At 37.3% G+C, this 57,671-nt stretch carries 54 protein-coding genes, 2 pseudogenes and 1 riboswitch (2 of these 57 running past the window's edge); of the genes and pseudogenes, 41 read left to right on the top strand and 15 right to left on the bottom strand.

Going from position 1 to position 57,671, the window contains the following annotated elements:
• Nucleotides 1-812 carry the 3' portion of an amino acid permease gene (locus AKG34_RS01065; RefSeq protein WP_053344393.1) on the top strand. 577 nt of this gene lie to the left of the window's left edge, so 812 of the gene's 1,389 nt are visible here — the last part of the coding sequence; its start codon lies off the left edge, out of view; its stop codon occupies nucleotides 810-812.
• Between the two features lie 693 nt (nucleotides 813-1,505).
• Nucleotides 1,506-1,584: riboswitch (ZMP/ZTP riboswitch) on the top strand.
• 53 nt (nucleotides 1,585-1,637) lie between these two features.
• Nucleotides 1,638-3,230: a glutamate/serine transporter AimA gene (locus tag AKG34_RS01070; RefSeq protein ID WP_053344394.1), complete on the top strand. Its 1,593-nt coding sequence runs from the start codon at nucleotides 1,638-1,640 to the stop codon at nucleotides 3,228-3,230.
• 340 nt (nucleotides 3,231-3,570) lie between these two features.
• On the opposite strand, the gene AKG34_RS01075 is transcribed toward AKG34_RS01070, so the two are convergent.
• A complete protein-coding gene (locus tag AKG34_RS01075) occupies nucleotides 3,571-4,254 on the bottom strand; it encodes a Dph6-related ATP pyrophosphatase (RefSeq protein ID WP_053344395.1) in 684 nt (227 codons plus the stop codon).
• 478 nt (nucleotides 4,255-4,732) lie between these two features.
• On the opposite strand from AKG34_RS01075, the gene AKG34_RS01080 reads away from it, so the two are divergent.
• The gene (locus tag AKG34_RS01080; RefSeq protein WP_053344396.1) at nucleotides 4,733-6,094 is read left to right on the top strand and encodes an FAD-binding oxidoreductase; all 1,362 of its coding nucleotides are present in this window, start codon (nucleotides 4,733-4,735) and stop codon (nucleotides 6,092-6,094) included.
• Between the two features lie 94 nt (nucleotides 6,095-6,188).
• On the opposite strand, the gene AKG34_RS01085 is transcribed toward AKG34_RS01080, so the two are convergent.
• A complete protein-coding gene (locus AKG34_RS01085) occupies nucleotides 6,189-6,401 on the bottom strand; it encodes a hypothetical protein (RefSeq protein ID WP_053344397.1) in 213 nt (70 codons plus the stop codon).
• 816 nt (nucleotides 6,402-7,217) lie between these two features.
• Here AKG34_RS01085 and AKG34_RS01090 point away from each other — a divergent pair.
• The 18 genes from AKG34_RS01090 (at nucleotide 7,218) to AKG34_RS01175 (ending at nucleotide 23,886) form a co-directional block, all read left to right on the top strand.
• The gene (locus AKG34_RS01090; RefSeq protein WP_053344398.1) at nucleotides 7,218-8,111 is read left to right on the top strand and encodes a LysR family transcriptional regulator; all 894 of its coding nucleotides are present in this window, start codon (nucleotides 7,218-7,220) and stop codon (nucleotides 8,109-8,111) included.
• A gap of 143 nt (nucleotides 8,112-8,254) precedes the next feature.
• A complete protein-coding gene (locus tag AKG34_RS01095; RefSeq protein ID WP_053344399.1) occupies nucleotides 8,255-9,283 on the top strand; it encodes an LLM class flavin-dependent oxidoreductase in 1,029 nt (342 codons plus the stop codon).
• A gap of 78 nt (nucleotides 9,284-9,361) precedes the next feature.
• Nucleotides 9,362-10,696 (top strand): LLM class flavin-dependent oxidoreductase, encoded by a 1,335-nt coding sequence (locus tag AKG34_RS01100; RefSeq protein WP_053344400.1) that lies wholly within the window; start codon nucleotides 9,362-9,364, stop codon nucleotides 10,694-10,696.
• A gap of 39 nt (nucleotides 10,697-10,735) precedes the next feature.
• The gene (locus tag AKG34_RS01105) at nucleotides 10,736-10,996 is read left to right on the top strand and encodes a glutaredoxin family protein (RefSeq protein ID WP_053344401.1); all 261 of its coding nucleotides are present in this window, start codon (nucleotides 10,736-10,738) and stop codon (nucleotides 10,994-10,996) included.
• Between the two features lie 121 nt (nucleotides 10,997-11,117).
• Nucleotides 11,118-11,651 carry a GNAT family N-acetyltransferase gene (locus AKG34_RS01110; RefSeq protein ID WP_053344402.1) on the top strand — a complete coding sequence of 178 codons (534 nt, stop codon included), beginning with the start codon at nucleotides 11,118-11,120 and terminating at the stop codon, nucleotides 11,649-11,651.
• A 20-nt stretch (nucleotides 11,652-11,671) separates the two neighbouring features.
• Complete coding sequence (locus AKG34_RS01115) at nucleotides 11,672-12,496, top strand: amino acid ABC transporter substrate-binding protein (protein ID WP_053344403.1); 825 nt, start codon at nucleotides 11,672-11,674, stop codon at nucleotides 12,494-12,496.
• Between the two features lie 32 nt (nucleotides 12,497-12,528).
• Nucleotides 12,529-13,236, top strand: a complete 708-nt coding sequence (locus AKG34_RS01120; protein WP_053344404.1) for an amino acid ABC transporter permease — start codon at nucleotides 12,529-12,531, stop codon at nucleotides 13,234-13,236.
• Between the two features lie 20 nt (nucleotides 13,237-13,256).
• Nucleotides 13,257-13,967: an amino acid ABC transporter permease gene (locus AKG34_RS01125; RefSeq protein ID WP_053344405.1), complete on the top strand. Its 711-nt coding sequence runs from the start codon at nucleotides 13,257-13,259 to the stop codon at nucleotides 13,965-13,967.
• The gene (locus AKG34_RS01130) at nucleotides 13,964-14,734 is read left to right on the top strand and encodes an amino acid ABC transporter ATP-binding protein (RefSeq protein WP_053344406.1); all 771 of its coding nucleotides are present in this window, start codon (nucleotides 13,964-13,966) and stop codon (nucleotides 14,732-14,734) included. The genes AKG34_RS01125 and AKG34_RS01130 overlap by 4 nt, the downstream gene beginning before the upstream one ends.
• Before the next feature lie 16 nt (nucleotides 14,735-14,750).
• Nucleotides 14,751-15,260: a GNAT family N-acetyltransferase gene (locus AKG34_RS01135; protein ID WP_053344407.1), complete on the top strand. Its 510-nt coding sequence runs from the start codon at nucleotides 14,751-14,753 to the stop codon at nucleotides 15,258-15,260.
• 14 nt (nucleotides 15,261-15,274) lie between these two features.
• Nucleotides 15,275-16,417: an amidohydrolase gene (locus tag AKG34_RS01140; RefSeq protein WP_053344408.1), complete on the top strand. Its 1,143-nt coding sequence runs from the start codon at nucleotides 15,275-15,277 to the stop codon at nucleotides 16,415-16,417.
• A gap of 590 nt (nucleotides 16,418-17,007) precedes the next feature.
• The gene (locus tag AKG34_RS01145; protein ID WP_053344409.1) at nucleotides 17,008-18,042 is read left to right on the top strand and encodes an LLM class flavin-dependent oxidoreductase; all 1,035 of its coding nucleotides are present in this window, start codon (nucleotides 17,008-17,010) and stop codon (nucleotides 18,040-18,042) included.
• 66 nt (nucleotides 18,043-18,108) lie between these two features.
• Complete coding sequence (locus AKG34_RS01150) at nucleotides 18,109-18,942, top strand: MetQ/NlpA family ABC transporter substrate-binding protein (protein WP_053344410.1); 834 nt, start codon at nucleotides 18,109-18,111, stop codon at nucleotides 18,940-18,942.
• A 50-nt stretch (nucleotides 18,943-18,992) separates the two neighbouring features.
• Entirely contained in the window at nucleotides 18,993-20,072 is a 1,080-nt protein-coding gene (locus tag AKG34_RS01155; protein WP_053344411.1) for a methionine ABC transporter ATP-binding protein, read from the top strand.
• Nucleotides 20,014-20,664: a methionine ABC transporter permease gene (locus tag AKG34_RS01160; RefSeq protein ID WP_053344412.1), complete on the top strand. Its 651-nt coding sequence runs from the start codon at nucleotides 20,014-20,016 to the stop codon at nucleotides 20,662-20,664. Before AKG34_RS01155 ends, AKG34_RS01160 begins: the two co-directional genes overlap by 59 nt.
• A 35-nt stretch (nucleotides 20,665-20,699) precedes the next feature.
• Nucleotides 20,700-21,551: a MetQ/NlpA family ABC transporter substrate-binding protein gene (locus AKG34_RS01165; protein ID WP_083450632.1), complete on the top strand. Its 852-nt coding sequence runs from the start codon at nucleotides 20,700-20,702 to the stop codon at nucleotides 21,549-21,551.
• A gap of 12 nt (nucleotides 21,552-21,563) precedes the next feature.
• A complete protein-coding gene (locus AKG34_RS01170; RefSeq protein WP_053344414.1) occupies nucleotides 21,564-22,907 on the top strand; it encodes an LLM class flavin-dependent oxidoreductase in 1,344 nt (447 codons plus the stop codon).
• A gap of 418 nt (nucleotides 22,908-23,325) precedes the next feature.
• The gene (locus tag AKG34_RS01175) at nucleotides 23,326-23,886 is read left to right on the top strand and encodes a thioredoxin family protein (RefSeq protein WP_053344415.1); all 561 of its coding nucleotides are present in this window, start codon (nucleotides 23,326-23,328) and stop codon (nucleotides 23,884-23,886) included.
• A 209-nt stretch (nucleotides 23,887-24,095) separates the two neighbouring features.
• On the opposite strand, the gene AKG34_RS01180 is transcribed toward AKG34_RS01175, so the two are convergent.
• The gene (locus AKG34_RS01180; RefSeq protein ID WP_053344416.1) at nucleotides 24,096-24,641 is read right to left on the bottom strand and encodes a helix-turn-helix domain-containing protein; all 546 of its coding nucleotides are present in this window, start codon (nucleotides 24,639-24,641) and stop codon (nucleotides 24,096-24,098) included.
• A 475-nt stretch (nucleotides 24,642-25,116) separates the two neighbouring features.
• Between AKG34_RS01180 and AKG34_RS01185 the strand changes: the two genes are divergently transcribed.
• The 3 genes from AKG34_RS01185 to AKG34_RS01195 are packed head-to-tail and all read left to right on the top strand — an operon-like array spanning nucleotide 25,117 to nucleotide 27,043.
• Nucleotides 25,117-25,356 carry a PLD nuclease N-terminal domain-containing protein gene (locus tag AKG34_RS01185; RefSeq protein ID WP_053344417.1) on the top strand — a complete coding sequence of 80 codons (240 nt, stop codon included), beginning with the start codon at nucleotides 25,117-25,119 and terminating at the stop codon, nucleotides 25,354-25,356.
• Nucleotides 25,353-26,258 carry an ABC transporter ATP-binding protein gene (locus AKG34_RS01190; protein WP_053344418.1) on the top strand — a complete coding sequence of 302 codons (906 nt, stop codon included), beginning with the start codon at nucleotides 25,353-25,355 and terminating at the stop codon, nucleotides 26,256-26,258. Before AKG34_RS01185 ends, AKG34_RS01190 begins: the two co-directional genes overlap by 4 nt.
• Nucleotides 26,255-27,043, top strand: coding sequence for an ABC transporter permease (locus tag AKG34_RS01195; protein ID WP_053344419.1), 789 nt, complete (start codon nucleotides 26,255-26,257; stop codon nucleotides 27,041-27,043). Before AKG34_RS01190 ends, AKG34_RS01195 begins: the two co-directional genes overlap by 4 nt.
• Before the next feature lie 508 nt (nucleotides 27,044-27,551).
• Here the strand turns inward: AKG34_RS01195 and AKG34_RS01200 are convergent.
• On the bottom strand, nucleotides 27,552-28,292 hold the full coding sequence (locus AKG34_RS01200; RefSeq protein WP_053344420.1) for an IclR family transcriptional regulator: 741 nt from the start codon (nucleotides 28,290-28,292) through the stop codon (nucleotides 27,552-27,554).
• Nucleotides 28,293-28,439: 147 nt separating this feature from the next.
• Between AKG34_RS01200 and AKG34_RS01205 the strand changes: the two genes are divergently transcribed.
• From AKG34_RS01205 to AKG34_RS01225, 5 genes and pseudogenes are all read left to right on the top strand, one after another.
• A complete protein-coding gene (locus tag AKG34_RS01205) occupies nucleotides 28,440-29,324 on the top strand; it encodes a dimethylarginine dimethylaminohydrolase family protein (RefSeq protein WP_053344421.1) in 885 nt (294 codons plus the stop codon).
• A 25-nt stretch (nucleotides 29,325-29,349) separates the two neighbouring features.
• Nucleotides 29,350-29,833 (top strand): annotated as a pseudogene (locus tag AKG34_RS26410) (hypothetical protein).
• Between the two features lie 58 nt (nucleotides 29,834-29,891).
• Entirely contained in the window at nucleotides 29,892-31,511 is a 1,620-nt protein-coding gene (locus AKG34_RS01215) for a M20/M25/M40 family metallo-hydrolase (protein WP_053344423.1), read from the top strand.
• A 155-nt stretch (nucleotides 31,512-31,666) separates the two neighbouring features.
• Complete coding sequence (locus tag AKG34_RS01220; protein WP_053344424.1) at nucleotides 31,667-32,428, top strand: dimethylarginine dimethylaminohydrolase family protein; 762 nt, start codon at nucleotides 31,667-31,669, stop codon at nucleotides 32,426-32,428.
• A 49-nt stretch (nucleotides 32,429-32,477) separates the two neighbouring features.
• Nucleotides 32,478-33,899: an amino acid permease gene (locus AKG34_RS01225; RefSeq protein ID WP_053344425.1), complete on the top strand. Its 1,422-nt coding sequence runs from the start codon at nucleotides 32,478-32,480 to the stop codon at nucleotides 33,897-33,899.
• Between the two features lie 193 nt (nucleotides 33,900-34,092).
• Here the strand turns inward: AKG34_RS01225 and AKG34_RS01230 are convergent, their stop codons facing one another.
• Nucleotides 34,093-35,484: a hypothetical protein gene (locus AKG34_RS01230; RefSeq protein WP_053344426.1), complete on the bottom strand. Its 1,392-nt coding sequence runs from the start codon at nucleotides 35,482-35,484 to the stop codon at nucleotides 34,093-34,095.
• A 136-nt stretch (nucleotides 35,485-35,620) separates the two neighbouring features.
• On the opposite strand from AKG34_RS01230, the gene AKG34_RS01235 reads away from it, so the two are divergent.
• Complete coding sequence (locus tag AKG34_RS01235; RefSeq protein WP_053344427.1) at nucleotides 35,621-35,896, top strand: hypothetical protein; 276 nt, start codon at nucleotides 35,621-35,623, stop codon at nucleotides 35,894-35,896.
• A gap of 90 nt (nucleotides 35,897-35,986) precedes the next feature.
• Here AKG34_RS01235 and AKG34_RS01240 read toward each other — a convergent pair whose 3' ends face one another.
• Nucleotides 35,987-36,346, bottom strand: a complete 360-nt coding sequence (locus tag AKG34_RS01240) for a hypothetical protein (protein WP_053344428.1) — start codon at nucleotides 36,344-36,346, stop codon at nucleotides 35,987-35,989.
• 27 nt (nucleotides 36,347-36,373) lie between these two features.
• Nucleotides 36,374-36,982, bottom strand: a complete 609-nt coding sequence (locus AKG34_RS01245; protein ID WP_053344429.1) for a hypothetical protein — start codon at nucleotides 36,980-36,982, stop codon at nucleotides 36,374-36,376.
• Nucleotides 36,983-37,656: 674 nt separating this feature from the next.
• On the opposite strand from AKG34_RS01245, the gene AKG34_RS01250 reads away from it, so the two are divergent.
• From AKG34_RS01250 to AKG34_RS01270, 5 genes are all read left to right on the top strand, one after another.
• Nucleotides 37,657-38,721 (top strand): C45 family autoproteolytic acyltransferase/hydrolase, encoded by a 1,065-nt coding sequence (locus AKG34_RS01250; RefSeq protein ID WP_053344430.1) that lies wholly within the window; start codon nucleotides 37,657-37,659, stop codon nucleotides 38,719-38,721.
• 258 nt (nucleotides 38,722-38,979) lie between these two features.
• Entirely contained in the window at nucleotides 38,980-39,270 is a 291-nt protein-coding gene (locus tag AKG34_RS01255; RefSeq protein WP_053344431.1) for a DUF3817 domain-containing protein, read from the top strand.
• Nucleotides 39,271-39,479: 209 nt separating this feature from the next.
• Nucleotides 39,480-40,247, top strand: coding sequence for an ABC transporter ATP-binding protein (locus AKG34_RS01260; RefSeq protein WP_053344432.1), 768 nt, complete (start codon nucleotides 39,480-39,482; stop codon nucleotides 40,245-40,247).
• Entirely contained in the window at nucleotides 40,234-42,153 is a 1,920-nt protein-coding gene (locus AKG34_RS01265) for an ABC transporter permease (protein WP_053344433.1), read from the top strand. Before AKG34_RS01260 ends, AKG34_RS01265 begins: the two co-directional genes overlap by 14 nt.
• A gap of 5 nt (nucleotides 42,154-42,158) precedes the next feature.
• A complete protein-coding gene (locus AKG34_RS01270; protein WP_053344434.1) occupies nucleotides 42,159-42,512 on the top strand; it encodes a YxeA family protein in 354 nt (117 codons plus the stop codon).
• 80 nt (nucleotides 42,513-42,592) lie between these two features.
• Here the strand turns inward: AKG34_RS01270 and AKG34_RS01275 are convergent, their stop codons facing one another.
• On the bottom strand, nucleotides 42,593-44,032 hold the full coding sequence (locus tag AKG34_RS01275) for a sensor histidine kinase (RefSeq protein WP_053344435.1): 1,440 nt from the start codon (nucleotides 44,030-44,032) through the stop codon (nucleotides 42,593-42,595).
• A 5-nt stretch (nucleotides 44,033-44,037) separates the two neighbouring features.
• A complete protein-coding gene (locus AKG34_RS01280; RefSeq protein WP_053344436.1) occupies nucleotides 44,038-44,739 on the bottom strand; it encodes a response regulator transcription factor in 702 nt (233 codons plus the stop codon).
• Between the two features lie 526 nt (nucleotides 44,740-45,265).
• On the opposite strand from AKG34_RS01280, the gene AKG34_RS01285 reads away from it, so the two are divergent.
• Nucleotides 45,266-46,435, top strand: a complete 1,170-nt coding sequence (locus AKG34_RS01285; protein WP_053344437.1) for an MFS transporter — start codon at nucleotides 45,266-45,268, stop codon at nucleotides 46,433-46,435.
• 173 nt (nucleotides 46,436-46,608) lie between these two features.
• Here AKG34_RS01285 and AKG34_RS01290 read toward each other — a convergent pair whose 3' ends face one another.
• From AKG34_RS01290 to AKG34_RS01305, 4 genes are all read right to left on the bottom strand, one after another.
• Nucleotides 46,609-47,346, bottom strand: coding sequence for an amino acid ABC transporter ATP-binding protein (locus AKG34_RS01290; RefSeq protein ID WP_053344438.1), 738 nt, complete (start codon nucleotides 47,344-47,346; stop codon nucleotides 46,609-46,611).
• Nucleotides 47,347-47,375: 29 nt separating this feature from the next.
• The gene (locus AKG34_RS01295) at nucleotides 47,376-48,080 is read right to left on the bottom strand and encodes an amino acid ABC transporter permease (RefSeq protein WP_053344439.1); all 705 of its coding nucleotides are present in this window, start codon (nucleotides 48,078-48,080) and stop codon (nucleotides 47,376-47,378) included.
• Nucleotides 48,064-48,888, bottom strand: coding sequence for an amino acid ABC transporter substrate-binding protein (locus AKG34_RS01300; protein WP_053344440.1), 825 nt, complete (start codon nucleotides 48,886-48,888; stop codon nucleotides 48,064-48,066). The genes AKG34_RS01295 and AKG34_RS01300 overlap by 17 nt, the downstream gene beginning before the upstream one ends.
• Before the next feature lie 507 nt (nucleotides 48,889-49,395).
• The gene (locus AKG34_RS01305) at nucleotides 49,396-50,952 is read right to left on the bottom strand and encodes a PHP domain-containing protein (RefSeq protein ID WP_236694849.1); all 1,557 of its coding nucleotides are present in this window, start codon (nucleotides 50,950-50,952) and stop codon (nucleotides 49,396-49,398) included.
• Nucleotides 50,953-51,373: 421 nt separating this feature from the next.
• Here AKG34_RS01305 and AKG34_RS01315 point away from each other — a divergent pair, with 421 nt between their 5' ends.
• Together AKG34_RS01315 and AKG34_RS01320 are read left to right on the top strand one after the other, a co-directional pair.
• A complete protein-coding gene (locus tag AKG34_RS01315; protein ID WP_053344443.1) occupies nucleotides 51,374-52,270 on the top strand; it encodes a TIGR01777 family oxidoreductase in 897 nt (298 codons plus the stop codon).
• Nucleotides 52,271-52,343: 73 nt separating this feature from the next.
• The gene (locus tag AKG34_RS01320) at nucleotides 52,344-53,531 is read left to right on the top strand and encodes an LL-diaminopimelate aminotransferase (RefSeq protein WP_053344444.1); all 1,188 of its coding nucleotides are present in this window, start codon (nucleotides 52,344-52,346) and stop codon (nucleotides 53,529-53,531) included.
• A gap of 65 nt (nucleotides 53,532-53,596) precedes the next feature.
• On the opposite strand, the gene AKG34_RS01325 is transcribed toward AKG34_RS01320, so the two are convergent.
• Nucleotides 53,597-53,839 carry a hypothetical protein gene (locus tag AKG34_RS01325; protein ID WP_053344445.1) on the bottom strand — a complete coding sequence of 81 codons (243 nt, stop codon included), beginning with the start codon at nucleotides 53,837-53,839 and terminating at the stop codon, nucleotides 53,597-53,599.
• 453 nt (nucleotides 53,840-54,292) lie between these two features.
• Nucleotides 54,293-54,802, bottom strand: a complete 510-nt coding sequence (locus AKG34_RS01330) for a DoxX family protein (protein WP_053347941.1) — start codon at nucleotides 54,800-54,802, stop codon at nucleotides 54,293-54,295.
• Nucleotides 54,803-55,249: 447 nt separating this feature from the next.
• On the opposite strand from AKG34_RS01330, the gene AKG34_RS01335 reads away from it, so the two are divergent.
• From AKG34_RS01335 to AKG34_RS01350, 3 genes and pseudogenes are all read left to right on the top strand, one after another.
• On the top strand, nucleotides 55,250-55,864 hold the full coding sequence (locus tag AKG34_RS01335) for an undecaprenyl-diphosphatase (RefSeq protein WP_053344446.1): 615 nt from the start codon (nucleotides 55,250-55,252) through the stop codon (nucleotides 55,862-55,864).
• 175 nt (nucleotides 55,865-56,039) lie between these two features.
• Nucleotides 56,040-57,028 (top strand): annotated as a pseudogene (locus AKG34_RS01340) (zinc-dependent alcohol dehydrogenase family protein).
• A gap of 522 nt (nucleotides 57,029-57,550) precedes the next feature.
• Nucleotides 57,551-57,671: the start of a phage holin gene (locus AKG34_RS01350; protein WP_053344448.1), read on the top strand. It continues 152 nt past the right edge of the window; 121 of the gene's 273 nt are visible here — the first part of the coding sequence; it begins with the start codon at nucleotides 57,551-57,553; its stop codon lies off the right edge, out of view.

The following is a 57,671-nucleotide window of genomic DNA, read 5'->3' on the forward strand; positions in this document are numbered from 1 at the left end:
TCACCGGAGGCTGGACAGGGTTCTTCTTTGCGCTTTCCCTTGTTGTAGCATCCTATCAGGGCGTTGAACTTATCGGTATCACTGCGGGTGAAGCGAAAAATCCAACGAAGACTGTAACAAAAGCTATCCAAAGCATCATTTGGCGTATTTTAATATTCTATATTGGCGCTATTTTTGTCATCGTGACAGTCTTTCCTTGGAACCAACTAGATGACATCGGTAGTCCGTTTGTTTCAACCTTTGCTAAAATAGGTATTACTGCAGCAGCAGGTATTATTAACTTTGTCGTAATCACAGCGGCGATGTCTGGATGTAATAGTGGGATTTTCAGTGCAGGTCGTATGCTTTACACTCTAGCAATGAACGGTCAAGCTCCTAAAATCTTTGCGAAAGTATCTAAAAATGGAGTGCCAGCTTATTGTACGATTGCTGTCCTTTTAGGTTTAGCAATTGGTGTTGTCTTGAACTACCTTGCACCGCCACAACTATTCCTTTATGTTTACAGTGCCAGTGTTCTACCTGGAATGATTCCATGGTTTGTCTTACTTATTAGTGAGCTTAAATTCAGAAAGGTAAGAGCTGCGGAAATGGAAAACCACCCGTTCAAAATGCCTTTTGCCCCTTACAGCAACTATGCAACAATTGCATTTTTACTGATGGTGCTGGTTGGTATGTGGATTAACCCTAGTACTCGAATTTCCCTGATTGTTGGGGTCGTTTTCCTAGCTATAGTCGTAGCAAGTTATTACATTTTAAAAATGGAGAAGCGAGTACCATTAGAGGCTAAGACCGATGATGATATTTCCAGTTAAGAAGCAAGTAAGGATTTAGGGACATCATCTTGTTCAAGGAAACATTAAAATACTAGTAATCTACGTTCATCATTCTAGCTATGCTGAGTGTGTTTCACAGTTAGTTTAAATATAATAGACACTAATTAAAGTTGTGCATAAATTGTGGACAAAGCAAAGAGAGATCTTCATCCCTCAGGCTTTTTCCCCAACTTGTGCATGACTTTTTTTGCGGAAGAAAAGAACACTGGGAGTAAAGGGGGAATAATCCAGTGAAATTGAAAACCGATAAGGTATTTTAGAAATATGGGGGATTTATATCCCATTGTGGTCATGGAACCTCCCCACCGTTATGGTTGATTCTAGCAAATCGGGTATTTTGAACAAAGTTGCTATGATATTATTGCAATAAACCGAACCTTAAAAGGAATAAAGAAAATCGGGAATACCCATTAATTTGGAACGGTTTATTTTGCACATATAAGCTATTAAAGATTTTTAAATATAATGTTAAAGGGAAATGATTATATTGTTGAAGCATGTAGTTCTAGAAATCGAATGTTTGCTTTTTGAAGCTTAATCCACCTAATTTTTTCAAATTAAAAAGAATATTAATAGTAAATTCCGAAAAAACAATGGAATTATTAATAAAATATAAATGTTTTTCAAGTATTGTGAAATTTAGAAAAATCCTATATACTAAGAAAAAACTATTTTTCTATATGTAACTGGCGCAACATGGAGTACCATGGGGGAGCATATAGAGTATAAGCCGCGCGCCTGGGCAAACACTTGATTTTTTTAGATCAAGTGTTTTTTATTTTCCTAGGAAGAGGTGTAGTAGGGATGAGTAATATGCATAGAAAGATGGGGACTTTTGCTTTAACTATGACAGGTATTGGTTCTATTATCGGCTCAGGTTGGTTGTTCGGAGCGTGGAAAGCTGCCCAGATTGCAGGACCAGCAGCTATTTTTTCTTGGATTATCGGTATGGTTGTAATTTTATTTATCGCATTATCTTACGCAGAGCTTGGGGCAATGTTTCCTGAAGCTGGAGGAATGGTTAAGTATCCTCAATATTCGCATGGCTCTTTTATTGGATTTTTAGCTGCGTGGGCAAACTGGATATCTATCGCTTCGACTATTACCGTTGAGGCCATTGCTTCAGTACAGTATATGAGTACGTGGCCTTGGGAATGGGCAAGATGGACTCATTCTTTAGTTGATAACAATATCTTAACGATCAAAGGATTATTCATAGCTTCTTTACTACTATTGTTCTATTTCTTCGTCAACTATTGGACAGTTAACCTTTTTGCTAAGGCAAATTCATTTATTACTATTTTTAAATTAATTGTTCCAGGTGTAATGGCAGGATCGTTATTTTTTGCTGGATTTCATGGTGAAAATTTTACAAGTTCTCAAGGGATCGCACCATATGGTTGGGCAAGCGTTTTAACAGCAGTAGCTACTTCTGGTATCGTGTTTGCGTTTAATGGATTTCAAAGTCCCGTTAATATGGCAGGAGAAGCTAAGTCGCCGAATAGGTCCATACCTATTGCTCTTATTGGGTCTATTCTAATTGCAGGTTTTATATACGTTATATTACAAGTTGTGTTTATCGGTGCAGTTGATCCGTCTATGATCGTGAACGGATGGAGTCATCTGAATTTCAATTCACCTTTTGCTGATTTGGCAATTGCTCTTAGTCTTAACTGGTTAGCGATTGTATTGTATGTAGATGCATTTGTATCACCGTCTGGTACAGGTGCTACTTATACAGCGACAACTTCGCGTATGCTTTATGGAATGCAGAAAAATGGGTACTTACCGAATATCTTTGGTACATTACATCCACTTTATGGTGTTCCTCGTCCAGCGATGTTATTAAACTTAGGAGTATGTTTTATCTTTTTATTTTTATTCCGCGGATGGGGCGTACTTGCTGAAGTGATTTCAGTTGCTACACTTATTTCGTATATCATGGGGCCAGTTGCATTGGCAACATTAAGACGTACAGCTTCTCATTTTAATCGTCCATTTTACTTAAAAGGTGCTTCTATTATTGCACCATGTGGATTTGTTTTTGCATCGCTTACTTTATATTGGGCGCGTTGGCCATTAACAGGTGAAGTCGTTTTCATCATTGCCATTGGACTTCCTATTTACTTTTATTATCAAGCGAAAAATAAATGGAATGGATTCAAAAAACAATTTTTATCAGGTGTTTGGATGCTTCTTTACTTAGGTTGTATGATTTTGATTTCTTATATTGGAAGTGAGAAGTTCGGCGGAAAAAATATTCTTACATTTGGCTGGGATATGGTGGTCATCGCATGTCTAGCACTTGGCTTCTATTGGTGGGGAGTTAAAAGTGGGATTAAAACAGAATACATGGCTGAGGCTGAAAAAATTAACAAAGAATTTTTCAATAAATAACTTTTAGTGTATATGAGTAGAATGAAAACATGGTTACTTTATGACCATGTTTTTTTTTTGCTGGCGATTGGAACGGTATTCCCATAAATGGGCATGGAAAATTTTATAGTTTAAAAAATAGCGTATTTTGCTAGATACAAAACCAATCCATAATCAGTTAAAAGTGAGCTATACAAAACCTTCATCGTAATTATAATGGAAAATGGGGATTCACTCAGTTTGTATCTTGATAAGATTGAATCCGCAAATAATGTAAAAGCTGAATTGAGATCATAAAAAAAGGTGTCAGGCATCCTTTTGATTTTTTTCCTTAAGATACCTGACAATAGTAATGAAGAATTTAAACTTTTACTACACGTTTATAGCCAACCTCGCTGAATAATGGATTGGCAGGAAGTATAAACATTTCATCTTCCAAGTCTAGTTGTATCGGATTAGAGAAAATGTCTCCGTTATATACGAATGAGTGATATTCACCAAACTCACCACATGGATCTACATCATCTGGTAAATCTTCTATAAATTTTTGGTCCAAATCTCTTCCTAAAAAAGAAGGATCGAGCTTATCTAAACGAATGCTGACAATTTTCGCTTTATACCCTAAATCAATAAACTCCTGGACTAACTGTTTCGTGTTGATTCCGGCTAAAGGAAGGATTAGTTCATAACTATTAGACTCAACTAAATTCTTTTTGTATTCGATACAATCCTCCAGAAAGAGATCTCCAAATGCAATTTTTGAGATACCTTGATTGCCAAAAAAATTCATGGCGTCAATAAGGCCTTTTTCAAAACCTTTTCCATCATATAAAGGATATTGAATTTTGTATAATGGAATTCCAATGGATTCTGCTTGAGCTTGAATCAATTTAAAATCAACCATGTGTCCGGATGTTTCATCATCAGTTGTTACGGTTGTAAGCAAAGATACGACTTCATATTTGTTTTCTTTTAACAGCTTATGAAGCATATACGTGGAATCTTTGCCACCACTAAAGCAAGCAATGATCTTTTCTTTCAACATCAATCCATCTCCCTTTTGTTCCGTTTATTTCTATCGTACGCACTTTAGCTATGTGAATCAACAAAGAAGGGGGGCGAGTAGAGTGCATACAGTCATCACTTGTTAAGTTTATTGAAATTGTTACGAGTAAATTGGTGGAATTCACGAGTAAAACTGCAAAATTCACGAGTAAATTGGTGGAATTCACGAGTAAAACTGCAAAATTCACGAGTAAATCATGAAAATTCACGAGTAAATCATGAAAATTCACGAGTAAANAGTAAATCATTTCACGAGTAAAACACTGAAAACTTGCGAGTTAAATGTGCTCTATCATATAGAAAAACTATATATCCTACTTTTTAAGGTACGGATGTTGAGTTAAAAGTATGAATTAGATTAATTGAAATCCTTACCAGCCTATAGAATGTGTCTTCTCCTAAAGAATTTCATAGTATATAGCATCCTCTCTACATCAACTGAGGAAGGGGGTTATATTTTGGAAAAGACAAAGCTTACCGGGCGGATCGTTACACCTGTTGATTCTGAATATGAGCAGGCAAGAATAAATAATAATTTAAGTTTCCCAAAATTCCCAAAGATAATTGTATTTTGTCAGAATACAAAGGATGTACAAAATGCATTGAAGTGGGCGAGGGAGAATCATATACCTTTTCGGGTGAGAAGCGGTCGACATAGCTATGAAAATTTTTCATTAGTAAATGGCGGTCTTATTATTGATGTCAGCGAAATGGATAGAATCAAGGTCAATCGTGAAAAAATGATTGCAAAAATAGAAGCCGGAGCTAATTTAGGGAAGGTATATAATAAATTATGGGAATACGGCACGACTATCCCTGCAGGTACCGAAAGCAGTGTAGGTATTGTCGGCCTTACGCTCGGCGGGGGAATTGGCATGTTAACGCGGTTGTTTGGACTTACTTGTGACAATCTTATTGAAATAGAAATGGTAAGAGCAAGTGGGAGTAAAGGTGCCGAACTCATTAAAGCAAACAAGAATCATAATAGTGATTTATTTTGGGCTTGCTGCGGCGGGGGAGGAGGAACGTCCTTTACATTCAAGGTGCACCCCATTTCTAGGGTTTCAGTCTTCTCCATTACATGGGGATGGGAAGATTTCGAAGCAGTATTTAATGCATGGCAAAATTGGGCACCTCACACGGATGACCGACTAACATCAGAAATAGAGTTTAAGTCAAAGGAAGTAAATCAAATTATCGCTCAAGGTGAATTTGTAGGTACGTCTTCTAGGTTAAAGCAACTTCTTCAGCCTTTAACGACAACCGGTTCACCAACTAGTGTATTGATAAAGGAAGTTCCATATATTGAAGCTGTACGGTTCTTTGACGACCCGAGTGGAAACCAATCAGCCCATCGAAAGAGATCAGGATCTTTTCTTAATAAACCTTTTCCAAAGAAAGCGATCTTGACGATGAAACAATTTTTAGAAAAAGCACCAAATGAAAATTCAGGCATTTGGCACCAATCTCTTGGAGGAGCAGCAGGCAAGGTCGAACCAAAGAAAACGGCTTTCTATTACCGGGACGCCATTATTGCACAAGAATACCTAGCTACTTGGAATAATCCTAAAGAAGAAAGGGAAAACATACGTTGGATCAAAGAATTAAGGAGTGCCTTATCACCGTATACGACTGGTGACTATGTGAATTGGCCTGATAGGCAAATCAAAGATTGGCCAACAGCGTATTATGGAGAAAATTTTAAACGGCTTCGAGAAGTAAAAACTACATATGATCCATTTAATACGTTTAAATTTCCTCAAAGCATTCCACCTTATAATAGTGGTTTTAAGAAAAACAGGGGCGCTCCCTTTTTATAAGGTTTGCTAAACTATGTGAATAACTAAAAAGGCCTAATCCACTTATGGGTATAGGCCTCTTATCATCTAGCTTTTGTGACATTCTATTCTTAATTTACTCCGTTTTTTGAGTTTGCATTACACTGTAAACTTGACTTACATATGATTGGGCTTGTGCGATTTCCGAAGCAGCTTGTTTAATTGCTTCTTGTGCCAATGTTGGGTCCGATGAGGATTTTTCAATTGCTTGACTAAGTAAAGTTTGTGTAAGAGTAACGTTTGCTTTTGCTTGATTTAATTGATTGACATCGATTTGTTGTTGAGGCATTTATTTTCTCTCCTTATTTCCTATTTTGAATTACTCCTTTAGGATGACCCTTCTTTTCTTTTTTATAAGGAGAAAAAAATAATAACTTAAATATGTCAGTTTTATAATAAAAGGAGAAGTCGGAGCTATTCTAGCTTACTGAGTTCAATTGATGGATACGAGAATCTCTAACGAATGATGGATGTTCCATCTTTCTTGATTTTAATCCAACTTACAAATGAAAGTAGTGTCTGAGGAGTTAATTCTACAAAGACCAAGATACCTGGAAAGTTCCAGCCCGATTTTTGCATATGCATCCCATGATACAAAGTAGAACTTTGTTGGTTTTATTCCATAACTATCGCCAAATGAAATAACAATTCCTATTAGCCATTAGAGTGATCAATATTTTTTTAGCGAATATATATTCTCCTTTTGGGATTAACAATCCAAAGTTTTGTGTCTTGAATATAAAGCTTGTCATATATCATATTTTTACTTAATTAAAACGTGTGGATGAAAAATACTAGGTGCTAAGCAGGTATTTAGCACAGATATTGTGTGTTTTCTCTTTGAATAGCCGGCTAGGCTGGATTCAGTTTGTCCGTTTATACAATGAAGTGGGTGGTATTTAATTCACTTTTCTCCTAAGGTATGCGCCAATACTTTTTAAATTGTGAATGGTTGATCTTTCAACTAAATAAAATACACTTTACTTATTGGAATTATATGATTAAAATCGAATAAAGTCTCTATAAAATGGAAAAATCATTCATTGCTCCATAACGCGACAAGCGAAGGAGCCTGCTTTCATATTGGAGATAAGGAGTTGGATAGATGAATATTGATCATATTGAAGCATTTTTATATGTTGTTCACTTTAACAGTTTTCATAAAGCTGCAGAGGCACTGTTCTTGTCACAACCAACGGTTACGGCAAGAATTAAAACACTCGAGAATGAACTCGATTCGGTATTATTTGAGCGGCAAGGCAGGGGGATTATATTAACTGAAAAAGGGAAAGCATTTATTCCATTTGCGGATCAGATTATTCGTACCTATCAACAGGGGAAAAAACAGTTAAAAAAAGGAAGTTATCGCGAAGAAATAACGATTGGCGCCAATATCATTACTTCGCAATACTTTATTCCATATGCTCTTCCTTTATGGAAAAAAGAAAACCCTGATTTACGCTTTAAGTTTATTTCTGCTCCAAACGATGCATTAGTTGATAAATTGCTTCAGAAACAGGTGGATATCGCATTTATGAAGGATGTTACGCATAGTGGTCTCCAAAATCACAAGGTCCTTGATAATTCGATTCGTTTAGTTGTGTATCCAGGCCATCATTATCAATTTCAAAAAGACCTGTCAGCGCAGCAATTGGCAACTGAGCCGCTAGTATTTTTTGAATGCGGCGCATTTGATTGGAACCAGGTTCATAAAATCTTTGAGGTGTCACATGTAGAGCCACGTATTGAATTTCAGGTAGATCATTTGGAGGTGGCTAAATCTCTAATTCTTAGCAGGAGCTGTATTGGGTTTTTACCGTATTTATGTATTAAAAAAGAGTTAGAACAGGGAACCCTGGTTGAAGTGGATGTGTCGCATTTAATCAAGATAAAGCAGCACATCCATTTGACACATTTAAAATATGGGGTTGAAGCTCCTTTATTATGGAATGAAATCCTGTCTTCTGTTCAGAAATTTGAAAAATTGCTCCTTCATTGATAGAGATTTCCTATCCATACAATAATTCTTTCTATCAGTTTAAGTATTGCCATTAGCATGTTTAAGGTGATAGGATAAATCACAATTACAAATAAACCATTATTCTTATAAGAAAGCTATGAATTAAACGTGGAGGAGATAGTATGAGTTATAAGCTTGGCATTTTAGACCAGAGCCCGATATTTCCAGGAACTTCGGCTTTTGATGCACTACAGCAAACTATTAATCTAGCTAGACATGCTGAGGAATGGGGGTATACCCGTTTCTGGGTATCAGAGCATCATCATGCAGAACAGCTGGCTGGATCTTCCCCAGAAGTATTGATATCGTACTTGTTGGCCCAAACAAAATCGATTAAGGTGGGATCTGGAGGTGTAATGCTTCAGCACTATAGCCCATATAAAGTGGCGGAAAACTTTCACGTGTTATCAAATCTTTCACCTGGCAGAGTAGACCTTGGTATTGGAAAAGCACCCGGTGGTCTCCCCTTATCAACGAAGGCGCTACAGTTTGGTACTGTGAATGATGGAAAAGATTTCGAAGAGCGGTTATCTTTTTTGCAAAAAATAATTGAAAATTCGGTTAATGAAACTCACCCGCTTGCAGGTATTCAAGCGACACCACTCCCTTCGAAAAAACCAAAAATGTTTCTGCTTGGTGCGAGTGCTGACAGTGCCAGGCTAGCAGCTGATCTTGGTATAGCTTATGTATTTGCTCGATTTATCAATAGTAATGAGACTGTACTCGAAGATGCTGCACGCATTTACCAAAGTATCTATCCAACTGGGAGCTTTAAGGTATCAGTTTCAGTGATTGCTGCTCCTTCACAACAAGAAGCAGAACAGTTAACAGGTGATCAAAAGATTGTGAAAGTTCATCTCCAAAGTGGTCGTTCTGTTACGGTCCAAACACTTGTGCAAGCAGAGTTATTTGGGAAGCAGTCTGGGGAGTCTTACGAAATAGAAGAACAGGATTCCAATATTATTGCTGGAACTCCCTCTTACGTGAAAGGGATATTAACAAATTTTCATGAAAACTATGGGGTAGATGAGTTTATCTTACATACGCCGATTTTAAAAGAAGCAGAACGATTCAGGTCTTTTCAGCTGTTAAGTCCACTTTTACCTGAAGAGGATCACTTTACGAGCCAAAAGAAAGCCTTCATTAATTAAAGATGTTCAGTAGATGGCTGGCTGCAAAGTTAAAAATGGATTCACGTGTTTTCTATGAAAATTAAAGGAGGAGTATCAATGTCCAAGCAAAGAAAGTTGAAATTGGGAGCACTTATACATGGAGTTGGAGGGAGTATATCTGGTTGGAGGCATCCTGACATTCAAGCAGATGCCAGTGTTAGTCTTGAATTTTATAAGGAGCAGGCTCAGAAGGCCGAAGAGGGAAAGTTCGATTTACTTTTCATTGCTGACGGTTTGTTTATCAATGAAAAGTCAATTCCGCATTTTTTAAATCGATTTGAACCACTGACCATTTTATCCGCACTCGCTGCTTTTACATCAAGAATAGGGCTTGTCGGAACTGTTTCCACCTCATACAGTGAGCCATTTACTGTAGCCCGGCAATTTGCTTCACTTGATCACATTAGTCAAGGTCGTGGCGGATGGAACCTTGTTACTACACCTCTTGAGAGTACGGCTTTGAACTATAACAAAACGATTGAAGAACACCCTGATCATGCCAAACGCTATCGGATAGCATCAGAATATTTACAAGTTACCAAAGGGCTTTGGGATTCCTGGGAGGATGACGCGTTTACTCGGGATAAAGAGTACGGTGAGTTTTTTGAACCTTCTAAATTGCATCAATTAAATCATAAAGGAGAATTTTTCTCAGTGCAGGGACCACTTAACATTGCTAGATCTAAACAAGGGCGGCCTGTCATTTTCCAAGCAGGTTCATCAGAAGCAGGCAAGAGTCTTGCGGCTAAAGAAGCGGATGCAATCTTTACGGGTCAACCAACATTGGAAGAAGCGCAGAACTTTTATCAAGATGTAAAAAACAGAGCTATTGCATTTGGGAGAAATCCTGATGAACTTGTAATTCTGCCAGGAATCGCTCCAATCATTGGTGCAACTGTGGAAGAAGCAGAGAACAAATATCAAGAACTCGCTAACCTAGTTTCTATAGATAAGGCGCTTGACTATTTGGGACGATACTTTGATCATCATGATTTTTCTCAATATGAACTGGATGCGCCTTTCCCAGATCTCGGACACATCGGAAAAAACAGTTTCCGAAGTACGACTGACCGAATTAAACAGGAAGCCAAGGAGAAACAGTTAACGCTCCGTCAAGTAGCACTTAAGGAGACTACACCTCGGACTTCTTTTATTGGAACTCCAGAGAAAATAGCGGATTTGATCCAGCAATGGTTCGAAGAGGAGGGTGCGGACGGGTTTATTTTTACTTCAAGTGTTCCAAATGCTTTGCGCGACTTTGTAGACTATGTGGTGCCTATCCTTCAAAAAAGGGGGATATATCGTACTGAATATGAAGCAGAAACATTAAGAGGCAACTTGGGACTTCCATTCCCGGAAAATCGTTATGCCAAAGAAAGCATTAATCAATAATTGAAGAATCATTTAAAAAATTTGAAGGAGGAATACGAAATGGGAGATGCGTTATCTGTCGTCGTTTGGTCCAAACAAGGATGTCACTATTGTGAAGAGGTTAAACAATACTTGAAAGAAAAGGACATTGCTTATCAAACAGTGGATGTTACCAATCATGATGAACGGCGAGATATTTTAGAAATCAAATATGGTGTCCGACATGTGCCTATAATTGAAATTGGGCGAGGTAACGTATATGAGAGTGTTACAGAAGTTGGAATTCCACATCTTGAAGAAGTACTTGAACGTGTACAATAACAAAAAATCACGCGTTTAAATCTGGGTCTATAAGCATGACTGATTGATTTAAAGAAAGATTGCAGATATAAATCCGATTATTCTGGTACATATAATATGTTATAGAAGTGGGGAGTTAATCATGACACAGCTAATCCGTCTTGCCACTGTAAAAGATGCTCCCGAAGTGCTAAACGTTACACTTCGGGCTTATGAACCAATTAGAGAATTGAATATTAACTTTCTGGCTGCGACAGCTGATTTGCAGCTAGTGACGAATAATATTAGGCGGAATCTCACTTATGTTTTAGAACAGGAGGGCCAAATTGTTTCTACTGTGACAGTTCGTCATCCATGGAATGACCCTGATCAGTTCAGTCCATACCCATTCATTTGGTGGTTTGCAGTCGACCCCCTTTACAAACAAAAAGGTTTTGGCTCGACTTTGTTAACCTGGGTGGAAGAAAACGCACTTCGGAAACAGGTGAAAGCGCCGGCTGTCTATTTGGCGACAGCTGATCGTCATCCTTGGCTTGTTTCCATTTATGAAAGAAGAGGCTATGAGATTTTTGCTGAACGAGATCACGATGGAGAAAAAATTGTGTATCTTCGTAAAATTCTCGATGAAACGTTGTATCGCATTATTGAAAATAAAGAACCAATTGTTAGTAATTAAAAACGTCGGGGGAATTTGAGATGAAAAAAACATTATTAATTGTTATGGCACTGCTACTTACTTTTTTGGGAGCTTGCTCTTCGAAAGAAACAACGAGTACAGCAAAATCAAGTTCTGGAGGTTCAAAAGATAAAAAAGTTCAGAAAATCATTGTCGGAACAGGAACGCAATTCCCTAATATTTGCTTTTTAGATAAAAATGGTAAGTTGACAGGGTATGATGTCGAGTTGGTACGTCAAATCGATGAAAAGCTACCTGAATATGAATTTGAATTTAAAACGATGGAATTTTCGAATCTATTATTAAGTTTAGAAACGAACAAAATCGATTTTGTTGCTCACCAAATGGAGGTGAATGATGAACGAAAAGAAAAATTTCTATTTAATAAAGAACCATATAATGTCTTTCCCCTTCAAGTTACAGTTCATCAGGACAACAATGATATTCATTCGATTAAAGATCTAAAAGGAAAAAAAGCGATAGTGAGTGCAACGAGCAATTCTGCTGTTTTTCTTGAAAAGTATAATAAAGAAAATAATGCCGGTATTGAAATTGTCTATTCTGGCCAAGGCGTAGATGATACGAAAAATCAAATCAAAACTGGTCGGGCGGATGCTACCATTACTACACCATTTGCAGTCGACTTCTTAAATAAACAAGCAGATGCACAGCAAAAGGTTGTGGGTGAGCCACTTCTTAATTCAAAAGTATACTTTTTACTAAGAAAAGACGAAACGCCTTTACAGAAGAGAATTGATGAAGCACTTGTGGAGCTGAAAAAAGATGGGGTAGTTAGCGAACTAAGTAAAAAGTGGCTGGGCGCAGACTATTCAGTAGGATTTTAATTAGATAGCAGTAAGCGCGGAGGTGCTAAAGCATGGGGAAAGCATTTGATCCTTCATTAATTGTCGATTTCATTCCGACGTTAATATATTACCTTGGAGTAACATTGCAAATTCTGGCAGCATCCGTTTTATTAGGAATGGTCATCGGGATAGCGGCAGCCATACTGAGATTATTTCGTATCCCTGTTTTGAATCAATTTGTCATTTTGTATATTTCATTCATTCGGGGAACTCCTATTTTAATACAATTATTTCTAGTTTTTTATGGACTGCCTGCAATCCTTTTATTCATTAATATTGATATTTCAAGAATGGATGCTCTGTATTTTGTCATTATTACTTATGCATTAAGTAATGGGGCGCATTTCGCAGAAATATTCCGAGGAGCGATTAAGGCTGTCGATTATGGGCAAACGGAAGCAGCCTATTCTGTTGGCATGAATAATAGTCAAAGTTTCTTTCGAATTGTGCTTCCTCAGGCAATACGGATTGCTTTTCCGAATATCGCAAACTCTATTATCGGATCCTTGAAGGATACCTCACTTGCCTTTACCATCGGCGTAATGGATATGATGGGTAGGGGAGAGACATTAATTGCTGCAACTGCACATGCTCTCGAAGTCTATCTCTCATTAGCTGTTATCTATTATGCAGTCGTGCTATTGTTTGAGAAAATATTCAGACTTTATGAAAATCGCATTAATCGGCATCAAACTGTTGATGTGTCTGTTACTGGATAACAAAGGGAGGAGAGAAGGACTTGACGATTGATATTCTATTTATTTGGACTGCTTTTAAGGAGATTATTAAAGCACTTCCGATCACACTTATCTTAACGATTCTTCCTCTTCTTGCAGGTTTTATTATCGGTCTCGCTGTTGCCTTGATTAGGATATATAAAGTGAAATTTCTATGTAGAGTTGCAAATGTATATGTTTCCTTCTTTAGAGGAACACCGATTATTATGCACATAATGCTCATTTATTTCGGTTTTCCATTATTAATCGATCAAATTTCTAAAAAATTTGACTTGGGTATTCAATCTAATTCCATTCCGATCATTTTATTTGTCTTAACCGCCTTATCGTTGAGTGCGGGTGCCTATTTATCAGAAATATTCAGATCGGGAATTATCAGTGTCTCCAATGGCCAAATGGAGGCAGCCTATTCCGTAGGTATGAATTCGTTTCAAGCCATGACGCGAATTGTTTTGCCACAGGCCATTGCTCAGTCCATCCCGAATTTCACGAATATTTTCATTGGATTCTTGCATACGTCATCCATTGCTTTCATTGTATCGCAAAAAGAAATGACAGGAGCAGCCAATATAGTTGCATCCACCAATTTGAAATTTTTGGAGTCTTTTATCGCTGCTGGTTTAATTTATTGGGGCCTCACAATCATTGCAGAGGGGCTTTCGTTTTTAATTGAGAAAAAGGCCACTGCCTATAATCGAGGAGGAGTACAATGATTTATTTAAAAGATATAAAAAAATCATTTAACCAGCAGCCCGTTTTAAAAGGAATTAATTTGAAAATAGGCAAGGGAGAAGTAGTTACCATACTTGGACCAAGTGGATCTGGGAAAACAACCCTGCTTAGGTGCTTGAACTTTCTGGAGAAACCAGATGAGGGAATTGTTCAAGTGGGAGATGTACAGGTGGAGTCTAAGAAGGCGACCAAAAGGGAAATCTTATCCCTTAGAAGACAATCGGCAATGGTTTTTCAGCATTATAATTTATTTGCTCATAAAACTGTTTTGGAGAATGTAATGGAAGGGTTAATTGTTACAAAAAAATATAAGAAAGCTGAAGCGAAACGGGAAAGCGAGCTGTTATTGGAAAAAGTAGGTTTGGGAGATAAGCATAACTATTTCCCTTCGCAATTGTCAGGAGGTCAACAGCAACGTGTTGGAATTGCTAGGGCACTTGCTTTAAATCCGGAGGTCATTCTATTTGACGAGCCAACCTCGGCACTCGACCCTGAGTTGGTCGGTGAGGTGCTTTCTGTCATAAAAGCAATTGCACAGGAAGGCATCACGATGGTGATTGTAACCCATGAAATGAGTTTTGCTAAAGAGGTATCGGATCGTGTTCTTTTCATGGATCGCGGGGTCATTGTAGAAGAAGGTTCACCATTGGAGATTTTCAATGCTCCAAAGGAAGAGCGAACACGTCAATTTTTAAACCGGATATCAAGAGATTTTTCCGTATCGTTTTTAGAAGAAAGGGCCAATTAAAGGAAGGGGCAAAAGTATGATTAGTACAATCGTAGTAGATGAATTGATTGAAGAAGATAAAGAGACGGTCCGCCGCTTATTGGTAGAAAGTTATCAACAATATGAACATGAATATTCGAACCCAGAAGCTTGGGAGGGATATTTAAAAAATATAGAATCCTCGGTGGATAATCCACATGTTGATAAGGTGTTGGTTGCAAAGTGCAATCAGGATATCCTTGGTACATTGCAGCTTTTTCAGTCATCTGAAAAAGCATATGAAAAGCCGGAACTTGGGATTTTTTCACCAATCATTCGGTTGTTGGCCGTTCATCCCGAATCAAGGGGACGCGGTATCGCACAGGAATTATTAAAAGCTAGTGTAATTTATGCAAAATCGCAAGGTGCGTCCAGTTTGTATCTACATTCTACTGATAAGATGCATAAAGCCATTAAACTATACGAATGGTTTGGCTTTAAACGGGATCGAACGAAAGAATTTCAAAATCATGATATTTTAGTAAAATGCTATCGCTTAGATTTATAGAAGGAGGCGACTGTATGAGTCGAGAGCTGGAAAAGCGCTTAATATCGATACGGCGCCATTTACATCAATATCCGGAGTTATCAAATGAAGAATTTGAAACGACAAAATCGATACAAACGTGGCTCGAGGAAGAGGGCATTGAGATCCGTCATACAGGATTGAAAACAGGTGTTTTTGCAGATATAAAGGGTGGTAAACCCGGACCGACAGTAGCCATAAGGGCGGATATCGATGCTCTTCCGATTGAGGAACGAACCGGGCTTCCATTTGCTTCGAAAGTAAAAGGAGTGATGCATGCTTGCGGCCATGATTTTCATACGGCAGCTGCAATAGGTGCTGCCTACCTTTTAAAAGAATATCAATCAGAGTTGTCCGGGACAGTGCGATTGCTTTTTCAACCCGCAGAAGAATTAGGTGGCGGAGCGGTGCATGTGATAAAAGATGGTCAAATTGACGATGTAGCGGCTGTGATTGGGCTGCACAATAAACCCAATTTGCCTGTCGGCACCATTGGGATAAAAGATGGTCCGTTAATGGCGGCGGTGGACCGTTTTCAAATTGTTCTTCAAGGGAAGGGGAGCCATGCGGCCATCCCTCAAAACGGAAAAGATCCAATAGCGGCAGCGGCTCAGCTTATTACCGCTCTTCAAACTATCGTCAGCCGGAATGTATCCCCATTAGATTGTGCTGTGGTGAGTGTTACGAGAATAACAGGTGGAAACACTTGGAATGTAATTCCGGGTGACGTCATATTGGAAGGAACGATTCGAACCTTTAATTCTGGAATCCGCGAAGAAGTAACAGAAAAGTTTTATTCGATTGTGAATCATGTTGCAGCTGCTTTTTCACAGGAAGCTGAGATTGGTTGGTTTCCTGGGCCCCCTGCGCTTCTTAATCATCCTGCAGTTACAGAGATGGCACGCGTGTCTGCTCGGCAGCAATCATTGCATGTAATCAATCCAGAACCTTCAATGGGTGGTGAAGATTTCGCTTATTACCTTCAACATATCCCCGGTACCTTTGCCTTTTTTGGTACAAACGGAAACGAAGACTGGCATCATCCAGCTTTTACTGTTGATGAAAAATCCATTATTAAAGCCGCTTATTTTTTATATGAAAGTGCCAAGGCTTTATTACATAACCAGGGTAAGTGGTGAACATACATGACAAAGGTGCCAGACACAATCTAAAGTTGGTTCGTGCCTAGCACCCTATTTGTCGTAATTCCAAGGATATCTGCAACTTAATTTCAAGCAAAGGCATGATAAATCCACCACAAATTAACTATTCAGATAGCTGCTTTTGTGTTGTGTAAGCTCCGTGAATGACTTATCCGATTGGGAGCCTCTTTTCTCTTCTGCAAGTCAGCTGATGCGAACATTGCCCCCTCCATTTTTCCTTAACTACATAGCCACTCTTCGTTCATTAATTCATTCAAGTTTTTCATAGATTCTTCTATCCTTTTCTCTTCCTCTCATTGATGATTCTTAGTTCTGATAGGGTTTAGAAGATTAGATCTCTATAAAAAATATTTCTTAACCCTAATAGGCGAAAGTGAGGTTAAGTAATTTGGCAAAGGTATTCCATACTCATAAGCGAATGATAGAGTTTTTTAATCAATTAAATAAATTTTTCTATCAAATAAGGTGTTGTCAAGTGCTTGTTTACAATGTTAGGATGAATTTCAATCAAATTAAAACAACTAATTCGATTTGTTAACTAGGTATTGATGATTGGAGGGAGATATATGAGTTTTAAGCTTGGAATATTAGATCAAAGCCCCATTTTTCCTGGGAATTCGGCAGTTGATGCACTTAAGCAAACCGTAAACCTAGCTCAAAAAGCTGAAGAATGGGGATATACCCGTTTTTGGGTATCGGAACATCATCATATGGAACAAGTTGCTGGATCTTCACCGGAAGTATTAATTTCTTATTTATTATCGCAAACCACATCCATTCGTGTAGGTTCGGGAGGTGTCATGCTTCAGCACTACAGTCCTTATAAAGTCGCTGAAAATTTTCATGTTTTATCCACTCTTGCCCCGGGGAGGGTAGATCTTGGCATTGGTAAAGCACCAGGTGGATTTCCTTTATCAACAAAGGCATTACAATTTGGAACTGTAAATGATGGAAAAGATTTTGGGGAACGTGCATCCTTATTGCAAAATATTATTGAAAATTCAATCAATGACGATCACTTGCTCTCTGGTATTCAAGCAACACCGATACCGCCTGAGAAACCCGAAACTTTTCTGCTTGGTGCCAGTTCAAACAGTGCTCAACTAGCCGCTAACCTCGGAATGGATTTTGTATTCGCCAGATTTATTAATAGTGATGATACCATGCTGAATGAAGCTTCCTCTGCTTACCGAAGCAAGTACCCAGATGGTCGTTTTATCGTATCAGTAGCCGTTGTGGCTGCTCCTACCCAACAAAAAGCAGAGGAGCTGGCAAGCGATCACAAACTATTTAAAGTTCATCTTCAAAGTGGCCGAACGTTGACAGTTCAATCACGTGAACAGGCTGAATCATTTGAGAAGCAGGCTGGTGAAGCTTACGAAATAGAAGAGCAGACCGCAAGTGTTATTGCTGGGACTCCAGGATATGTAAACGGAATTTTAAAGGAACTTCATAAAACTTATCAAGTGGATGAATTTATCTTGCATACACCGCTCCGAAAAGAAGTAGAACGGATCCAATCATTTCAGTTGTTGAGTCCGCTTTTCTTAGGGGAAGAGACTATACATATAGAAGGAAAAGAAAACATCCAGCGGATATGAATCCGCTGATAAATATTTGCAAGTATTTATTCCAATATAAAAGGATAAAAAAAGGAGTGAGGAACATTGAAGAAAATTAAATGGCTGTCAGTGACGATTTTAACAGTAGTATTACTGGTATTAGGAGCTTGTGGAAATAATGAGCAAACATCATCGGAGAGTAAAGGAGACAAAGATGAGGAAGTGACTTTGAAAATTAGTGCAGCCTCGATTCCACATGCCGAAATTTTAGAGTTTATCGCACCGGATTTAGAAAGACAGGGCGTGAAACTAGAAGTAGTGATTTCTACGGATGGTATTCAAACGAATCAACAAACAGCAAACAAAGAATTGGATGCAAACTTCTTTCAACATACACCGTATTTAGAGCAAGTAAATAAAGATAGTGGTTTAAATTTGGTTAATGTGAAGGGCGTACATATTGAACCATTTGGTGTCTACTCCAAGAAAATTAAGTCTATAGGGGAATTGTCAGACGGAGCGAAAGTAGCCGTACCGAAAGATCCAGTAAACTTTTCACGAGCGTTACAGCTTTTTGCGGCAAATAATATCATTGAGTTGGATTCGTCTAAGTCAGGGGATTATACGATTGAGGATATTACAAAAAATGATAAAAAAATAGAATTCATTCCAGTCGACTCCCCTCTTTTAGTTCACTCGCTTGACGATGTGGAAGCGTCGGCCATTAACACAAACTACGCGCTAGAAGGAGGGTTAAAACCTCTCGATGATGCACTGATAATTGAAGGAAAGGATTCACCATATGTTAACATTTTAGTTGCTCGTCCAGACAATAAGGACGATAAAGCGATCCAAAAGCTTGCGAATGCATTAACGACGGAAAAGGTCAAAGAATTTATTTTAGATAAATATGAAGGAGCCGTCGTACCTGCGTTTTAAGTGAAGTGAGTTTTCTAAACCAAACTAGTTAAAAAGAGGAGGTGGCCACTTTGATTGAATTTCGTCAGGTTTCAAAAGTATTTGATGACGGAGAGAAGAAAATTGAAGCGTTAAAGGAGATTAATATAACCGTTGAAAAAGGGGATATATTCGGAGTCATCGGTTTTAGTGGAGCAGGAAAAAGTACACTCATCCGAACTGTGAATCTATTAGAATATCCTACTTTAGGTGAAGTGATTGTAGAAGGAAAAGATCTAGCAAAGATGTCTGAAAAAGATTTGCGTGAAGCTAAGAAAAATATTGGCATGATTTTTCAGCATTTTAATTTACTTAATTCCAAAACAGTCTTTGATAATGTGGCGATGCCATTATTGTTAAGTAAAAAAAAGAAAAAAGAGATTGAAGAACGAGTTTATGAGATTCTCCGCTTTGTTGGTCTAGAAGACAAAGCAAAGAATTATCCAAATCAGCTATCAGGTGGACAAAAGCAGCGTGTCGGGATTGCCCGTGCGTTGGCTACAAACCCTTCGATTCTATTATGTGATGAAGCAACATCGGCATTGGATCCACAAACAACAAAATCAATCTTGAATCTATTGAAACGGATAAATGATGAATATAAAATTACCATTCTAATTATCACGCACGAAATGGAAGTGATTAAAGAAATTTGTAATCGGGTTGCAGTGATGGAGGATGGTAGCGTGATTGAATCAGGAAATGTGTTCGATATTTTTGCCCGTCCACGAACAGAAACAACACGTAACTTCATTCGATCGGTTGTTCGCGATGAAGTGCCATCAAGTGTTTATGGGTTGCTAAAAGAGGATGCCTATTTCAGCCGTATTTTTAAAATTGATTTTTTTGGATTGAGCTCTGGGCAGCCTATCGTTTCAAAAACAGCGAAGAGGTTTAATGTGGAAATAAACGTTCTGTTCGGCAATATTACTGAGTTACAAGGCATCCCATTTGGTAATTTAATTGTTGAAATAATAGGAAATGATGATGAAATTGATCGGGCATTACAGTTTATAAAGAATCAAAAGGTTGAAGTGAAGGAGGTTACGAAGGATGGAAGTCAGCAAAGAGCTCATTTTAAACGCATTGTGGGAAACGCTGTACATGGTTAGTATTTCACTTTTTTTTGGAAGCATCATTGGAATATTCTTAGGCATTTTATTGGTTGTAACAAGAAAAGGTCATATTTATGAAAATAGATTTATTTTTTCTATTGTGAATCCAATTGTAAACATTTTCCGATCGATTCCGTTTATTATCTTGCTTGTGGCGATTATTCCATTTACAAGACTAATTGTTGGTACGTCGATTGGTACGACAGCAGCAATTGTACCACTCGTGCTTCATATTGGCCCATATATCTCAAGACTTGTAGAGAATTCGCTATTAGAAGTAGATGAAGGCATTATTGAAGCCGCGAAAGCTATGGGAGCAACACCGTTACAAATTATTTTCAGGTTTTTAATGCCTGAGGCTTTTGCGTCGTTAATTCTGAGTATAACAACTGCAACAATTGGTTTAGTAGGCGCTACAGCTATGGCAGGAGCTATAGGTGGCGGTGGACTTGGTGATGTAGCTATAACATATGGCTATCAACGCTTTAGCACTATTACGATATTCGTCACCGTTGTAATTCTAGTAATTGTAGTTCAGGGAGTACAAAGTTTAGGAAATATACTCGAACGAAAAATTAGAAGAGTGTAGTGGTGGTACTGAACAGACAGAGAGGGGAATTAATGATGAAAAAATGTATTTTACCTTTATTGCTTATCTTGGGGGTGTTATTGACAGGTTGCTCAAGTGATTCAACTAATGCGGGAGGGAAACAAACGAAAGTGAAGGTCGGGATTAGAAATTCTGAACTTCGAACATGGGAATTTTTAAAGGAACAGGCTGAAAAAGAAGGGGTGGAAATTGAAATTGTTAATTTCTCATCGGCTTATGATCCGAACGAAGCGCTGGCAGAAGGGGATATTGATATCAACGCCTTTCAACATGTTGCCTATTTAGATTCATTTAATGCGAAGAACGATACAGACATCGTTCCAATTGGGACTACAATTATTGCTCCTCTCGGTTTGTATTCAAGTAAATATAAATCGGTGGAAGAAATTCCAAATGGTGCACAAATTGCTGTGCCCAATGACCCAGCAAACTGGGGAAGAGCTTTATTGTTATTACAAGAAGCAAAACTCTTAAAAGTTGTTGATGACTTTGACGGAAATGGTGGACAGGACAAAATAAAAGAAAATCCGAAGAAAATCGAAATTGTTCCTGTCGATAGTGCCAGTGCTCCACGTGTGATGGAAGATACAGCTGGTTCGGTGATTAATAATGGAGTTGCGGTAGAAGCGGGACTAAATTTAAAAGATGCTCTTATTTATGAAAGTAGTACTGCAAAGCCTTATATTAATATCATAGCGGCTAGGAGTGAAGATCAAGACAATGAAATTTACCGAAAATTAGTTGATCTCTATCAATCAGAGAAAACGGCTAAATTTATTGAAGAAACTTACAATGGAAACTATATTCCAACATTCATTACCTTGAAAGAATTGAGCAGTTATAAGGAGATATATTCTAATAAATAAGGAGAGATTAGAATGGCTCAAGACAGACAGATGAAGCTAGCTGCTTATCTGATTGGAACAGGTATGCATGTTGCGTCGTGGCGACATCCGGCATCAAATCCGAATGCAAGTATTGATGTGAAAGCTTTGCAAAGACTGTCAAAAATTGCGGAGAAAGGGAAATTTGATCTTGCCTTTGTGGCAGATAGTTTGGCCATCAATCATGAATCGCATCCTCAAATACTTAATCGATTTGATCCGATTGTACTAATTACAGCATTAGCTGCAGCGACAGAAAAAATTGGCATTGGGGCGACGGCTTCTACAACCTACAGTGAACCATATGTACACGCTCGCCAATTTGCTTCCGTTGACCATATAAGCGGCGGAAGGGTGGGGTGGAATGTTGTTACAACAGCTGATGCGACCGGAGAGACGGCCTTGAATTTCAGTCGTGATAAACATTGGGCACACGATCATCGTTATGAACGAGCAGAGGAGTTCATCGACGTTGTGCAGGGATTATGGGATTCTTGGGAAGATGATGCATTTGTGTATAACAAAGAAACGGGACAATTTTTTGATCCTGATAAAGTGCATGAGCTTCATTATAAAGGCAACTATTTTTCGGTTAAAGGTCCGTTGAATATTGCACGATCGGCGCAGGGACAGCCGGTCATTATTCAAGCGGGTGCTTCTCTACCAGGGCAGCGATTAGCCGCTCGAACAGCCGAAGTCGTTTTCACACATTGGGATAACATTGAAGAATCGAAACGATATTATCAAGAATTAAAATCGTCCTTAATGGATTTTGGAAGAAGTGGAGAGGAGCTCCACATCCTTCACGGCATTTCCCCTATTATCGGAGAAACCGAAGAAATAGCCGTTCAAAAATACAATAAACTCCAAAGTCTCGTCGACCCTTATGAGAGTTTGAAATTCGTTTCTGGTTATATGGGCAATGTTGATTTTTCGAAATACTCTTTAGATACGCTAGCGAAGGATGTTGAGTTTCCATCAGTAAATAGCATACAAAGTAACTTTAATGAAATGAAGAAAATTATTGATGAAGAAGACTTAAAAGTCGGTGAATTATATGCGAGATTTTTCAGTCCTGCCAGACGTGATAGATTTGTCGGTACACCAACTCAAGTAGCCGATGAAATGGAGGTATGGTTTACCGAAAAAGCTGCAGATGGCTTTATGCTTCAATTTCCACTGTTACCAGGCGACTTAGAGGATTTCGTCGAGATGGTTGTTCCAATTTTACAGGAGAGGGGTTTGTTCCGTTTGGACTACGAAGGAGACACTCTCCGTGATCACCTTGGATTAAAGAATCCAAAAAATCGCTTTGTTAATGAAGAAATAGCAAATTAAGGAGAGCAAGGATTAGATTTCTCACATCTTCGTTATATCCATCAAATGAAGGCATATATTAGGTGCGGACAAAGGAAAGAGAGACAAGGAGAAATCCTAGCCCCTCCATTCTTTTCTCCAACCTATATATATGACTTTTTTTGTTTATAGAAGAATCACCAATCATGATGCTGCCGGAAATTACCGGTACACAGCAAATAACTGACTGAATGCTCAAAATATAATAGTTAGTTAGCCCTAGCTTTTAATTGTAATTAGAGTTTTCCCTTTACACACGAGAAAGAAAACATGTTTTTACTTTATCAGGCTGCTGTTAGTGATCCACAACTCGGAAAATCTTGTTGATTATTAGAGTGGAAACAATGAAATCATAAGTTGTTTATGGTACTTTTAAATAAATAAAGATAGGAGAATTATGATGAAGACTTTGAATGAATGGTTTGAAAAGGGGATTCCTGCTAAAGATTTTGTTGCTTCGATGAAAGTTCATAAAGAAAGCTTACAATCGATTTATGATCGGTTTTCTGTTTCGGAGGTAGACCAAGATTTTTTTAATGATTTAAAAGCGAAAGACCTTCGAGTTATTATCATTACTGAAGACTGGTGCGGAGACGCGATGATGAATATACCTATTCTTTTAAACATTGCAGAAGCCGCAAATATTGAAACTCACATGGTTTTACGTGATCAAAACCTTGAGCTGATAGATCAATACTTAACAAATGGAACAGCACGTTCAATTCCTATTTTTATATTTATTGATAAGAATGGTGAAGAAAAAGCGGTTTGGGGGCCTCGTGCACCAAAGGTACAAGAGTACGTAATGGAGTTGCGATCGGATCTGCCAGCTAAGGATGACGAGCGCTTTGAGGCAGAGCAAAAAGAAGTATTTAAAAAAATAACAGAGGCTTTTTCTGAAGATAAGCAGCTTTGGAACGAAGTATACTGCAGTATAAAAGAAACCTTAGTTAAGATATAAAATCTGAATTACCCCCTCGTTTCCCCGCGGATAGTTAATTACCACACTGAAAGCCTCTCCGATAAGAAGAGAAGCGTGGGTGTAACCCGAAAAAACGAGTGTAAAACGTAAGCTGTTTTACACTCGTTTTTTTATTTGTAGTGTTTTTTTCTATATGTTAAGGATATGGTTCATGGCGCCTTGTTTTGGGTCAGCCTTTTTTCATTTGTTTATGATTCTGGAATAATGGTAACGCCAATGGTTCGAATTGGAGAATCCTGTTTAGCACTTTGGTTCGTGGCTTTGTAGTATTTTAACATTAGATCGTTTAATTCATTTTGAAAGTTAATAAAACTTTCATCATCAAGCTTAAGTTCTATAAGTGAAAAGGTTGAACCATCTTCTGAGCAATCTCGTTCTTCTAATTTAGTAAGGTAATTTTGATATTGAGTCATAAGTGATAATTGATAATAAGAATAATAGTTCAACTTTTTCTCATTAGAAGATTTTTTCCACTCTTCTCCACTAAGTCGTGCCTCTTCTTCATTTAAAACGTAGTATTTTTCGGAAACTGATCTCACTTTTTTCTCTTTCACAATACGAATAACTCCAGAATCTAACAAAACTTGTATATGTCGATACAATGTTGCCTGAGGTACATCTTTAATGATTTTTAACATTTCTAGTGGTGTTAATCCATTTTCTTTGTTTCTCATTAAAGCTTGGGAGATCTTTATTCTTACGGGGTGCATTAAAATTTCAGCTTTATTAATCATTTTATTCTCCTTACATTAGAAATTTGATACTACATAATGATAATCAATTCGATAATCCCAATATTGTTCTTTTCTTATCATATAGATCACGAATAATAACTTCATTTTGTCATATAGTGTATGGTTAAATCATTTTCATTTAAGTAAGATAATAGTAAAAGAATACATTTAATCAAATTAGAAAATTTTTACCGTAATGTATTTTGAAGAAAGTAAGATGCATTTAAAAATTATATGTCTTTTTTTAAAAGATGAAATGTGTTCATACAATAGGATTAATAGCTTTTAGCATACATAAATCCCATTATATTTTTATTATTATTTATAATGATAATATTATCATTATAAATAATAATAAAAACTAAAACAATATTTTTAAAAGAAAAAAATAGGTGTAATATTCCAATTATAATGTTATCATTATTGATAATGATAGCATTATAATTGGAATTATTAAATGATAGGAGTGGTAGGTATGCAATTGCATTACGGATGGGACGAATTTAAGAATGTTGATTTCATGTCTTTTCTGCCGATTATTTTACCGGTAATTGCTATTGGATTTATTTTAGTCCTTATAGCTTTAATTGATTTATACAGACATCGAAAAACGAGGAAAAATATTTTATTGTGGACACTCATTATTATTTTTGTAAACACTCTTGGTCCAATACTGTACTTTGTTATTGGTAGAAAGGACAGTGACAGAATATGAAATTAGAAATCAAAAATGTTACTAAAAAATTTAAAGAAAAAACAGCGGTTAATAATTTTTCAATGGAACTACAATCAGGGGAATGTGTTGGATTGATAGGGCCTAATGGGGCAGGTAAATCGACACTAATAAAAGTAATTGCAGATATTATAGATCCAAGCATGGGAGAAGTCTTACTTGGTGGTAAGAAAATTTCTAAAATGAAAAGGGAAATAGGCTACTTACCACAATACCCAAACTTTTTTCAATGGATGACTGCCAAAGAAACCCTTACTTTTATGGGACAGCTATCAGGAATAAAGAAGGAAGAATTAACACGGAGTATTCCAGAAATAATGTCGAAAGTAGGGTTAAGTGGGGAAGAGAATTCAAAGGTAAGAACCTTTTCAGGTGGAATGAAACAGAGACTTGGAATTGCACAAGCATTGTTACATAAACCATCTTTGATTGTAATGGATGAACCGGTTTCGGCATTAGATCCAATTGGTCGAAGAGAAGTTCTAAATATAATAGAAGAAATAAAGAAAGAGACGACCATTTTATTATCAACACATATATTAAGTGATGCAGAAGAAATATGTGAGAGATTTGTCATTATAAAGAATGGTGAAAAAATTGAAGATACTACAATGACAGAATTATTAAACAGGAATAGTGAAAATAAAATTAATGTTGATTTAACAGTTAAAAATCAAGAATGGATTGAAATCGTTAAAAGCTTGAACTTTGTAAAAGGTGTAGAGGTAATAGGAAATAAATTAAAAATAGAAGTGGAAAATATAGAATTAAACAAGAATTTATTACTGGCGAGTGCTCTGGAACACAATGTTGATCTTGTACGGTTTGAAATAGATAACGATACATTGGAAGAGATATTCTTAAAATTGGTGGTGGAAAAATGAATAATTTTACCGTTTTAGCGAAAAAGGAATTTGTGCAGATGGTACGTGAATTCAAAGTTATTTGGCTGCCTCTTGTATTTATATTTTTAGGATTAACTCAACCAGTTGTTAGTTATTACTTACCTTCAATATTAAAGGCACTAGGTGGAGGCCAAGGGATCACTATTGATCCAAGTATGGCTGCTCAAAAAGGCGGCGAAGTACTTGCTAGTACATTAGGGTCTCAATTTGATCAATTAGGGGTCATGATTATTATCGTTTCCATGATGGGGGTCGTACAGTCTGACAAAGCAAATGGTATGTTAGCCTTTATTCTTACAAGACCTGTTACGGTTGGTTCTTATATAAGTGGAAAAGTTATTTCCAATTATTTGTTTGTTGCTTGCAGTGTAGTGCTAGGATACTTGGTCTCATATCTATATGTTATTTTATTGTTTACGAGAGTTGATTTTGTGGACTTATTAGTAGCTTTGTTGTTCTATCTGATGTGGATTCTATTTATAGTTTCATTCACGACAATGATCAGTACTATTTTTAATAGTCAGGGTATTATTGCATTAATATCAATAGTATTTTTACTGGGCTGTAGAATCGTAGTGGGTTTAAGTCCTGTTTTAGACAATGTAAACCCGGCAAGTATGAGTAAACATGCTATGGAAGTACTTATTTTAGGAACAGTCAATACAGATGTAATCTGGAGTGTAATATCGACAATTGTATTGTCAGCACTAACAATCTTAGTAACAAACATATGGATTTCTAAAAAGAAATTTAATAATGAATAAGTAGAAGGCAGAAATGTGTTTATCATGAAGTGATGGGGGGATGATAACATTGTTAAGCATCACAGATTTAGAAAAAAGTTACTCAACCAAGAAAATTTTAAACGGTGTAAATTTAAAAATAAAAAAAGGGGAAATTTTATCGAACCACAACCTTAGAATAATAGATGAAATCTATATTTTAAAGTTGTGGTGATTTCAGACACTCTTGGGTCCTTTTTTATTATGCCATCGGTTTCAGAGACAAGGTTTTGAAGTAAAGTGACACCCGTTCTATCTGCTTAGGATCTGAGGCCTACTATCCTTTAATTGGTTTGATGGAATAACAATCTACCATATTGATCGCTTTGATTATTTGCGTTAATTGCAAGGGAAAGACTGAAATTTTAACGAAAAGATTAATTCGGAAAAGAAGTGACGACTTATTAAAATTTTCAGGGTTTATTATAAATCAAAAAGATTTTAATGGATGAATCGTTTCGTGAATACCGTTCATCCACTGGTCTCATATTCATGGTCCTCTATACCCCAATTTTGAAGAAACTCGATTGCCGGTTTCAATCACATTTTTAATGAGAAAATCAAGTCTGTCTTCTGTCAAGTTAAAGCTGACAAAACCAATACTCACTGCCCCATGCACTTCTCCAAAATGGTTTAAGACTGGAACAGCTACAGAAGATGTTCCTTCTGTTCTTTCACTGTGACTGATTCCATGTCCCTTCATTTTAGTTTCTTTCAATATATCCCAAAAAGCTGCTCTTTCTTGAACTGGCAAAAGAGCATCTACGATTTTTTTCGCTTGATTATATGGCATATAGGCGAGCATTACCTTATTAGCAGCTCCAATATGCATAGGGACTCGTGAGCCAAGCTGGTCATAAACACGGATTTGGCTTTTTTCACTGTCGATTCGTTCGATAATGAGTGACTCAATTCCTACTGGCTGGCTGAGATAGACGCTTTCCTCCACTTTGTTCATAAGCCTTTCTAGTTCAGGCCTTATTTGACTGATGTAATCCATTTTGTCATACATACGCAAACCATATTCGAGCCAAATATTTCCTAAACCATATTGTTTGGATTGTTCGTCTTGTTGAATTAGGCCATGCTTGGACATTGCTTTTAACAAACGGTGCATGGAACTAACCGGAAGTTCACATTCTTGAGATAGTTCCGTAATAGACAGCCAGTTTTCCGATGAATCGGAAACTAGCACCTTAATAACGTTCATGGCCCGGTCAATTGATTGCATAAACTTACCACCTATCTTTCATTACGAGTTACAAAAAAACTGAAGATTTAAAACATATTGACATTATACCATATTTAATTTTATAATTTAAGAAAATTTCCTATTGCCGGAAACGTTTTCCGATATGCGGAAAAAGGAGGGAAGGTAATGACATATTGTTCGTCTATGTACCAACCATTAGAACGTGTCATTGTAAAACATCCGAACGACGCTTTTATTAGTCAAGAACATATAAGCCAAGAATGGCGGAATTTCAACTATGTAGAAGAGCCAGATTTCAAAGAAGCCCTAACAGAGTATGGTGACTTTATTTCTATTTTGGAGAAATATGTTCCAAACATCGATTATTTGCCCGCATCTTCGGAAGTCGGAATGGACTCCTTATATGCCCATGATCCTGTAAAATTCACAAGTGAAGGAGCCATTATTTTAAAGTCTGGGAAAGAATTGAGACAGCCTGAAGCAAATGTATACAAGGAGTTTTGTAAGGAGAAGGACATACCGATTATTGGTGTTTTAACTGGTGATGCTGTCGCAGATGGCGGTGATATCGTTTGGCTTGATGATCGGACACTTGTTGTCGGACATGGTTATCGTACAAACGCTGAAGCTATTCGTCAATTAAAAGAAATGACCGCTCATCTTGTCGATGAATTCATCGTAGTCCAGCTTACACATGATCAAGGCGAGGCAGAGTGCCTCCATCTTATGTCCTTTATCAGCATGGTAGACCATGATTTAGCAGTAGTCCATTCTCGTCTTATGCCAGTATTTTTCAGAAAACTGCTTATTGATCGCGGTATTCAGCTTATTGAAGTGCCGGATGATGAGTACATGAACTTAGGCTGCAATGTGCTTGCATTAGCTCCGCGTGTTTGTGTAATGTCTTCTGGTAACGCTTACACAAAACAACAGCTTCTTGATGCTGGAGCCACAGTATATGAATACAAGGGAACTGAAATCAGTTATAAAGGCACTGGCGGACCGACTTGTTTAACCTGTCCAGTTGTACGTACGAATATCAAATATTGAGGGGGAAATTAAGTATTAACATGTAATTGTAAAAACACTGGGAGAAAGTTATGTAAATGGTTTAACAACCTCCGACTTAGGCAAGCCAGATTATGAAAGATTATTAGAGAAGCATGAAATGCTTATGTGGAAGCATTAATAAAATGCGGGGTTTCAGTTACACACTTGCCAGCAAGCGAGGAATTTCCAGATTCAACATTCGTTGAAGATACCGCTGTCTGAAAACAGGAATCGCCTACCTTGGGAAAAACTTGATTGTAGCTGCAGGTGAATTTATCAATCATCATAATTTTTCACAATACAAGAAAATAACGGTTTCAACTCAAGACGAATACTCAGCAAACTGTATCCTTGTAAATGATTATGTGATAATTCCAAAGGGATATGAAGAGACGAAACATAAAATGAATGAAGTTGGTTTTAAAACGAATGAACTGGAAATGTCTGAGTTCCAAAAGCAGGACAGTGGATTGAGAACTACGCTTTTAAAAAACAGAAAATTTAGATAAAAGAAGGTTGGTTTTTCCTACGTTCTTACATTTATTAAAAATCGGAAGGGGGATTTCAATGAGTCGATTACTATGGGGTACACCTGAAACTCTTCGTGCTTTATTATGTGAACTTGTTAGCTGGGAAAGTCTTACTCTTACTGAAGGGGAATGCATGTTTCCTTATAAAGTTCAAGAGAAATTAAGCAAGCTTGATTATTTTAAAAGGAATCCAGAGCACTTATCACTTCACGAAGTTGATCTAGGGAGAAATTTTGTCAATGCCTTTTACAAACATTCTGAAGCAAAGGATACAGTCGTATTAATTAGCCATTTTGATACGGTTCAGACTGAAGAATACGGCGATCTTGAGACTCTTGCTTTTCAACCAGAGGAGCTTACAAAAAAACTTCATGAACGAAAAGATAATTTACCGGAAGAAGCGCGCATTGATCTTGAATCGGGAAAGTACTTGTTTGGAAGAGGAACGATGGATATGAAAATGGGACTTGCCCTTCATATGGCTCTCATCGAAAAAGCAAGTATCGAACAATGGTCTATCAATCTTCTGCTACTAACCGTCCCAGATGAGGAAGTGAATTCAGCGGGAATGAGAGCTGCAGTTAAAGAACTTGTGACTTTGCGTGATAAATATGACCTTTCTTATAAAATGTTTTTTAACAGTGAACCATCTTTTTCACAGAAACCGGGAGATGATAGACATTATATCTATTCTGGAACGTTGGGAAAAATCATGCCGGCTGCTCTTTTTTATGGAAAAGAAACTCACGTTGGTGAGCCTTTAAAGGGAATTACAGCTAACTATATTGCCTCGTTCCTTACTCAACTCATGGAGTGGAGCACTCTGTTTCAGGAAAGTGATCTCGGAGAGGATACACCTTTACCCGTTTCGCTTCAGCAAAAAGATTTGAAATTACAATATTCAACACAGACTCCTTATCGTGCAGCCGCCCTTTATAATGTTTTCATTATGAAAAGAAGCGCTGCTGAAATTATGGATATATTCGAGCAGGTTGCACAGGAAGCAGCGATAATGTGCAATGAATCATATAAAGCTGTTTGCCGGCGTGAACAGATTGAAGGTGTAGGCGAAGTAAAAGTATTGCGCTACGAAAAGTTACTTTCTTATGCCGAGGGGAAATTTGGTGCAAATTTTGTTGAGGAAATAAAGAGTGAAGTCCAAGGAAACATGGATTGGGATGAGCGGGAAAAATCACTGCGAATCGCAGATAAACTGATGATTCAATGTCAGGAGCTTGCGCCGGCTATTGTATTGCTGTTTGCGCCGCCCTATTATCCAGCTGTTAATACGTCCAATGACCCGTTTATCATCGATTCTGTGCAATTAATAAAGGAAACTGCAGCCAGGTTTAATAAAGAAGTCAGCCAAATTCATTATTTTAATGGTCTTTGCGATTTAAGCTATGTTCAATATAGTGATGAGGCTGATGGCTGGACGGCTTTTGAAAAGAATACGCCAGTCTGGGGCGATACTTATAGCATTCCTTTCGCTGATATGCTTCAACTTCAAGCACCCGTGCTCAATGTAGGGCCGTTCGGCAAAGATGCACATCAGCGTACAGAGCGCCTTCACATCGATAGTGCCTTTGTCCATACTCCTGCTATGATAGAGAGTTTGATAAAGAGTATGTTTAAGAGTTTGGTAGAGAGTCGATAGAAACATTTCTGCAAGGCCAGTGGTGCCGAAAATCCAATAACTAAAAAACTACTTGTACAGTTTGGAGCACAAGTGCACTAAGGTACGGAAGGTTCAGGTGGTTTAACTGTCCCTATTTTAAAAAAGTTAAGTTAACTATATTAGGAGGAATAAATATGTTTAAACATGCGATTGTACGAAAGATTGGTAAAAGTTTTGTAAATGGTTTAACAACATCGGATTTAGGAAACCCAGATTATGAAAAAGCGCTGGTACAACACGAGGCTTATATAGAAGCATTAAAACGCTGCGACGTGAAAGTGACTGTTCTCGAATCGGATGAAACATACCCTGATTCTACGTTTGTAGAAGATACCGCCGTGTTGACGCCAAAATGTGCCCTTGTAACGAATCCTGGTGCAGATAGCCGAAATGGTGAGATTATTGAAATGAAAGAAGTTTTAAAAGACTTTTATGACACAATTGAGTATATTCAATCCCCAGGTATGTTAGATGGCGGAGATGTTATGCAGGCTGAAGATCGCTTCTATGTTGGACTTTCTTCAAGAACAAATGAAGCAGGTGCTCGGCAGTTCAAAGATATTATGGGTAAGTATGGTTATGATACGACCATCATTCCTCTTAAGAAATTCTTTCATTTAAAAACGGGTGTGAATTATCTAGGAGACAATAATTTATTAGTGGCCGGAGAATTCATCAATCATGAAGCTTTTTCTAGCTATAATCAAATTGTTGTAACAGAGGACGAAGAATATTCGGGTAACTGCGTCCGAATGAACGACTACATTATTGTCCCGAAAGGATTTGAGGGAACAAAGAAAAAGATTGAAGATATTGGATACACTGTGATTGAAGTGGAGATGTCAGAATTCCAAAAACAAGATGGCGGTCTTAGTTGTCTCTCATTAAGATTCTAAGTTAGTTAGGAAGAAGGTGGATTAATAGCAAAGAAAAGGACGTGATAATATGGGGAATGGTTTGGAAAACAATGAACAACTGCAACGCTCAATGAAAAGACGTCATTTATTTATGCTTTCGCTTGGTGGCGTTATTGGGACAGGCCTATTTTTAAATGCAGGCTATACAATTAATCAAGCAGGGGCTGGAGGGGCTCTGGTGGGTTATTTAGCAGGTGGTCTTATTTTGTATATGGTAATGGTCTGTCTAGGCGAGCTAGCTGTTCATATGCCGGTTACAGGTTCATTCCAAAAATATGCTGCTACATATATTGGACCTTCCGCTGGTTTTTCGCTCGGATGGATGTATTTCGTCGGTTCAGCCGCAACTGCAGGAGTTGAGTTTACAGCAGCGGGAATATTGATGAAACACTGGTTCCCTCATGTTCCTATCTGGATTTGGTGTGCTGTGTTCATTGTACTTTTATTTACATTGAATGCGTTAACGACAAGAGGTTTTGCAGAGGCGGAATATTGGTTCGCTGGAATAAAAATCGTTGCGGTAATCTTGTTTATCTTAATTGGAATCGCTGGCATCTTTGGCTTTGTCTCCTTATCTGATCGTCCAACCCCATTCTTTGAGAATCTAGCTCCTTCTGGACTTTTCCCAGCAGGTGGTATTGCAATTGTCTTTGTGACAATGATGAATGTAATATTTTCTTATCAAGGCTCAGAACTAATAGGGATTGCAGCAGGGGAAAGTGAAAATCCTGAAGAGAACATACCTAGAGCTATTCGAAATGTAATTTTTAGAATCATTGTATTCTACATTGCGTCCATTATTATTCTTTCTGCCATATTCCCTTCTTCTGAATTAGGTTTATTAGAAAGTCCTTTTGTAACTTTAATGAAGATTGCAGGGGTCCCTTATGCAGCAGGTATCATGAACTTTATTATTTTGACAGCTATTCTTTCTGTTGGAAATTCATGTCTTTATGCATCTTCACGTTTACTTTGGTCGATGGCACATGATGGAATGGCACCTAAGATATTTGGTACTTTGTCTAAGAGAAAAGTACCGTTGAATGCCCTTCTTTTTACAATGTCTTTTTCACTCTTATCGTTATTGACCAGCTTTATTGCTGCTGATACTGTGTTCGTATTACTTATGTCAATCGCAGGTATTTCTGTCACGATTTCATGGATGGGAATTGCTTTATCGCAATATATGTTTCGAAGGAAGTTTTTAAAAGCGGGTGGGAAAACGGAAGAATTACAATACAAAGTACCATTTTATCCATTTGTCCCATTGTTTTGTTTAGGATTTTGCTTTTTGATTCTAGTATTTCTAGCTTTTGATTCTACTCAACGAGTCGGATTATTTTATGGGATAGGATTTTTAATCGCCTGTATATTATTCTATAAATTTAAACTGGCTAAGAAAGTAGAGTCAACAATAAATGTTGATAGTAGTAATGAAAAAATAATGTAGTTTAGAATCTATAGGGCATTATCGCCTTGGATTACTGGGTTAGGATAAAATTCGATTTTTATCTAAAATGTAAAAAGGACTGATCTTTTTTTTCAGTCCTTTTTCATATGGAAATTACTTCACACATACAAATCTAGATCTTCAAGTACTGTTCTCGTTTTTTATTACCCAAGCACATTGTCTGCTTAAAAAGTTATATGAGAAACATCGCAATTATTGTAGTGAATACTAAACCAATGGTTACCGGTAGCAGATTCCGGCGCGCAAGTTCGAAGGGACTAACATTACATATTGCAGCGGCTGGGATGAGGGCCCATGGAATCAAGGTTCCGCCGCCTACCCAAATTGCAGTTATTTGCCCAAGTGCAGTCAAGGTAGCGGTTCCGCTTCCGATGGCTGTTCCAAATAGTTTAGCAACCGATCCTGCTAAAGAAATGCCTGAAAATCCCGACCCATCGAGGCCAGTGATGGCACCGATGCCCGTTAATGTAACGGCGGCTATTTCTTTCGTTAAAGGTACGGAGGCTGCTAAGGCGGCACCGAGATCATTGACAATGCCGAGAGACGTTTTTGGTAAATAGTCACCGATGATTTGGTTGAAGCCAGAATCACCTAAATAGAAGAATGCAGCGATTGGAATGACGGGTCCGAATACTTTGAATCCAAATTGAAATCCCTGAATTAAATAGGCCGTTGATTTTTCAAGTCCTTGTTGTTTATGTGCGACAAGGGATAAAATCAGCAAAATGAAAACGGCAGTACCGCCAACCAATGCGGTTGCATCTCCCCCTTGTAACTTCAAAATCGATAATGCCACAACATCCAACAGAAATGCGATCGGAATGAAGACTGCAAAAAACTTCTTTTGTGCCAGTGTGAGCAGATCTTCACTAAATGTTTGATCTTGGACGATACCTTCATTATCCTCCGCCTTGATTCTTCCAAGTTTCATATCCCGCTTCAAGAGGATAAAGGCGGAGAGGGTGGTGACGACGCCCATTGTGATGACAAGGGGAATGCTCGCAGCGATAACATCACCGACTGGTATCGAAGCGGCATCCGCCGTCAGTTTAGGTGCAGCTTGAATGATGAAATCCCCTGACAATGCTATTCCGTGACCAAAAAGGTTCATCGCCATCGCCACACCGAGAGCAGGTAAACCAGCCCGTAATGCAACGGGGAGCATAACCGCCCCAAGTAAGGCAACAGCCGGTGAGGGCCAGAAAAACCAGGATATGATCATCATGACGATTCCGATTATCCAAAAGGCAAGTGTAGGATTTTTAATGAATTTAGCAAATGGTGCGATCATGACATCATTAATTCCAGACTTCGTTAAAACCGTGCTCATGGCAACTATGATTGAAATGATTAATATCGTGGACATTAATTCTGTGATTGCGAAAATGAAGCTGTTAAATATCCCGCTTATGGATGAGGCTAAACTGCCAGTAGCAACTAAAGCCAAAAGGAAAATTCCAATTATGCAAATGAGGGTAGTATCACGACGTTTTACCATAAACCCGATTATCAATGCAATAAATACAACATAAATCCAATGGAGTGCCGTTAATTCCATCTCCATGATCCGTCCCCCTCATAAATGTGCCTAGTTACAGATTATGAGGGGAGATCGGGTCGGTGAGTTGTTTCATAAATTTCAAGGCTTATCTTCTTTATTTTCACTTATGATGAAAATATCGAGTTCAAGAAGCAGCAACATGAATGCTTGGCCGAACATTTTGTCATTCGGTTTATTGTGTACAGCAACAGGGGCTGTCCTGGGCTTGTTAACATTTAGCCGAAATAGAAAAAACGATATCAAAAGTAATGTCAAAAATGATGCTACAGAATCGGCTATCATTAAAACAAAGCTAGACAATATTGATCAATTTGTTGATTCAATTAGGATTGATTTTAAAGCTAGTGACCAGCGTTGGACTGCATTGTCAGAGACGGTTATTCGTATAGATAAGGCAAATCATCTAAAATATTGACGCTGATAAGCTTATGAAATTTGGGCAATTGGGACGATAAATAAGACAGCCATATTGGTTGCCTTGTTACTTCAATAGCAAATGAATTTTCTAAGCATTAATTTTCCTATATCTTAATGTCATATCAACTATAGTCAATAATAAAACAAACCATAAAATAGGATTATTTAATGAGATTCCTACAGTAGATTTCCCACCCATTAATGTTAATACTCCTATTAGCACTAAAGTATAGAGAATAAATGCTGCTTCTCCAATAAATGAGTTTTTTTCGTTATCTTCATCAGTCTTTCGATTAATTACCAAATAGATAATCACTACTGCGATAATTCCAATTGTCATTGTAGTCTTAGACATGTCATTGAAGACGATATTCGGGAAATAATCAAAAATCATAAGACCAGAAAATAATAAAAAGATACCTATTCTCACTAATGTTATCAAATTCATCTTATTCCCCATTTCCTCGGTTATTAATTATTTTCCAAACCAGTAATTGCATTGGAAATATTGAACTGATTTAGGTGCTGTGTAATTACTTTTTCCGTAATGTACTACTGTTGCATGATAATTTCTTTTCTTTTCTGCAGTGCTATAAGAACTTGATACCCAAGAACCCACATAAGTTGGACTAATTTTAGACCAGCTATTTAACTTTACAAAAAGCCAATTTGCAAATACGTTATCTGTTAATGATTTAGGAATCTTTTTCATCATATATGCAAAAATTAGATTTTTGGCTTCGTTTACACCGGTATTTTTGTATGTTCTAAAAATAGGTGCTATTTCAGTAACTGTTGAACCGCCAGACACAGGAGCGCGCAATGATATACCACCATAGTCAGGGTCATTTTCAATCGATGTTGTTTCAGGTGTCGTACTCATAACTGCATTGTACACGTTTTCAATCTCTTGGTCTGTTAAAATGGTATTACTCGTTATTTCAAGATCATTAAGAGAATATGTATATCCTTCTAACTCTTGTTCTGGAGATGTTCCGTTGCTAACATTTTCATTGGCAAAGGACGGAGTTACTAAACTAAATAACATAACCAAAGATAATGAAAAAACAAACATTTTTTTCATAATTTTCCCCCTCTTAAACAATAATGACATCCTTTTTCAATTATTTAATATGCGTCCATGTATTTCTAAGTATGTTAACTAGTGCAATAGTAACATAGATTTGTAAATTTATTAATAAAAATTTACAAGTTTGTAATTTTTAAATAGATTTGAAGATTAAATATAGGTATATTGGATGATATGATATAGGGTTGAACAAAAAAATCTGTACCTACATTTGGTATCCAGTTCATGGGCCTATCACCGGCAAAAAAGAGAATAATAAACGATGCTGCCTTTAATAGAGATGGATATATGCATTTAATAGAAATAGACTACAAAAGAATGATTGATAATCAAAAAATGATGCCTATTTACATATGCATCAACAGAAACAGATTACGATCCAAATTCATATCCGGTACTATCCATTATCGAAGAATTGAGAGAAGAACAATCAGAAATGACAGATGAACAAAAAATTCAAGCTTATGAACAAGCTCAATATTAATTTTGAATTTGGCCGAAGAATTTGAAAAAAAAAAACAATATACTTCATTTTTCTTGAATTAATGATGAATATGATCCATAGATTTGTCGAGTATAGCTAATTTAAAGGCCTATCTTCTTTATTTTCGACAATACATCAAGTATCCTTAATTTGAATGGCCACTACTGTAAATGAGGGATAAGTCGTGAGGCAAATATATAGTGATATTATACAATTTCGCGGTACACATTTTGAGTTTGGATACATGCAAGGTGAGGAGTTAAAAGATTCACTAACGCTAAAAAATCGTGAAGATCAGTGGAAGATTAGGCAGCCACGGTTTACGGTTGAAGAAGAAGAGGTCAAGAAAGCGATTACACAATTTGCCCCTGGTGTGTGGGAAGAATTACTTGGCTTGCAGGAAGCGCTGAAATGGCCAATTGAACGTGTGTTGCATGAGTTTGGAGGATACCGATTGGATTATGTTCGGTCGGGATGTTCCATTATGACAGGTGAGAATTATTTCATTCGTAATTATGATTACCATCCAAAGACATATGAGGGACGCTATGTCCTATTCCAACCAACTGATCAAGGCTATGCTAGCATTGGTCCAAGTCAACGTGGGACTGGACGGATGGATGGCATGAATGAAAAAGGGTTAGTGATTGGATATAACTTTATGAATCGAAAAAATCCAGGAGATGGATTCATTTGTTGTATGATTGGTAGATTGATTGTAGAATCTTGTGCAAATGTAGGGGAAGCTGTCGCCATGTTGAAGGAAATCCCACATCGGCATTCATTTACTTACGTTGTCTACGATAAAAGTGGTGATACCTATATCGTAGAAACTTCTCCGAGAAATGTTGAAGTTCGCACAGCAAATGCCTGCACAAATCACTTTGAAATCATGAAACATGAAAATCGTAACCACCTTATTGATTCGAAACGCCGATTAAACATTATACAAAATCAACAAGGAAAACTTTCAGATGCCTACGATGCTTATAGATTGTTCAATGATACCAATCAAGGTGTATTTTCAGATTTATATAGCAGTTGGGCGGGAACGATTCATACATCCGCTTATTTACCTAAAGATATGAAGGCATGGATTGCTTTAGGGGGAAACCAAGAGCCTACTGCATTTGATTTTGCGAAATGGCTTGAAGGAGAAGATGTTGAGTTAGACCGAATCAGGGGTGTAATTGATACGGATATTCCATTTGTACATATGGATGAGGGAGCAAACTGGTTCCGGAATTGAGCGGTTAAGATCCCCTTTAAGCAACTTTGAATCACGTTGAAAAAGTAAAGTCTTTAACAGGCCCAATCCTTGGATTGGGCTATTGTTGTTTTAATTTTAGGCAAACGAATCATGGATACTTTTTATTAGTGGAGCGACTAGCAATATAATATGATAGAGAAATAGACTGGAAAATTAAAGTAGCAAGTAGATAGAAACCTTTCATGTGAACCGTTCCTATCAATTTGTACTTGTAAAAAAAGTAAGGGGGATGAACAAGTGTTTTCTACAGCTCTTGGATGGTTTCGGTTTATTACAATAATTGAGGGAATCTCATATGTTCTATTGCTAGCTATTGGTATGCCCTTTAAGTACATATTGGATATTGGAGAAGCAACACTCATTTTAGGCAGCATTCATGGTTTCCTATTTGTCGTGTTCGGCCTTTCACTACTTTATGTGAGCATTAAATCAAAATGGTCTTTTTTTAAAATGGCGATGATCTTCATCGTTTCATTTATCCCGTTTGGGAATTTTGTTATTGATCGAAAACTATTGAAGCAAAGTTAGATGATAAAGAAACATTCTCTCTCTATCCAAACAAATAACGTTATTTTAAAAAAGTTCATCTGAAAAAAATAAGGTAAAAAAATCGTCTTCTATACAATAGAAGACGATTTTTTTTTATAGATTTAAGGTTGCTGTAAGGTTGGCACAAAGATGCTGTAAGGATGGGCATTTATAGTATAAGTATCAGCAAAAATGACGAGGTGAAACACATGGAACCATTATTAAAAGTAGAAAATATTAAAAAAACATATGGTAAATTAAGCGCTGCTTATACTGCGTTAGAAAATGTATCTTTTGACATTCATGAAGGAGAGTTTGTGGGCATCATGGGGCCTTCTGGAGCGGGGAAATCGACTTTGCTTAATATGTTAGCAACAATTGATTCACCAACTGAAGGGAAAATCTATATGAATGATACGAGTATTCACGATTTGAAGGAAGCTGCTTTAGCAGATTTCAGACGTGACAATCTTGGTTTCATCTTCCAGGATTACAATTTGCTCGACTCATTGACTGTGAAGGAAAATATATTATTACCACTGGCGATTGCGAAAACCCCAGCTAAAGAAATTAATATCTTAGTGAATCGTATTGCTAAAGTATTTGGTATTGAAGATTTACTAGCAAAATATCCTTACCAAATTTCCGGTGGCCAAAAGCAAAGAACAGCTGCAGCCAGAGCGCTTGTGACAGAACCTGCACTGATTCTAGCGGATGAACCAACAGGTGCACTTGACTCAAAATCAGCGACAAATCTACTGGAAAGCTTAAGTAATTTAAATGAAAATAATAATTCTACCATCATGATGGTGACACATGATGCATATGCAGCAAGCTTCTGCCGCCGTATTATTTTCATCAAGGATGGTACGCTATCAACAGAAATTTATCGTCGTGACCAAACACGTAAAGCATTCTTCCAACAGATTTTGGATGTCCTTGCAACAATTGGGGGTGAGGTAGATGACGTTATTTAGTCTAGCGAGAAAAAATATTGCACGAAACTTCTCCCAATATTTTTTATACATCGCATCTATGGTTTTTAGTATTGTCATCTACTTCACATTTGTGACATTAAAATATAGTGATACGATTGCAGAAAAAACGGCGTCATCACAAAAATTAGATTCACTAATGAGTGGTGCGGCTGTCATTCTAATATTCTTCGTTGCCATATTTATCGCATATTCGAATTCATTCTTTATGAAAAAACGTAAAAAAGAAGTGGCATTGTATGCATTACTTGGCGTACGTAATCGTCAAATTGGCTTTATGCTCTTTTTTGAAAACTTATTATTAGGTTTGGTTTCATTAGTAATGGGGGTTGTTCTTGGATTCCTTTGTTCAAAAGGATTTATGACGATTTTGATTCATTTAATGGGCTATGATGTCATAGCACCATTTATATTTTCGGGATCAGCAGCTTTGAATACCGCCATTGTATTTCTTATTATTTTCTTAGTGACATCATTCCAAGGCTATCGTTTAATTTATCAATTTAAACTAATTGATTTATTCCATGCATCGAAAAAAGGGGAAGCTGCTCCGAAGCCATCTATGATTGTAGCCATTCTTGGAGTATTACTAATTGCCATCGGTTATTGGTTGGCGATGCAAGATCTTTTTACTTCTAAAGTGTGGCAAAAAGTCGGCTTTTTAATGACAGCACTCATTATTTTAGCAACAGTAATTGTCGGTACATTTTTATTGTTCCACAGTGTGACAGGCTTTGTGTTAGCTGTGATTAAGAAAAATGAAAAATGGCTATGGAAAGGTCTTCATATAATGACGATCTCACAACTGCTATATCGTATTCGGGGTAATGCACGTACATTGACTGTAATTGCGGTGTTAAGTGCTACAACTGTAACAGCAGGTGGTGCAGTGTATGGTCTTTATTACAACACAAATGACCAAGTTATGACCGCTGATCCGAATACCTTTATGTATCAGCAAACAGATGCAAAAAGCGACCAACAAGTTAGCAATGTATTGTCAGATACAAAGTACGATGAAAATATCGAAGCACTATCAGTCACATTTAATACAAAAGAATTAAACGCGGCATCAGTTTTCGATAGCTCAGATAAAAGAATTTATACGATTATCAACGAAAAAACCTATAACAAATTAGCAGCAGTACAAAACAAGGAAGAACTACATGTGAATGCTGACAATGCGGTTATTTTAGATATTGGATATGACAAAAGATTCTCACCTAAATACAAAGGAAAGACCATCACGACAGAAAACAACTCTGCAATCACATTCCAGAGCTATAAAACGCAAACAGTTTTAAATGCCGGCACAGCAGGTATTGCAGTTGTGGTATCAAATGATCAATTTAAAGTATTACAAAAAGAAGGAGAAGCACTAAAATATCGTGTCATTGGTGTGGACAGAGCTTCTACGGATTTATCTAAAAAAATTGCAAAACAAATACCTGAAGAAGCGCTATTTTCTAGTGCTCCTCAAGATTTTCAGACAAGCATTGAAGGCGTAGGATCACTGCTCTTTATCGGAAGCTTCCTGGGTCTGGTATTTTTAGCTGCAACAGGTAGTATCATTTATTTCAAAGTATTAACTGAAGCAGAGGAAGATAAATCACAATACAATATGCTTCATAAAATGGGCGTTAGCGCAAAAGAAATGCGGAAATCCGTTGCATCACAAGTATTCGTAATCTTCTTCGTACCACTAACAGTAGGGTTATTACACAGTGTTGTTGCTTTAAAAGCCTTCTCTAGCTTACTGATGATGGATCTTGCAAAACCTGTGATGATCTGGATGATTGCTTATACAGTTATCTACGGTCTGTATTATATCTTAACGGTAGCTTCTTACAATCGTATTATCACACAAAATAATAAAACAGAAGGATGATTGAGATGAAAAAATTTCTAATGGTAGTGGGCATTTTGTTTTTGCTAGGAGTAGTAGGAGCCTTCGCGCTTACTAATATTGACTTCAACCGTATGAATGCCAGCAATTATTATTTACAAATTACAGAGGATGGGGAAGAGCATGAAACCAAACTGGATGATGGTACAGTGATGACCTCCTACTCTTATAAACTGGACGCTACTAATGCTGATGGTGAAACAATTCCACTAGAATTCACTGCACAAAAAAATCTTCGGAAAGATGCCTACTTGAAAATGTACGTGAAAAATGGTGATGAAGTATCGTCATATGATGAAGTGAAATTTGAGGAAATTCCGGAAAAGGCACAAAAAAAATAAAATATGAAAGAAGGGCTGTCTCCAATAAGTAAGTGGAGTACAGCCCTTTTCTCTGCCTGTTAAGAAAAAAATAATTAGCATTATAAAAGAATAGTAATGGTGGTGCCCTTATTTTCAACGCTAGTCAAATCGATTTTCCCATTATGGGCTAGAATAATATCTCTTGCAATCGCCATTCCTAAACCAGTTCCATGTGTACTGGTAGTATTCGTACCTCGGTAGTAGCGTTCAAAAACCTGTTCTAAATCTTTAGAGGGGATACCGCGGCCATTATCGGCAATGGTAATTTGGGTATGAAAGACTGAAGCTGTGGATATGTTGCTTGACTTTTGCTCTTGTCCACCCTGTAGATAAATATTATCAATTCGAATATTCACAACGACATGTTCATCGTTATGCACAAGTGCGTTGTAGATAAAGTTAAAGATCGCCCTTTTCAGTAATTTTTTATCCACTTTATGCATGGCTTTGTCCACATTTGCCTCAAATTCAACCTGTCGATCCCCAAATGATGAATCATTTAAAAGCTCAATCGTCATTTCACGGATAAACCCAACAATATTTACATCTTCAAATTGTAACGGGAGTTGTTGATTGCGCAAACGCATCGTTAAATTGAGGTCATCTAACAAATCTTTCATATATTTAGACTGTCTATTAATAATAGATGTATACTCATACAGTTCTTGTGGTGTTATATCTGTGGAGCTATCTTTCATCAATTCTGCATACCCATGGATAGAAGCAAGTGGTGTCTTCATATCATGCGAAACATTGCTAATCCATTCCTCACGCATTTGGTCGAGTTGATCACGTTCTTTCTCATACTGATCTAATTTTACCGATAGTTCATTCATATTGCTAAATACATCTTCATAAACGCCTTTTGGTATAGGCATCTTTTTAAAACGTCTTTCCCGAAGCTGCTGAATTCCTTCTATTAAGGTGTTGAGTGGGGTAGTTAATCTTTTTCCGAATAAAAATCCTATTACTAATGCAATAATGATATCGACGATTAAAAATAGTAAAAGTAAAATATTAATGTATTTAAAAACTTTAGCATAATCATAGGTTATTACATAGCGACCTATTTTCTGTTCCTTAACACCTACAAAATAGCTGAAATTATGGGCTTCGCCGACAAACACAGTCGTCTCTGCATCAATTTCTTTATACTTATACATTTGTACGATTTCAATAGGAGAATAGACTGTTTGCAAATTTTGAGGTGTATAAAAGGCTGCCACTTGCTCACCCTTATTATTCAAAAATTGTATCCAGGCCTTATTGTCTTGGAGTTTTTCCAGTCCTTCTTCATTTACCATCGGTTTGTTATCTTGTAGTTCTACATATTGTGAAAATGTTCGGCTAAAGTTTTCCGCAGATACTTCTTCTGTCCCAAAATTATGCATGGCTCGATAAAAGAGTAAGCAGAGGAGTAAAATTGTATTTACAATCCCTACGATTACAACAATTGTCACAACGGATCCTAAAAAGCGCCGTGTCAATTTCCACTTCATTTGTCTCACTCCTTGGATTGTAATTTATAACCAAGCCCTTTAACTGTTATTAAAAACGAAGGCTTTGAAGGATCTGACTCAATTTTTTCGCGTAAACGGCGAATATGAACCATCACTGTATTATCAGAGCCAAAGAAATCATCGCCCCACACATGTTCAAACAAAGTTTCCTTGCTCAAAATCTGATTCGGGTGATGCATAAAACAGCTCATCAGTCCGATTTCTTTAGCTGTGAGCTCAATCGCTTTGCCATCCTTTTTCACTTCTTTTTCATTGGCACTAAGCTCAAAAGGACCGACTTGCAAACTTTTCGGAGCCGCTTTTTCCTCTGAAAAGCCAGCGCGTCTCAGCTGTGCCTTTACCCGATAAGCAACTTCTTTTGGACTAAATGGTTTGGTAATATAATCATCCCCACCTATCGCCAGCCCTAAAAGCTTATCAATTTCCTCATCCTTAGCCGACATAAATAAAATGGGCACATTTGACACTTCACGAATTTGCTTGCATAAATCATAGCCTTCACCATCAGGTAGCATAATATCTAGCAATACAAGTGCAGGAGTAAACTCCTGAAACTTTGCCCAACCATCCGCAACCGTCCCCGCCGTTACAATATTTGTAATACCTTCTTTATGTAAAACTGTCTCCATGAGAAGTGCCAAATCTTCCTCGTCGTCGATAATTAAAATCCACTGATCATTAGCCATTCTTCTACCTCCCAAACATCAATCTTAACCTACAGTATAGAGTACCCTGTAGCAAAAAATAAGGGGAAGGGAGAGATAATTCTGGAATAAGTGGCGTCTTAGGCATCCGTTTCATAATTTTTCATTCAAGATTATATTTAATAGCGAAGATAAGCTGCGAAACAAAGTAGAGAAAAGCACATAGGTTCCATAAAAAAAGAAAATGTACTTTCGATGTAAGGACCAGGACCTTGTTGCCATAAAACGTAGAGGCCTGATCATGGCTTGGTTTTAAATGAGGTAGTTTATGGTTGTAGGCTTATTTATTTGAGGTGGATATAGATAGTACTAAATACTGATTTGGTAAAGGTTGTATGATAAACTGTTTAAAGTATTGGTAGGTAGATAATGATATAGCTATTATGTTTTACTATGCAATTAAGTCTAGGTCTTCGATAATATTCTTTCTAGACCAAAATCATTTTTTATCAAAGATCATTAGAAAAAGTATGCGGCAAATGTGAAAGAATAAAAGGAGAAAAAAATAATGGAAACAAAAAAGGTGTTGCCTGTTCTTTTTTTAGTCATGTTTTTAGTGATGGTCGGCTTTGGGATTATTATTCCCGTAATGCCGTTCCTAGCTGAAAAGGTGGGTGGCAGTCCGACAGAGCTTGGTCTTTTAATGGCTGTCTATTCGTTAATGCAATTATTATTTGCCCCAATGTGGGGACGTATCTCAGACCGAATAGGTCGTAAGCCTGTTATGATGATTGGAATCGCAGGATTAGCGCTTTCTTTTTTCATCATGGCGACAGCAGATTCTTTATGGGTTTTATTCGTAGCTAGAATTGTTGGTGGGGTTTTATCCTCTGCTAACATGCCAACTGCAATGGCGTATGTAGCTGATATTACGACGCCAGAGGACCGGGGGAAAGGGATGGGGATCATTGGTGCTGCTACAGGACTTGGCTTCATCTTTGGTCCGGCAATTGGAGGTATCTTCTCAAAATCAAGTTTGAATTTACCTTTTTATATTGCTGGAATTTCATCTTTAATTACTCTAATTTTAGTGTTTATAATACTGAAAGAATCACTTACAGTAGAAAAAAGATCTCAGCATTCGAAAAATAAAGAATCAATGTGGAAAGCCTTTAATGGACCTCTGAGTATTATGTTTATTCTACAATTGATTATCACACTTTCGATGGCTGGACTCGAAACGACTTTCGCCTATTTCGCAGCTCAAAAGGCTAATATAAGCCTTGTACAATTAGGCTATATCTTTATGATCATGGGATTTGGCAGTGCGATTGTTCAAGGTGGATTAGTGGGAAGGATGACCAAGAAATATGGGGAAGGGGCGGTCATCCGAATCGGGATTATCGTATCGGCCATTGGATTTATTCTAATACTGTTCTCTAATAATTTCTGGACATCTGCAGTTTTCTTAACTATTTTCGGATTAGGGAATGGTTTCATCCGGCCGGCCATTTCGGCACTGTTGACCAAAAATTCTACAACTGGACATGGCAGTGTTACTGGCTTACTTTCTTCATTTGACTCATTCGGTAGAATTGCTGGGCCTCCAATAGGTGGATGGTTATTTTCCATTTCGATAGATTTGCCATTTATTTCAGGAGCTATGCTTTCAGTTTTTGCATTGGTTCTTTATCAGATTTATCATGCACAGACGAAACAAGTTAAAGCACTTGTTTGATGTATGTGCAACCCTAAACTAGCCTGTAGATAACGTCCAAAGTCGGGCAAATCTACAGGTTTTTTCAATAAGTTCGTACAGTCGAAATTGAGATTATACATTTAATTTAAATGAGCAAAAAAACCCTATTTTGCAAATAGGGTTTTTCTATTCTACTTAATATAAGCGCCTTTTTATTGAATCATATTCAAAAAACGGCGTGTACGCTCTTCTTTAGGGTTTGTGAAAATTTGTTCGGGTGTTCCGCGTTCCATAATTTTTCCTTCATCCATAAAGATAACTTCGTCTGCTACATCACGAGCGAAACGCATTTCATGTGTCACAACAACCATTGTCATTCTTTCTTCTTTCGCTAGGTCTTTCATTACTTGTAAGACGTCACCAACTAGTTCAGGATCAAGAGCAGAGGTTGGCTCGTCAAACAGCATTACTTTTGGCTCCATGGCCAGTGCCCTTGCAATTCCCACGCGCTGTTGCTGGCCGCCAGACAACTGGAAAGGATAAAAATCAACTTTATCACCTAAACCCACTTTTGTAAGCAATGCCTTGGCTGTTTCTTTCGCTTTTTGTTTTGGAATGTTCTTTACTATAATGGGACCTTCCATGACGTTTTCTACTGCTGTTTTGTGTGGGAAGAGGTTATAGTTTTGAAATACCATTCCTGTCAAACTGCGAAAAGAAGTAATGGATCTTTTACTAACCGTTTTTTTAAACTCCATTAATTTCTGATCAATTTCAATCGTCCCGTCTGTAGGCACCTCAAGGAGATTTAAGCAACGAAGAAACGTTGTTTTACCTGAACCAGAAGGGCCGATTAATACAATGACTTTTCCTTGTTCTACTTCCAAATCAATGCCCTTTAACACTTCAAGGTCACCAAATGATTTATGAAGATTCTTAATGTTAATCATTTTAAAATCTCCTTTTAATACTTCAGCTCTTATTTTGCTACATACCGATTAAGTTTGTCTTCGATACGTCCTTGAATAATTGATAAAACCGTACACATAATCCAATATATAGCGCCTGCTTCAATGTAGAGTAATAGAAATTCATAGTTTTTTGCAGCAATTTCTTGAGCTTTACGGAACATCTCTGCTACAAGAATTAGTGATGCAAGCGATGTATCCTTTAAAAGGCTAATAAAAGTGTTTGATAATGGGGGAATGGATACTCGAGCTGCTTGCGGTAAAACAATTCGCTTTAATGCTTGGGTATATGTCATACCAATTGAATAACCTGCTTCCCATTGTCCTTTTGGTATTGATAGAATAGCAGCCCGTATAATTTCTGATGCATAAGCTCCGACGCTTAGAGAAAATCCTATAATAGCCGATATGAAAGGATTAAGCGTTATACCTAAGTTTGGCAGCCCGTAGAAAATAATAAATAATTGCACAAGTAATGGTGTCCCGCGGATGATTGACACATATACACGCGCAATTATTTGTAAAATTTTTATAGAAGATAATCGAGCTAATGCTGTTAGTACAGCGAGAATAAGGCCAAGAACAAATGTTATTAATGTTAGTGGAATTGTATATTTAATAGCTCCCTCTACCATAGGATAGAGGGAGGTCTGAGCGATAGAAACAAGTTGGTTCATACGCTCTGGGTCAGAGAAAATATTACTTAGGAGAAACATCTTCACCAAACCATTTTTCGGAGATTTTTGCGTACGTACCATCGTCATTCATATCTTTTAGTGCTTTATTTACTTCTTCCACTAACTTGCCGCTGTCTTTTCTAAACATTAACCCACTAGCTACACCGTTTTCTTCCTCATCAGCCACTTTGATAGGTGCATCGGGGTGTTGTTTTTTATAATCAAGGTAAGATAATTTATCATTTATCGTTGCATCTACACGTTTAGAACCAATAAGCTGTACAGCTTGAGAAAATCCTTCAATACCAGTAACTTCAGCACCATGGGATTTAGCTATATCATTGTAGTTACTTGTTAAAGATTGTGCAGATTTCTTCCCTTTTAAGTCATCGAATGATTTAATATCTGAATTGTCTTTGTGAACAAGTAATACTGCTCCTGATTGAATATATGGGTCAGAGAAATCGTATTTCTTTTGACGGTCTTCATCAATTCCAACTTGGTTTGCGATCATATCAAAACGTTTGGCATCTAATCCTGCAAACATACCGTCCCATTGTGTTTCTTTAAACTCTGCTTTCACACCAAGCCGCTTTGCTACTTCCTTAGAAATTTCAACATCAAACCCAGTTAGTTTGTCTGAATCATCGTGGAATGTGAAAGGAGGGTATGTACCTTCTGTTCCAACTGTTAACACGCCATCTTTTTTGACTTTATCATATAGACTTTCTTGTGAAGAAGATTTATTGTCGGTATTATTTGCCTCATTTTTTGTATTTGAACCACAAGCAGTAAGTACAATTGTGAAAGCTAACAATAGCGATAAAAGAGCAATCGATTTTTTCATTTGATAAACCTCCTAGTAATCTGATAGGGATTGATACTCTGTGATACTAAATTAGAAAGGGCAAAAAGTCAATAGAAACAACTTATATCATTAGTGTTAATGTTTCTTTGCGAATTATACAGATTTTAAGGGATTGAAGTGAATTAGTACTCATAACGAAGAGCTTGTTCTTTTCTACAACTTTTCATTTCTAATATCAACCATTTCGTAAAAATGATGCCTACATAGATTTTCTTTTTATCCTTGAGAACGTTTGTCCTAATTATTCTCAAGATAATTGGAGGGGCCCACCTATCCTTTCTACTTATATGGCATCTGTTCTGATACCGAACTCGCACGTGAGTTTCAAGGTTTTTTGTCTGGAGGAGACTAAGGAGATTAGAAACGATGGATTTAAAACTTTCCAGAACATAAAGACTCCCATCCACCTTTAGAACTAAGCAGGGGATGGGAGTGTTATTTCTGGATTTGAACCGCCCGAAACTATTGCAGCATCTTTATTATTGGCTAGTGATTGTCATGTGTTCTTTCCTCTACGCTTACGAAGATAGGGTTCGAATAGAACCAAAGGTCTTTATAGTTACGGTTGTTGATCTCGGCAAAACGTGATTCGTTATCCTCAATATCAGTCTTTGAATCGATCAGCGGCTCACCGTTGCTCGTTTCTCCAGAGACATTTTCTCCTAGATTCGTACCTCTCAAACGGAAATATTGGTCCTTACTCGCTTTGACTTTGTAAGTGATAATATGGTAACCGTCGCCATCAGTTTTCCAGTCTTTGCTTGTAAAGCGTTTAACTACTTTTGTCGTATCATTGGTGTCTTTACTGTAAGCAGGTGTTCCAGGCACAGCTTTCCCAGTTACATCACCGGAAATTAAATCCACGTGATCCACTTTAACCGAATCGCCGTTGTTGTTCTTTTTAGGGCTCTTAAATCGGATTGTAATTTTGACCATTTGTCCTTCCTTCACTTTAAGGTCCCCACCCATATCTACCTTGCTGCTGCCGCCTTTAGCTTGGAAATCAAGTGCGTTAATCAAGTCACCAAAAACAGAGAATGATTTCCCCGACCGCATGCCGTCCAAGACGGATTGCATTGTGGAACCGTTCACCCAAGTGTAATTTTTGGAATATTCGCCAGGCCAGTATCCGCTTGAGTAAAGGCGGTTTTCACTGATTTCGAAATGGGAGTCCGAATTGGAAAAGTTCCAGAACTGACGTCCTTCTCCAAGAAGCGCATCCCATGCACCGCCTACCTTAGCAAGCATGTAATCGGAACCACCGTAAGTTCTGTTTTCAGGCGTTGTCAGGTTTAAGCCGCCTCTGTCAGGCTCCATCTGGTTTCCGGGCATGCCTTCAAATCCGAACAAGACATCCGGTGCGATATTGTTGAAGTCGCGGAAATCAGATATGGTGTACACCTTTTTTCTCGAAGGGTGATTCAGGATGGCATAACTTGTATTCTTATAATTCTTCTCAAGCCATGCCAAGGCTGTTCGAGCATCCTGGGGTGTCTTATTGGCTCTTTGATCCTGTGCTTTCCAGATGGCTACATCCGTTGAATTGAACATCTTTTCATCCTGGTTGGTAAACAAATACTCGAATTGATTGCCAGCTTTTAAACTTTTCGATGATCCTGCCTGATCTCCCAAAATTCCTATGCCGACATGCTCGTATGTAGGCATGTCCCATTCGAACCCCGAAAAGATAATTTTATTTTTATATTTGCCCTTTTTCTGCAGTTGTTTCATTTTCGGAGCTTGATATTGAATGATTCCCTGAGACAGCGGAATCGGACCGCCTGGAACCAATTGTCCTTCATCATCCCGTGAAGACATTCTCAAATGGTCGGAAATCCCCATCCAATCCATACCATACTTGTCAAATGAGTTGTTGAGCACGTTTTCAAGGGTCTGAGACCCCTCTGCATCGTCGGACTGAGTAGTATGGGCATGATATTCCCCTTTCATCCATCTGCCTCCAGAATTTGTCTGGTTGTTTTCTTCTGCATCTTTTGCAGCGACCGGCAGACTTTGAGAAAAGATGGCTAAGCTGAGAGCCAATACCGTGAATGATTTGAACTTATTTAACATCTTTCTGATACCTCCGAAATATTGAAATAATATTGAACAAGCCAATTTTATTGTAAAAGTATTAAGTAGCTATTTGGGGAGAGTATGGTTTTTGTAAATGAAAAGGGGAAATTTCTGGAATAATCTTTCATTTGAGAACCTATAGAAAAAACCATATGTTTATTGACGAAATAAGGGAAAAACTCTTTAGCAGAGCCTCGGATTGTCGAGAAACCTTCGACAGCCTTTTTATTTAACATCATTCTTTTATCCATCACGTTAAATTTAAAAGAGTATACTCCTACCATTTAATGTAATTGGATGATATAATTTTTGTGAATAAATTCACAAAAATAGAAATATCTAGTTAAAGTATTTGCTATTAACTCTTGAAAGAAAGCGAGTTGGTTATATGAAGAAGAAAGTAGTTTTGGCTGGCGGGACTGGTTTTGTCGGTAAATACTTTGAAAATCATTTCATGAGTTTAGGATATGAGGTAAGAATAATCTCAAGACAATCTCCACATATAAGTTGGAGCAATAACGAAGGAATAAGAGAATCGATTGAGAATTCTGATATGTTAATCAACTTGGCAGGAAAAACAGTTAACTGTCGCTACAATGCTAAGAATAAGGAAGAAATCTTACATTCACGAACTGAAACTACTAAAATACTCGGAAATGCGATTAAACAATGTGAAAATCCTCCTTCATTATGGATAAATTCAAGTACGGCGACTATTTATAGGCATGCTGAAGATAATCCAATGACAGAAGATGACGGTATCATCGGCTCAGGTTTCTCGGTTCATGTGGCCAAAGAGTGGGAGCGTTCTTTTTTTGAATTTCAATTACCTGAGACAAGACAAATTGCTTTAAGAATTGCGATTGTGTTGGGCGATGATGGAGGGGTAATGACTCCTTATAAAAATTTAGTCAAATTTGGTCTAGGCGGTCATCAAGGATCGGGAAATCAAATGTTCAGTTGGATACATATAGATGATTTATTTAACATTGTCCTTTTTCTTAGAAAGAACGAGGAGTTGTGCGGAGTATTCAATTGTTCTTCGCCTCACCCAGTTACAAATCGCGAGTTAATGGCTCACTTGAGAAAAGCCATGAATAGAAAGATAGGATTGCCATGCCCAAGACCCATGCTTGAAATGGGAGCTTTCTTTATGAGAACCGAAACTGAATTGATTTTAAAGAGTCGCTGGGTTATTCCTGAAAGAATGGTAAGGGAGGGTTACGAGTTTAAATTTGATAAACTCGATGCAGCCCTTCAACAAATACTCAAGAGTTCTAAATAAGGGTATAAAACACTAGAGAGTGATTTGCTATAATAATAGATAAAAAGATTATTGATGAAGGGGAATCCGTATTATGAATATTACTCCATCTGAAAAAGTCGGAAGATTCACAACAGGAATTTTTTCGGAGTTGGCGACTCGTAAGCAGGATGCGATGAAGCGCGGGATAGATGTTATCGATTTGAGCGTTGGTAGTCCTGATTTGCCACCGCCTGCATTTGTAGTGGATACGCTGGTAAAATATGCACAGGATACAAACTCATACGGTTATACGCTGAAAGGTACAACTGAATTCCATGAGGCTGTTTGCTATTTTTATCGGCAGCGTTACGGGGTAGAGCTTGATTCAGATAAAGAGGTCCTTCAACTGATGGGCTCACAAGATGGGCTTGCACACTTGGCAACAGCGATGATTAATCCGGGCGATTATGTGTTAGTACCAGATCCGGGATATCCAATTTACGAAGCAAGTGTAAAACTCGCGGGAGGTAACATTTATCCGATGCCGCTTACTGCCGAGAATAAATTTCTGCCACAGCTCAATCAAATCCCAGTGGAAATATTGAACAAAACGAAAATGATGATCATCAGTTACCCTGGAAATCCAGTCACTGCACTTGCTGATGAAGCTTTTTTTTCAGAGGTTATTTCGTTTGCTAAAAAGAATGAGATTCTGGTTGTTCACGATTTTGCTTACTCTGAGTTAATTTTTGATGATCATCCTCAGATTAGCTTTATGTCTATTCCGGGTGCTAAGGAGGTTGGGATTGAATTTAATTCGCTATCGAAAACGTTCAATATGGCAGGCTGTCGTATTGGATATGTGGTCGGCAATCATGATGCGTTACATATCTTAGGTACATTGAAATCACACATCGATTATGGAGTTTTTTATCCGATTCAAAAAGCTGCAGAAATGGCGCTTACATCCAACCTTTCGCTGCTGTCCGATCAGGTTAAGGAATACGAGGCCCGTCGGGATGCCTTGATAACAGGTCTTGCAAAAGGAGGATGGCATGTACCTAAATCCTCAGCTACCATGTTTATTTGGGCTCAAATTCCTGCTGGTTGGAAGTCACGCGATTTTGCTTATGAATTGATTGAAAAAGCGGGGGTTACGGTCGTCCCTGGGGATGCTTTTGGAGAACAAGGCGAAGGGTATGTTCGAATGGCCTTGGTCCAACCGGCTGAGAGATTGACAGAAGCTGCAGAAAAGATTCAATTGTTTCTGGAAGAATATCAAAAAGTGATTCAGGATTGAATATGAAAAGTAAACGGAAAGAGTGCAGAGGTAAGCCGCACTCTTTTTTTGCAGGTCCTTCTCATTCAATTCTTTTTTGCGACTTTATTCAAAATGAAATAGGCTGATATAGCAGATAAAACAGCAATTATTAATGTAGGTATTTGTGAACTTTGAACAAAAATCACTTCTTGTGAAAGTGTATTACTCATGCCCAATGACTCTGAAAAATCAGGGGTATATGTAGCAGTTAGAAATAGTCCAGATGAAATTTGCAATAAGGTAAATAACAATAAGAAACTAATAGTGAAAATTAGATACTTTTTCATTTTACACCTCCTCATTTAATTACGAGTATAGCGTACAAAAGTTTCGTTTAATTTTACACTTTTCTGGAAAATGTGAAATGGTGCATTTTCATTAGATTTCTAAAGCCATTCGTTTGGTTCTTTGCTTGTGTCTTAAAATCCTCATCAAACTTTTCAAAACGTTTAAATCCTTTAGCTTTATAGTAAATTTCTCCGACTTAGTTTCCTATTTCAACATCGGCAATACCTTGCGATAACCCTTGTAATTCTTGGATTAGCCTCTGTAAAAGCTTCTTACCAATTCCCTTTCCTTATGATATTTTATTCACTCATTCTTACTCTATCTAGTGGGATGAAATCCTGCGAATAAGCGAGCATTCGTAAGAAATACTTAATTAACTGAGGGAGTTCAACAAGAAGAATGCAAAAAAGACCGCCTATACTGGCGATCTTTCGAATCTACGTATTAAAAAACTAAGCAGCATTTTGTATCGCTCTTGTTTTTTTAGCAAATAGTTTTTCTTTAAGAGGTGGAGTAATCAAACCATCTACCCCATATCTTCCTGCATTCATAGCAGAAACTAGGATAAACATTGACAATAAAACAAGTTGTGGGTTTGTACTTGTAGTACCACTAAACATATAAGAAAAGTTCATCGCTATTCCAAAAAACACTGCTGTTTTTGTAAAACAACCGATTAATAAACCTACACCTACAAATAGTTCTCCCCAAGGTACTAAGAGGTTAAATACCTCTATATTAGGAATCGCTATATTTTTTAGAAATACCACCCACCATTCTTGAACAGCCGGGTGTTCTCCGGTTGAGTTAGCTAAAGCACCCTGTAAAAAGCCAGAAGCATCAAACTGTCCACTTGCTATCTTCCCCCAACCAGCCATAATCCACGTATATCCGATATATACACGTAATACAGCTAAGAGTATAGAAATGTTTTTGTTTTGTCTTAGAGCATCAATCATCATGTTTTCCTCCAGTATTTCAAAATAATAAGTACTAAGGAATATAATAACATCACCGAAAATGATTTTCATTATCAATTATATTAAAAATGTATTAAGAATATATAATGAACCTCCTTCTACAATCGGAAGTAAATCTGAGGATTCAGTAAGACACTTATTATTCAAAAATGGTATTGATCCAATTGTTGAAGTTAGTCTCAGTAAACAGCAATTTATTGGAGTTCTCTATTGAAATTACCATCAGACGATCCCAATTTCGAAGCTAGCTAATATTATTGTTATTTAACCACTCAATCCCGAAAAATAACGCTATGTGAATATTAAACCACCTTACAAAAATATGACAAAATTGTAAGATGTGAACCTTAAACTGTTAGGTTAATCGATGGCGATTTATCTCTCCCTCTTTTAAGATTTAAGAAAAAGAGGAAAAAAAGGTGGTATGAAATGAGTTTTTTAGAACTGAATATTAATTTATTTAGAATGATTAATGACTTAGGGAAACAATACACATACTTAAACCCTGCTATGATTTTCATTGCTGAGTATATGGTATTTTTCTTAGCTTTTGGTGTTATTGTAATTTGGTTTACTCAAAATAAAAAGAGTAGAATGATGGTTTTTTGTGCAACCATTACTTTTGTTTTTGCTGAAATAATCGGGAAGATAGCAGGAGAATTTTATTCCAATAATCAACCATTTGCTGAGTTGACAAATGTTAATAAATTAATTGAAAAAGCAGTTGATAATTCTTTTCCAAGCGACCATACAATATTGTTTTTCTCATTTTGTGTATCCTTTTGGATGTTCAAAAGAGGATGGTGGTTTTTATGGATCATACCGGCTTTCCTTGTTGGTTTTTCTCGTATTTGGGTCGGTGTCCACTATCCAGCAGATGTTCTAGCAGGAGCTATTATAAGCATCATTTCAGGCTCAATTGTTTACCTTATTGTTCCTAAGTTACGCTTGACTCTGAAATTATTAGGGATTTATGAGAAATGCGAACAATTGGTTATATCTCCTTTAACTAAATCGAAGGGGAAAAAATCAAAGGATTTTTAAGAAATAATAACATTAAAAATTTAAAATTTATGAATAAGTTTCAACTAACAGGTGCTTTACTTCAATAAGAGAGTTGCTTCGGCAGCTCTTTTTCTAATATCACGAACAGGGCAGGTTAGTGAAAGGTGATATTATAAATATAGATGAGATTTTAAAGTAAAGGAGACTTATTGTTGTGGAAGCAAAATGTATTAAATTCTATGAATTCGGAAGCCCGCAAAACGTATTGAAAGTTGAAAGTAAAAACATTCAACGACCTGCTAATGGAGAAATCCTTGTGCGTATGAAAGTTCGCCCTATTAACCCATCTGACTTGCTACCAATTCGTGGGGTATATGCTCATCGAATCCCTTTACCTTCCATTCCTGGCTATAAGGGGTAGGTATTGTAGAAGAGGTGGGTCCTTCAGTTTCTCAAGAACTAATAGGTAAGCGTGTTCTGCCTCTGTGTGGTGAAGGAACTTGGCAAGAATATGTTAGAACATCTGCGGAGTTGGCAGTTCCTATACCTCGTTCCATTGAGGATTATATTGCAGCACAATTATATATAAATCCGATAACAGCTTGGCTTACCTGTACAGAAGTATTAGCATTGAAACCGGATGATGTATTAATCGTGAATGCTTGCGGATCTTCTATTGGTCGTATCTTTACTCAGTTATCCAAGATTCTCGGTTTTCAATTGATTGCTGTAACAAGAAACAATAAATATACGGAAGAACTACTTAAACTTGGAGCTTCTTATGTAATCAATACTTCGGATAGATCATTACATAATACCGTGATGGAATTAACGAATGGGCGTGGAGCAAAAGCTGCTATTGATTCTGTGGGTGGAACAGATGGTTCAGAGTTAGCTTTTTGTGTTCAACCAAATGGAATGTTATTAACTATTGGGCTTTTATCAGGAAAGCCTGTAAATTGGGCGGAAATTTCAAATAGGACAAAAGTGAATGTTAAAATGTTTCATCTTCGGCATTGGAATCAACAGGTATCAGTACAAACTTGGCAAGAAACTTTTAACCTTTTGATAAATTTTATAAACGATAAAAGGTTGAGGTTTATGGTGCCAGACTCTCACTATGACTTACAGGAGGTACAGGAAGCTATTCGTGTAACAGAATCCCCTATGAGTAATAGAGGGAAGATTTTTTTATCCAGTTAGCTACTAATTTTTCTTCTTCGACTAAAAAGTCAGGCGTTTTTTATAATGAGATTGTTGTTTGAAAAAATGAAACAAAGAAGTTTTACTTTTGCTTTTCTCATTCGTAATTTTTATTTTAAGTCAGTCGAGTATATCACGGATATAGACCTAATTTGGTTATTTATCAATGTTGCAATTGTGATGATTGTTCTTGGGTCTTCTTTATATACTGAACGTCAAAGAAACAGAAAAAGTGACAAGTGAATTCCAGTTCTTGTTAACTAACGGGGGCGTACGTTCATAAAGAAGTGTGGAAAATCAAACTTTTTTATAAAAGTAACATTAAATTGAATTTGTTAAGAGCATGTTTTTGGCCAGTCTTTTTCAAAACATGCTCTTTTCTTTTGGATATACTTTCTAGCATATAGCGATATATTAATTTCATAGAATTCCCGAACGCTAGAAGGACAAGCTACATAAAATATAGCAAGTCCGTACTATTTATGAATTGAAGTGGACTTAATATAAATAAGGGGCATAGCAATGATCAACTGGAAAGTGCGTTTTAAAAATCCGACGTTTATTTTTACAGTTCTTCTCCCTGGGCTTTTAATATTAACGCAAATGGTTGCAGCGTTCATTAATAACTTTATCCACCCGATTG

This window comes from Peribacillus butanolivorans, from assembly GCF_001273755.1.
GTDB lineage: Bacteria > Bacillota > Bacilli > Bacillales > DSM-1321 > Peribacillus > Peribacillus butanolivorans.

Excerpts from the sequence above, each read along its gene's own strand:
- AKG34_RS01265 (WP_053344433.1), top strand. The coding sequence starts at position 40,234 with ATGACGTTATTTAGTCTAGCGAGAAAAAATATTGCACGAAACTTCTCC.
- AKG34_RS01330 (WP_053347941.1), bottom strand. The coding sequence starts at position 54,802 with ATGATGATTGATGCTCTAAGACAAAACAAAAACATTTCTATACTCTTA.
- AKG34_RS01090 (WP_053344398.1), top strand. The coding sequence starts at position 7,218 with ATGAATATTGATCATATTGAAGCATTTTTATATGTTGTTCACTTTAAC.
- AKG34_RS01280 (WP_053344436.1), bottom strand. The coding sequence starts at position 44,739 with ATGGCTAATGATCAGTGGATTTTAATTATCGACGACGAGGAAGATTTG.
- AKG34_RS01235 (WP_053344427.1), top strand. The coding sequence starts at position 35,621 with ATGAATGCTTGGCCGAACATTTTGTCATTCGGTTTATTGTGTACAGCA.
- AKG34_RS01120 (WP_053344404.1), top strand. The coding sequence starts at position 12,529 with ATGGGGAAAGCATTTGATCCTTCATTAATTGTCGATTTCATTCCGACG.
- AKG34_RS01070 (WP_053344394.1), top strand. The coding sequence starts at position 1,638 with ATGAGTAATATGCATAGAAAGATGGGGACTTTTGCTTTAACTATGACA.
- AKG34_RS01195 (WP_053344419.1), top strand. The coding sequence starts at position 26,255 with ATGAATAATTTTACCGTTTTAGCGAAAAAGGAATTTGTGCAGATGGTA.
- AKG34_RS01240 (WP_053344428.1), bottom strand. The coding sequence starts at position 36,346 with ATGAATTTGATAACATTAGTGAGAATAGGTATCTTTTTATTATTTTCT.
- AKG34_RS01215 (WP_053344423.1), top strand. The coding sequence starts at position 29,892 with ATGAGTCGATTACTATGGGGTACACCTGAAACTCTTCGTGCTTTATTA.
- AKG34_RS01295 (WP_053344439.1), bottom strand. The coding sequence starts at position 48,080 with ATGTTTCTCCTAAGTAATATTTTCTCTGACCCAGAGCGTATGAACCAA.
- AKG34_RS01260 (WP_053344432.1), top strand. The coding sequence starts at position 39,480 with ATGGAACCATTATTAAAAGTAGAAAATATTAAAAAAACATATGGTAAA.
- AKG34_RS01300 (WP_053344440.1), bottom strand. The coding sequence starts at position 48,888 with ATGAAAAAATCGATTGCTCTTTTATCGCTATTGTTAGCTTTCACAATT.
- AKG34_RS01200 (WP_053344420.1), bottom strand. The coding sequence starts at position 28,292 with ATGCAATCAATTGACCGGGCCATGAACGTTATTAAGGTGCTAGTTTCC.
- AKG34_RS01085 (WP_053344397.1), bottom strand. The coding sequence starts at position 6,401 with ATGCCTCAACAACAAATCGATGTCAATCAATTAAATCAAGCAAAAGCA.
- AKG34_RS01135 (WP_053344407.1), top strand. The coding sequence starts at position 14,751 with ATGATTAGTACAATCGTAGTAGATGAATTGATTGAAGAAGATAAAGAG.
- AKG34_RS01170 (WP_053344414.1), top strand. The coding sequence starts at position 21,564 with ATGGCTCAAGACAGACAGATGAAGCTAGCTGCTTATCTGATTGGAACA.
- AKG34_RS01245 (WP_053344429.1), bottom strand. The coding sequence starts at position 36,982 with ATGAAAAAAATGTTTGTTTTTTCATTATCTTTGGTTATGTTATTTAGT.
- AKG34_RS01145 (WP_053344409.1), top strand. The coding sequence starts at position 17,008 with ATGAGTTTTAAGCTTGGAATATTAGATCAAAGCCCCATTTTTCCTGGG.
- AKG34_RS01175 (WP_053344415.1), top strand. The coding sequence starts at position 23,326 with ATGAAGACTTTGAATGAATGGTTTGAAAAGGGGATTCCTGCTAAAGAT.
- AKG34_RS01275 (WP_053344435.1), bottom strand. The coding sequence starts at position 44,032 with ATGAAGTGGAAATTGACACGGCGCTTTTTAGGATCCGTTGTGACAATT.
- AKG34_RS01160 (WP_053344412.1), top strand. The coding sequence starts at position 20,014 with ATGGAAGTCAGCAAAGAGCTCATTTTAAACGCATTGTGGGAAACGCTG.
- AKG34_RS01115 (WP_053344403.1), top strand. The coding sequence starts at position 11,672 with ATGAAAAAAACATTATTAATTGTTATGGCACTGCTACTTACTTTTTTG.
- AKG34_RS01230 (WP_053344426.1), bottom strand. The coding sequence starts at position 35,484 with ATGGAGATGGAATTAACGGCACTCCATTGGATTTATGTTGTATTTATT.
- AKG34_RS01270 (WP_053344434.1), top strand. The coding sequence starts at position 42,159 with ATGAAAAAATTTCTAATGGTAGTGGGCATTTTGTTTTTGCTAGGAGTA.
- AKG34_RS01335 (WP_053344446.1), top strand. The coding sequence starts at position 55,250 with ATGAGTTTTTTAGAACTGAATATTAATTTATTTAGAATGATTAATGAC.
- AKG34_RS01100 (WP_053344400.1), top strand. The coding sequence starts at position 9,362 with ATGTCCAAGCAAAGAAAGTTGAAATTGGGAGCACTTATACATGGAGTT.
- AKG34_RS01185 (WP_053344417.1), top strand. The coding sequence starts at position 25,117 with ATGCAATTGCATTACGGATGGGACGAATTTAAGAATGTTGATTTCATG.
- AKG34_RS01180 (WP_053344416.1), bottom strand. The coding sequence starts at position 24,641 with ATGATTAATAAAGCTGAAATTTTAATGCACCCCGTAAGAATAAAGATC.
- AKG34_RS01315 (WP_053344443.1), top strand. The coding sequence starts at position 51,374 with ATGAAGAAGAAAGTAGTTTTGGCTGGCGGGACTGGTTTTGTCGGTAAA.
- AKG34_RS01095 (WP_053344399.1), top strand. The coding sequence starts at position 8,255 with ATGAGTTATAAGCTTGGCATTTTAGACCAGAGCCCGATATTTCCAGGA.
- AKG34_RS01290 (WP_053344438.1), bottom strand. The coding sequence starts at position 47,346 with ATGATTAACATTAAGAATCTTCATAAATCATTTGGTGACCTTGAAGTG.
- AKG34_RS01225 (WP_053344425.1), top strand. The coding sequence starts at position 32,478 with ATGGGGAATGGTTTGGAAAACAATGAACAACTGCAACGCTCAATGAAA.
- AKG34_RS01075 (WP_053344395.1), bottom strand. The coding sequence starts at position 4,254 with ATGTTGAAAGAAAAGATCATTGCTTGCTTTAGTGGTGGCAAAGATTCC.
- AKG34_RS01130 (WP_053344406.1), top strand. The coding sequence starts at position 13,964 with ATGATTTATTTAAAAGATATAAAAAAATCATTTAACCAGCAGCCCGTT.
- AKG34_RS01320 (WP_053344444.1), top strand. The coding sequence starts at position 52,344 with ATGAATATTACTCCATCTGAAAAAGTCGGAAGATTCACAACAGGAATT.
- AKG34_RS01190 (WP_053344418.1), top strand. The coding sequence starts at position 25,353 with ATGAAATTAGAAATCAAAAATGTTACTAAAAAATTTAAAGAAAAAACA.
- AKG34_RS01110 (WP_053344402.1), top strand. The coding sequence starts at position 11,118 with ATGACACAGCTAATCCGTCTTGCCACTGTAAAAGATGCTCCCGAAGTG.
- AKG34_RS01165 (WP_083450632.1), top strand. The coding sequence starts at position 20,700 with ATGAAAAAATGTATTTTACCTTTATTGCTTATCTTGGGGGTGTTATTG.
- AKG34_RS01205 (WP_053344421.1), top strand. The coding sequence starts at position 28,440 with ATGACATATTGTTCGTCTATGTACCAACCATTAGAACGTGTCATTGTA.
- AKG34_RS01105 (WP_053344401.1), top strand. The coding sequence starts at position 10,736 with ATGGGAGATGCGTTATCTGTCGTCGTTTGGTCCAAACAAGGATGTCAC.
- AKG34_RS01325 (WP_053344445.1), bottom strand. The coding sequence starts at position 53,839 with ATGAAAAAGTATCTAATTTTCACTATTAGTTTCTTATTGTTATTTACC.
- AKG34_RS01220 (WP_053344424.1), top strand. The coding sequence starts at position 31,667 with ATGTTTAAACATGCGATTGTACGAAAGATTGGTAAAAGTTTTGTAAAT.
- AKG34_RS01140 (WP_053344408.1), top strand. The coding sequence starts at position 15,275 with ATGAGTCGAGAGCTGGAAAAGCGCTTAATATCGATACGGCGCCATTTA.
- AKG34_RS01285 (WP_053344437.1), top strand. The coding sequence starts at position 45,266 with ATGGAAACAAAAAAGGTGTTGCCTGTTCTTTTTTTAGTCATGTTTTTA.